Annotated in this window: 54 protein-coding genes (2 of these 54 only partly in view); 26 read left to right on the forward strand and 28 right to left on the reverse strand. The window is 64.1% G+C overall.

Translation table 11 applies throughout. From position 1 onward, the window contains the following. The 5 genes from DJFAAGMI_RS18490 to DJFAAGMI_RS18510 form a co-directional block, all read right to left on the reverse strand. Positions 1–131: the start of a Bug family tripartite tricarboxylate transporter substrate binding protein gene (locus tag DJFAAGMI_RS18490; protein WP_211458235.1), read on the reverse strand. Its footprint begins 853 nt before the window's first position; only the first 131 of its 984 coding nucleotides appear in the window; its start codon is at positions 129–131; its stop codon lies off the left edge, out of view. 102 nt (positions 132–233) lie between these two features. Continuing rightward, a complete protein-coding gene (tcuB, locus tag DJFAAGMI_RS18495) occupies positions 234–1,442 on the reverse strand; it encodes a tricarballylate utilization 4Fe-4S protein TcuB (protein ID WP_211458236.1) in 1,209 nt (402 codons plus the stop codon). A gap of 3 nt (positions 1,443–1,445) precedes the next feature. After that, a complete protein-coding gene (gene tcuA, locus DJFAAGMI_RS18500) occupies positions 1,446–2,897 on the reverse strand; it encodes an FAD-dependent tricarballylate dehydrogenase TcuA (RefSeq protein WP_211458237.1) in 1,452 nt (483 codons plus the stop codon). Between the two features lie 292 nt (positions 2,898–3,189). After that, the gene (locus DJFAAGMI_RS18505) at positions 3,190–4,575 is read right to left on the reverse strand and encodes a GntP family permease (protein ID WP_211458238.1); all 1,386 of its coding nucleotides are present in this window, start codon (positions 4,573–4,575) and stop codon (positions 3,190–3,192) included. A 296-nt stretch (positions 4,576–4,871) separates the two neighbouring features. Continuing rightward, positions 4,872–5,810, reverse strand: a complete 939-nt coding sequence (locus DJFAAGMI_RS18510) for a LysR family transcriptional regulator (protein WP_211458239.1) — start codon at positions 5,808–5,810, stop codon at positions 4,872–4,874. A 53-nt stretch (positions 5,811–5,863) separates the two neighbouring features. On the opposite strand from DJFAAGMI_RS18510, the gene mnmA reads away from it, so the two are divergent. Beyond that, positions 5,864–6,994: a tRNA 2-thiouridine(34) synthase MnmA gene (mnmA, locus tag DJFAAGMI_RS18515; RefSeq protein WP_211458240.1), complete on the forward strand. Its 1,131-nt coding sequence runs from the start codon at positions 5,864–5,866 to the stop codon at positions 6,992–6,994. Here mnmA and DJFAAGMI_RS18520 read toward each other — a convergent pair. The 3 genes from DJFAAGMI_RS18520 to DJFAAGMI_RS18530 are packed head-to-tail and all read right to left on the reverse strand — an operon-like array spanning position 6,988 to position 10,836. Then, positions 6,988–8,184 (reverse strand): transcriptional regulator, encoded by a 1,197-nt coding sequence (locus DJFAAGMI_RS18520; RefSeq protein ID WP_211458241.1) that lies wholly within the window; start codon positions 8,182–8,184, stop codon positions 6,988–6,990. The genes mnmA and DJFAAGMI_RS18520 overlap by 7 nt on opposite strands. An 18-nt stretch (positions 8,185–8,202) precedes the next feature. Beyond that, entirely contained in the window at positions 8,203–10,143 is a 1,941-nt protein-coding gene (locus DJFAAGMI_RS18525) for a sensor histidine kinase (protein ID WP_211458242.1), read from the reverse strand. Continuing rightward, the gene (locus DJFAAGMI_RS18530; protein ID WP_043004610.1) at positions 10,144–10,836 is read right to left on the reverse strand and encodes a LuxR C-terminal-related transcriptional regulator; all 693 of its coding nucleotides are present in this window, start codon (positions 10,834–10,836) and stop codon (positions 10,144–10,146) included. A gap of 258 nt (positions 10,837–11,094) precedes the next feature. Here DJFAAGMI_RS18530 and DJFAAGMI_RS18535 point away from each other — a divergent pair, with 258 nt between their 5' ends. Beyond that, positions 11,095–11,787 (forward strand): TerC family protein, encoded by a 693-nt coding sequence (locus DJFAAGMI_RS18535; RefSeq protein WP_003060272.1) that lies wholly within the window; start codon positions 11,095–11,097, stop codon positions 11,785–11,787. Positions 11,788–11,859: 72 nt separating this feature from the next. Here the strand turns inward: DJFAAGMI_RS18535 and DJFAAGMI_RS18540 are convergent, their stop codons facing one another. The 4 genes from DJFAAGMI_RS18540 to DJFAAGMI_RS18555 all read right to left on the reverse strand — a co-directional run bounded on the left by DJFAAGMI_RS18540 (position 11,860) and on the right by DJFAAGMI_RS18555 (position 17,167). Next, entirely contained in the window at positions 11,860–12,285 is a 426-nt protein-coding gene (locus tag DJFAAGMI_RS18540) for a barstar family protein (protein ID WP_029158432.1), read from the reverse strand. A gap of 142 nt (positions 12,286–12,427) precedes the next feature. Next, on the reverse strand, positions 12,428–12,847 hold the full coding sequence (locus tag DJFAAGMI_RS18545; protein ID WP_211458243.1) for a guanyl-specific ribonuclease: 420 nt from the start codon (positions 12,845–12,847) through the stop codon (positions 12,428–12,430). 212 nt (positions 12,848–13,059) lie between these two features. Next, the gene (gene putP, locus DJFAAGMI_RS18550) at positions 13,060–14,583 is read right to left on the reverse strand and encodes a sodium/proline symporter PutP (RefSeq protein ID WP_043004685.1); all 1,524 of its coding nucleotides are present in this window, start codon (positions 14,581–14,583) and stop codon (positions 13,060–13,062) included. Between the two features lie 127 nt (positions 14,584–14,710). Continuing rightward, positions 14,711–17,167 (reverse strand): penicillin-binding protein 1A, encoded by a 2,457-nt coding sequence (locus DJFAAGMI_RS18555; protein WP_211458411.1) that lies wholly within the window; start codon positions 17,165–17,167, stop codon positions 14,711–14,713. A gap of 266 nt (positions 17,168–17,433) precedes the next feature. Between DJFAAGMI_RS18555 and DJFAAGMI_RS18560 the strand changes: the two genes are divergently transcribed. Next, positions 17,434–17,919 (forward strand): glutathione peroxidase, encoded by a 486-nt coding sequence (locus DJFAAGMI_RS18560; protein WP_043004613.1) that lies wholly within the window; start codon positions 17,434–17,436, stop codon positions 17,917–17,919. A 66-nt stretch (positions 17,920–17,985) separates the two neighbouring features. Here DJFAAGMI_RS18560 and DJFAAGMI_RS18565 read toward each other — a convergent pair whose 3' ends face one another. Beyond that, positions 17,986–18,897, reverse strand: coding sequence for a LysR family transcriptional regulator (locus tag DJFAAGMI_RS18565; RefSeq protein ID WP_211458244.1), 912 nt, complete (start codon positions 18,895–18,897; stop codon positions 17,986–17,988). A gap of 131 nt (positions 18,898–19,028) precedes the next feature. Between DJFAAGMI_RS18565 and DJFAAGMI_RS18570 the strand changes: the two genes are divergently transcribed. Both DJFAAGMI_RS18570 and ycaC read left to right on the forward strand, forming a co-directional pair. Beyond that, the gene (locus DJFAAGMI_RS18570) at positions 19,029–19,937 is read left to right on the forward strand and encodes a pirin family protein (protein ID WP_211458245.1); all 909 of its coding nucleotides are present in this window, start codon (positions 19,029–19,031) and stop codon (positions 19,935–19,937) included. An 81-nt stretch (positions 19,938–20,018) separates the two neighbouring features. Continuing rightward, the gene (ycaC, locus tag DJFAAGMI_RS18575; RefSeq protein ID WP_043004615.1) at positions 20,019–20,648 is read left to right on the forward strand and encodes an isochorismate family cysteine hydrolase YcaC; all 630 of its coding nucleotides are present in this window, start codon (positions 20,019–20,021) and stop codon (positions 20,646–20,648) included. Positions 20,649–20,751: 103 nt separating this feature from the next. Here ycaC and DJFAAGMI_RS18580 read toward each other — a convergent pair whose 3' ends face one another. Further along, complete coding sequence (locus DJFAAGMI_RS18580; RefSeq protein ID WP_211458246.1) at positions 20,752–21,150, reverse strand: winged helix-turn-helix transcriptional regulator; 399 nt, start codon at positions 21,148–21,150, stop codon at positions 20,752–20,754. A 162-nt stretch (positions 21,151–21,312) separates the two neighbouring features. Between DJFAAGMI_RS18580 and DJFAAGMI_RS18585 the strand changes: the two genes are divergently transcribed. Further along, positions 21,313–22,320 (forward strand): zinc-dependent alcohol dehydrogenase family protein, encoded by a 1,008-nt coding sequence (locus DJFAAGMI_RS18585; RefSeq protein ID WP_211458247.1) that lies wholly within the window; start codon positions 21,313–21,315, stop codon positions 22,318–22,320. Between the two features lie 819 nt (positions 22,321–23,139). On the opposite strand, the gene DJFAAGMI_RS18590 is transcribed toward DJFAAGMI_RS18585, so the two are convergent. The 3 genes from DJFAAGMI_RS18590 to DJFAAGMI_RS18600 form a co-directional block, all read right to left on the reverse strand. Next, entirely contained in the window at positions 23,140–24,204 is a 1,065-nt protein-coding gene (locus tag DJFAAGMI_RS18590; RefSeq protein WP_211458248.1) for a sensor histidine kinase, read from the reverse strand. Continuing rightward, a complete protein-coding gene (locus DJFAAGMI_RS18595; protein ID WP_211458249.1) occupies positions 24,197–25,015 on the reverse strand; it encodes a hypothetical protein in 819 nt (272 codons plus the stop codon). Before DJFAAGMI_RS18595 ends, DJFAAGMI_RS18590 begins: the two co-directional genes overlap by 8 nt. A 232-nt stretch (positions 25,016–25,247) precedes the next feature. Further along, positions 25,248–25,823, reverse strand: a complete 576-nt coding sequence (locus tag DJFAAGMI_RS18600; RefSeq protein WP_211458250.1) for a flavin reductase family protein — start codon at positions 25,821–25,823, stop codon at positions 25,248–25,250. Between the two features lie 103 nt (positions 25,824–25,926). On the opposite strand from DJFAAGMI_RS18600, the gene DJFAAGMI_RS18605 reads away from it, so the two are divergent. Next, a complete protein-coding gene (locus tag DJFAAGMI_RS18605; RefSeq protein WP_003060301.1) occupies positions 25,927–26,301 on the forward strand; it encodes a VOC family protein in 375 nt (124 codons plus the stop codon). On the opposite strand, the gene DJFAAGMI_RS18610 is transcribed toward DJFAAGMI_RS18605, so the two are convergent. Continuing rightward, complete coding sequence (locus DJFAAGMI_RS18610) at positions 26,280–26,555, reverse strand: hypothetical protein (RefSeq protein WP_211458251.1); 276 nt, start codon at positions 26,553–26,555, stop codon at positions 26,280–26,282. The genes DJFAAGMI_RS18605 and DJFAAGMI_RS18610 overlap by 22 nt on opposite strands. Here DJFAAGMI_RS18610 and DJFAAGMI_RS18615 point away from each other — a divergent pair. The 7 genes from DJFAAGMI_RS18615 to DJFAAGMI_RS18645 all read left to right on the forward strand — a co-directional run bounded on the left by DJFAAGMI_RS18615 (position 26,554) and on the right by DJFAAGMI_RS18645 (position 32,797). Further along, entirely contained in the window at positions 26,554–26,796 is a 243-nt protein-coding gene (locus DJFAAGMI_RS18615) for a hypothetical protein (protein WP_019042688.1), read from the forward strand. The two genes, DJFAAGMI_RS18610 and DJFAAGMI_RS18615, sit on opposite strands and share 2 nt — an antisense overlap. A gap of 132 nt (positions 26,797–26,928) precedes the next feature. Next, positions 26,929–27,540, forward strand: coding sequence for a class I SAM-dependent methyltransferase (locus DJFAAGMI_RS18620; protein ID WP_211458252.1), 612 nt, complete (start codon positions 26,929–26,931; stop codon positions 27,538–27,540). Positions 27,541–27,611: 71 nt separating this feature from the next. After that, a complete protein-coding gene (locus tag DJFAAGMI_RS18625; RefSeq protein WP_211458253.1) occupies positions 27,612–28,400 on the forward strand; it encodes a hypothetical protein in 789 nt (262 codons plus the stop codon). An 81-nt stretch (positions 28,401–28,481) separates the two neighbouring features. Next, positions 28,482–29,318, forward strand: a complete 837-nt coding sequence (locus DJFAAGMI_RS18630; RefSeq protein ID WP_211458254.1) for a tRNA-uridine aminocarboxypropyltransferase — start codon at positions 28,482–28,484, stop codon at positions 29,316–29,318. A gap of 156 nt (positions 29,319–29,474) precedes the next feature. Next, positions 29,475–30,437 carry a transporter substrate-binding domain-containing protein gene (locus DJFAAGMI_RS18635; RefSeq protein ID WP_211458255.1) on the forward strand — a complete coding sequence of 321 codons (963 nt, stop codon included), beginning with the start codon at positions 29,475–29,477 and terminating at the stop codon, positions 30,435–30,437. A 50-nt stretch (positions 30,438–30,487) separates the two neighbouring features. After that, positions 30,488–31,258 (forward strand): sterol desaturase family protein, encoded by a 771-nt coding sequence (locus DJFAAGMI_RS18640; protein ID WP_211458256.1) that lies wholly within the window; start codon positions 30,488–30,490, stop codon positions 31,256–31,258. Positions 31,259–31,693: 435 nt separating this feature from the next. Then, on the forward strand, positions 31,694–32,797 hold the full coding sequence (locus tag DJFAAGMI_RS18645; RefSeq protein ID WP_211458257.1) for an acyltransferase family protein: 1,104 nt from the start codon (positions 31,694–31,696) through the stop codon (positions 32,795–32,797). 5 nt (positions 32,798–32,802) lie between these two features. Here DJFAAGMI_RS18645 and DJFAAGMI_RS18650 read toward each other — a convergent pair whose 3' ends face one another. Next, positions 32,803–33,465 (reverse strand): DUF924 family protein, encoded by a 663-nt coding sequence (locus DJFAAGMI_RS18650; RefSeq protein WP_211458258.1) that lies wholly within the window; start codon positions 33,463–33,465, stop codon positions 32,803–32,805. A 287-nt stretch (positions 33,466–33,752) separates the two neighbouring features. Between DJFAAGMI_RS18650 and DJFAAGMI_RS18655 the strand changes: the two genes are divergently transcribed. Further along, complete coding sequence (locus DJFAAGMI_RS18655) at positions 33,753–34,283, forward strand: DUF1439 domain-containing protein (protein WP_114863766.1); 531 nt, start codon at positions 33,753–33,755, stop codon at positions 34,281–34,283. A gap of 68 nt (positions 34,284–34,351) precedes the next feature. Here DJFAAGMI_RS18655 and DJFAAGMI_RS18660 read toward each other — a convergent pair whose 3' ends face one another. Then, positions 34,352–35,161 carry a substrate-binding domain-containing protein gene (locus DJFAAGMI_RS18660; protein WP_211458259.1) on the reverse strand — a complete coding sequence of 270 codons (810 nt, stop codon included), beginning with the start codon at positions 35,159–35,161 and terminating at the stop codon, positions 34,352–34,354. 164 nt (positions 35,162–35,325) lie between these two features. Here DJFAAGMI_RS18660 and DJFAAGMI_RS18665 point away from each other — a divergent pair, with 164 nt between their 5' ends. Continuing rightward, positions 35,326–36,210 carry a LysR family transcriptional regulator gene (locus tag DJFAAGMI_RS18665; protein WP_211458260.1) on the forward strand — a complete coding sequence of 295 codons (885 nt, stop codon included), beginning with the start codon at positions 35,326–35,328 and terminating at the stop codon, positions 36,208–36,210. Positions 36,211–36,227: 17 nt separating this feature from the next. Here the strand turns inward: DJFAAGMI_RS18665 and DJFAAGMI_RS18670 are convergent, their stop codons facing one another. Beyond that, complete coding sequence (locus tag DJFAAGMI_RS18670) at positions 36,228–37,271, reverse strand: Bug family tripartite tricarboxylate transporter substrate binding protein (protein WP_211458261.1); 1,044 nt, start codon at positions 37,269–37,271, stop codon at positions 36,228–36,230. Positions 37,272–37,505: 234 nt separating this feature from the next. On the opposite strand from DJFAAGMI_RS18670, the gene DJFAAGMI_RS18675 reads away from it, so the two are divergent. Next, entirely contained in the window at positions 37,506–38,228 is a 723-nt protein-coding gene (locus tag DJFAAGMI_RS18675) for a glutathione binding-like protein (RefSeq protein ID WP_211458262.1), read from the forward strand. Between the two features lie 146 nt (positions 38,229–38,374). After that, positions 38,375–39,424: a pirin family protein gene (locus DJFAAGMI_RS18680; protein ID WP_211458263.1), complete on the forward strand. Its 1,050-nt coding sequence runs from the start codon at positions 38,375–38,377 to the stop codon at positions 39,422–39,424. Positions 39,425–39,432: 8 nt separating this feature from the next. Here DJFAAGMI_RS18680 and DJFAAGMI_RS18685 read toward each other — a convergent pair whose 3' ends face one another. Genes DJFAAGMI_RS18685 through DJFAAGMI_RS18695 form a run of 3 tightly spaced genes read right to left on the reverse strand, consistent with a single transcriptional unit; the run spans position 39,433 to position 42,272 of the window. Continuing rightward, on the reverse strand, positions 39,433–39,888 hold the full coding sequence (locus tag DJFAAGMI_RS18685; protein ID WP_211458264.1) for a carboxymuconolactone decarboxylase family protein: 456 nt from the start codon (positions 39,886–39,888) through the stop codon (positions 39,433–39,435). Further along, positions 39,860–41,269, reverse strand: coding sequence for a lyase family protein (locus DJFAAGMI_RS18690; protein WP_211458265.1), 1,410 nt, complete (start codon positions 41,267–41,269; stop codon positions 39,860–39,862). Before DJFAAGMI_RS18690 ends, DJFAAGMI_RS18685 begins: the two co-directional genes overlap by 29 nt. A gap of 16 nt (positions 41,270–41,285) precedes the next feature. Further along, entirely contained in the window at positions 41,286–42,272 is a 987-nt protein-coding gene (locus DJFAAGMI_RS18695; protein WP_211458266.1) for a Bug family tripartite tricarboxylate transporter substrate binding protein, read from the reverse strand. Positions 42,273–42,370: 98 nt separating this feature from the next. Here DJFAAGMI_RS18695 and DJFAAGMI_RS18700 point away from each other — a divergent pair, with 98 nt between their 5' ends. After that, positions 42,371–43,273: a LysR family transcriptional regulator gene (locus DJFAAGMI_RS18700; RefSeq protein ID WP_419095618.1), complete on the forward strand. Its 903-nt coding sequence runs from the start codon at positions 42,371–42,373 to the stop codon at positions 43,271–43,273. Positions 43,274–43,280: 7 nt separating this feature from the next. Here the strand turns inward: DJFAAGMI_RS18700 and DJFAAGMI_RS18705 are convergent, their stop codons facing one another. Next, complete coding sequence (locus DJFAAGMI_RS18705) at positions 43,281–44,168, reverse strand: LysR family transcriptional regulator (protein ID WP_211458267.1); 888 nt, start codon at positions 44,166–44,168, stop codon at positions 43,281–43,283. 127 nt (positions 44,169–44,295) lie between these two features. Here DJFAAGMI_RS18705 and DJFAAGMI_RS18710 point away from each other — a divergent pair, with 127 nt between their 5' ends. From DJFAAGMI_RS18710 to DJFAAGMI_RS18725, 4 genes are all read left to right on the forward strand, one after another. After that, positions 44,296–45,657, forward strand: coding sequence for an acyclic terpene utilization AtuA family protein (locus DJFAAGMI_RS18710; RefSeq protein ID WP_211458268.1), 1,362 nt, complete (start codon positions 44,296–44,298; stop codon positions 45,655–45,657). 14 nt (positions 45,658–45,671) lie between these two features. After that, a complete protein-coding gene (locus DJFAAGMI_RS18715) occupies positions 45,672–46,046 on the forward strand; it encodes an AtuA-related protein (RefSeq protein WP_211458269.1) in 375 nt (124 codons plus the stop codon). A gap of 67 nt (positions 46,047–46,113) precedes the next feature. Next, positions 46,114–47,091, forward strand: a complete 978-nt coding sequence (locus tag DJFAAGMI_RS18720; RefSeq protein WP_211458270.1) for a Bug family tripartite tricarboxylate transporter substrate binding protein — start codon at positions 46,114–46,116, stop codon at positions 47,089–47,091. Positions 47,092–47,168: 77 nt separating this feature from the next. Next, positions 47,169–47,654, forward strand: a complete 486-nt coding sequence (locus DJFAAGMI_RS18725) for an FKBP-type peptidyl-prolyl cis-trans isomerase (RefSeq protein WP_211458271.1) — start codon at positions 47,169–47,171, stop codon at positions 47,652–47,654. A 146-nt stretch (positions 47,655–47,800) separates the two neighbouring features. Here DJFAAGMI_RS18725 and DJFAAGMI_RS18730 read toward each other — a convergent pair whose 3' ends face one another. Beyond that, on the reverse strand, positions 47,801–48,718 hold the full coding sequence (locus DJFAAGMI_RS18730) for a phosphoribosylaminoimidazolesuccinocarboxamide synthase (RefSeq protein WP_003067010.1): 918 nt from the start codon (positions 48,716–48,718) through the stop codon (positions 47,801–47,803). Between the two features lie 442 nt (positions 48,719–49,160). Here DJFAAGMI_RS18730 and hpf point away from each other — a divergent pair, with 442 nt between their 5' ends. From hpf to hprK, 3 genes are all read left to right on the forward strand, one after another. After that, positions 49,161–49,520, forward strand: a complete 360-nt coding sequence (gene hpf / locus DJFAAGMI_RS18735; protein ID WP_211458272.1) for a ribosome hibernation-promoting factor, HPF/YfiA family — start codon at positions 49,161–49,163, stop codon at positions 49,518–49,520. Positions 49,521–49,676: 156 nt separating this feature from the next. Then, entirely contained in the window at positions 49,677–50,150 is a 474-nt protein-coding gene (locus DJFAAGMI_RS18740; RefSeq protein WP_003060344.1) for a PTS sugar transporter subunit IIA, read from the forward strand. A gap of 34 nt (positions 50,151–50,184) precedes the next feature. Continuing rightward, positions 50,185–51,144, forward strand: a complete 960-nt coding sequence (gene hprK, locus DJFAAGMI_RS18745) for an HPr(Ser) kinase/phosphatase (RefSeq protein WP_003060345.1) — start codon at positions 50,185–50,187, stop codon at positions 51,142–51,144. Here hprK and DJFAAGMI_RS18750 read toward each other — a convergent pair. Continuing rightward, complete coding sequence (locus DJFAAGMI_RS18750; protein ID WP_211458273.1) at positions 51,141–52,361, reverse strand: DUF1501 domain-containing protein; 1,221 nt, start codon at positions 52,359–52,361, stop codon at positions 51,141–51,143. The genes hprK and DJFAAGMI_RS18750 overlap by 4 nt on opposite strands. Positions 52,362–52,372: 11 nt before the next feature. Then, positions 52,373–53,698 carry the 3' portion of a DUF1800 domain-containing protein gene (locus DJFAAGMI_RS18755; RefSeq protein WP_211458274.1) on the reverse strand. Its footprint extends 270 nt past the window's final position, so 1,326 of the gene's 1,596 nt are visible here — the last part of the coding sequence; its start codon lies beyond the right edge, outside the window; it ends in the stop codon at positions 52,373–52,375.

Consider the following 53,698-nt stretch of genomic DNA (forward strand, 5'->3'; position numbering starts at 1 on the left):
GCGGCAAAGCCCACGACCAGGGTCACGGGCTTGTTGGGCAGCCAGTCGGGTGCGGCCTGTGCCGCCGAGCCCAGGCTCAGCAGGGAGGCGGCCACGGCCGTGGCGCGCAGGAAATGGCGTTTGTTCATCATGGGATGTCTCCTTGGTCGGGGAAAGGAATGCCGGTAATCCGGCTGATTTTTTTGAAGTGACCGGCATGAGAGGCCATGCCGGCCCGTGGTTTTTTCAGACCTTCAGTCGGCGCCCAGGCCGATGGGACTGGGCTCGCGCTTTTCGGTGTTGTGGCGCAGCAGCGCAGCCGTGCGGAACACGCCGTGGGCAAACTTGCCATAGGGCAGGGTGGCAAACAGCGCAATCACGGCGCCCAGATGCAGACACAGCAGCAGAGCCAGCGCCGGTGTGGCGCGGCCCAGCCATAGAGCCAGACCGCTTGCGGCGACCAGGAACAGCAGGGCGATAAAGCCAAGGTCCATGGGCTTTTGCCTGGCATCGCCATGCAGCGGGTGACGGGCGCGGTTCAGCATCCAGAGGCCGGCCGTGCCGATCATCAGGCTCACGCCGCCCAGGGCGCCCAGAATCTTGGGCAGGCTGGGCAGCTCGTAGGGGGCAGGCAGATCGAAGACATAGTGATAGACCGTCGCCAGGCCGGTGGCCGCAAAGCACAGCATGAAGCCGTAGAAGGTCAGGTGGTGGAAGCGGCGGCGCTTCAGGGTGTACTCGTCGTCCTCGTTGTGGCAGCCGTCGCCATGGCCGCCGTCCAGGTATTTCAGGCGCAGCACGTCATGCGTGGCTTCGGCAGCGGCGGGGCCGCTGACATCCACATTGCTGGTGGCGGGCTTGACGTCCTGCCAGAAGCGGCGCACGCCCATGAACAACGCGAACACCACGAACAGGAAGACCGGCGCAAAAATGCCGACCAGCAGGTTGTGCGGGAACAGGTTGTAGAAGTTGTTGCCCAGATTGCCATTCCACAGCTGGCTCGGGCCACCTTGCGCGGCAACAGCCAGCGCCAGGAACAGGAAGAGTCCGGCGACCAGTGCCAGGGACAGGGTCAGGCCGTTCTTCTGGTACAGCTTGCCCATGGCGGGCGGCCAGGCATAGTCGGCATAGGTCTGGCCGCGCACTTCGGCCATGGCCTTGGGGATGTTGATGCCGAATTCATGCGGCGGTGCGTACTGGCAGGCGTGCAGGCAGGCGCCGCAGTTGTGGCAGAGATTGGCCAGGTAATGCACATCGGCCTTGCCGAACTCCAGACGGCGCGTCATGGCCGGGAACACGGCGCAGAAGCCTTCGCAGTAGCGGCAGGCATTGCAGATCTGCATCACGCGCGCCACTTCGCTTTCGGCAGCGGTTTCCGTTGGGGCGGGGAGGATGGGAATCACCTTGCCGGTGGCCAGGGTCTGGGCTTCCTTGCCCAGTTCTTGCAGGGATTGGATGCTCATGATTCAGACCTCGTCCTTTACGGCGCCATGGATAGCGGATTTGCCGGCAGCCGCGAGAGCCGCATTGCGTCCGGCAATGCGGCCAAAGGCCGTGCCTATCGACATGCCCACGCCAGCCGTGTAGCCCTTGCCCAGCACATTGCCGGCCATCATTTCGCCGGCCACGAACAGGTTCTGGCTGGGTTGATCCTTGAAGCGCACGGCGGAGGTGTCGTCCACCTTCAGGCCCAGGTAGGTGAAGGTCACGCCAGGGCGCAGCGCATAGCCGTAGTAGGGGCCGGTATCGAGCGGGCGCGCCCAGTGCGTCTTGGCCGGAGCCAGGCCTTCGGTGTGGCAGTCGTCCAGCGCGGTATGGTCGAAATGGCCGACCTTGCAGCTGCTGTTGTAGGCGTCGAGGGTGGCCATGAAGGTGTCCACGTCCAGACCCAGCTTCTGCGCCAGCTCGGGCAGGGAGTCGGCCTTCACGCCGGGGAACACCGGCGGCATGAAGCGGCCTATGGCCTTGCTGTCGATGATGGAGTAGGCGATCTGGCCGGGCTGCTGGGCCACCAGACGGCCCCAGATCGCATAGCGCTTGGGCCAGAAGTCCTCGCCCTCGTCATAAAAGCGCTGGGCATCGCGGTTCACAACCACGCCCAGCGATACGCAGTCGATACGCGTGCAGATGCCGCCGTCGTACAGCGGGGCGCGGGCATCGATGGCCACCATGTGCGCCTGCGTGGGATCGCCCAGACCGTCGGCCTGCTGCTCTTCCAGCATATGCTTGAGCAGCACGCCCTGGTTGAAGGCCGTGCCGCGGATGATGAAGTTGTCGGCCGGCCATTCGCCACGCTCGTTCTGGCCCCAGGCCTCGCGCAGCCATTCGCGGTTGGACTCGAAGCCGCCCGCCGCCAGCACGCAGCTCTTGGCCGTGATGCGCTGGCTCCCATCCTTGGTCTTGACCCAGGCAGCATGGAACCGGCCGTTCTCGATTTCGAGCTTGTCCACGGGCGACTCGTAGCGGATTTCCACGCCCAGCTTTTCGGCGCTGCGGAAATAGGCATTCACCAGGGCCTTGCCGCCGCCCATGAAGAAGGCATTGGTGCGCGCCACATGCAGCGCGCCCGACAGCGGCGGCTGGAAGTGCACGCCGTGCCTGCGCATCCAGTTGCGGCAGGTCGAGGAGGCCCGGATCACCATGCGCGCCAGATGCTCGTTGGTGATGCCGCCCGTGACCTTGAGCAAGTCCTGCCAGTACTCTTCTTCGGGATAGGCCTCGACCAGCACGTCCTGGGGAGCGTCGTGCATGCAGCGCAGATTGCGGGTGTGGCCGGAGTTGCCGCCGCGCCAGGCGCGCGGAGCGGATTCAAGCAGCAGCACGCGGCTGCCGGCTTCGCGCGCCATCAGCGCGGCGCACAGGGCGGCATTGCCACCACCGATGACGAGTACATCGGTGTCAAAGGCTTCAGTTTTCATGATGGGCTGCCACGGGGCGATGCCTGCAGCGGTTCAACGTGGGTGGATGTCCTCTGTCATTTCCGCCGCCGGAGCGCGGTTGACAGGGTCAGATTGGAGTTGAACGCCACTGTAGTGAGCACCGCCTCACCCGTGCAGCGGGGCTAGGGGATGGGGGTATCACCAATCGTGATGGATTGGTTGTGTCGCGGCGGAAGCAGGTGCGATGTGGCTATGCGCCACAGGCTGCGGCCCGGCGGCAGGCACCGGGGCCGCTGCGCTGCAGCACCCGGTGTGGCCTGGACGGCCAGCCTCAATGCACGGTGATGAGCGCGTTGAAGAGCAGCACCATGATCAGGCCCACCACGGCCACGATGGACTGCACGACCGAGATGGTCTTGGTGGCTTCGCCCATGGTCATGCCGAAGGACTCCTTGACCATCCAGAAACCGGCGTGGTTGGCATAGTTGAAGAACAGCGAGCCGCAGCCGATGGACAGGGCCAGCAGGGGCAGGTTCAGGCTGGGGTCGGCCCCCGCCAGCGGCGCCAGCAGGCCGGCAGCGCCCACGATGCCCACGGTGGCCGAGCCGGTGGAGACGGACAGCAGCATGGCGATCAGCCAGCCCAGGATCAGCGGCGGGAAGGCGAACTGCTGGGTCAGATGGACGATGGCATCACCGACCTTGGCGCTGGTCAGCATCTGCTGGAAGGCGCCGCCGCCGGCAATGATCATGATGATGGAGGCAATCGGCTTGAGGCTCTTGCCCAGCGCGTCGCGCAGCTTTTCGGTATCGCCGCCACGGGCCATCACCAGGGCCACGATGGCGAACAGCACGCCCAGCAGCATGGCGATCAGGGGATTGCCCAGGAAGCTGGCCACATGCATGGCTGCCGCATCCTTGGGCAGCAGCATCTCGGCGACGGCGTGGATCAGCATCAGAATGGCGGGCAGCAGGGCCGCCAGCACACCCAGGGCGATGCTGGGCTGCTGGCCGGCAGTGGCTTTCTCGGTGATGGTGAACTGGTCCAGCAAGGCCTGGTCGGGCTTGGTGCTCATGCGCGGGGCGATGAAGGCGCCATACAGCGGGCCGCCGAGAACCATGGCCGGAATGGCGGCCAGAAAGCCGTACAGCATGGTCGGGCCGACCGTGGTCTTGAGGGTGGCGATGGCGGTCAGTGGGCCGGGATGGGGCGGAACCATGCCGTGCATGGCCGCCAGTGCCGAGATCACGGGCACGCCGACGTAGACATAGGCCGAGCCCTTGAATCGGGCCTGGCCTTCCAGCTTGCGCGCCACGCTGAAGATCAGCGGCAGCATGACCACCAAGCCGACCTCGAAGAACATGGGGATGCCGACGATGAAGGCCACCAGGGTCATGGCCCAGGGGATCATGCGATCGGAGGAGTGCCTGAGAATGGCTTCGGCGATCTGCTCGGTGATGCCAGCATCGGCCAGGATCTTGCCCAGCATGGCGCCCAGCGCGATCACGACGCCTACGGCGCCCAGCGTTTTGCCCGCGCCATTGGTCAGCTGCTTGACGATGGTTTCCGGATCCATGCCGGTGGCAAAGCCGACGCCTACCGAGACGATGAGCAGGGCCAGCAGCGGGTGCAGCTTGATGCGTGAAACGATCAATGCGACCAGCACCAGCACGCTGACCAGGGCGGTCAGCAGCAACTGAATATCGAGAGATGTCATAAATGAACCTTGGTTTTGGCTGGCTGTCCTGAAGCGCACTTCACATCCAGCACGAGGCAAGGCTCATATTAAAAAAGCGCACTCGCACCCGCTGTAGGCTGGCGCCGTCGGCGTGATGCAAGATGGATGTCGAGATGCGGCCCAGGGGGCGCAACAGCAATGTTGTAATGAAGATCTAGGTTTGCCACCAGGTATGAGCTTCACAGGGCAACAAAGTTGCTGTGGAAATTACGTAAGCCCGTGCCCAGCTTTTTCCTGGTGCCACCATCGGCAGGCCGGCCTATCGCTTCGCGGACTCAGTCAGTCAGCGACGCGCCGCGCCAGACCCCGGAATGCACCAGCTGGCGGGCGCAGTCCGTCAGCACCACACGTGCCGCCAGGGCTGCGGGTGACAGCTCATCGTCGGACAGGCTGCACAGCGCGGCCTTGCGCCGCACCGAGTCATCGGCGATCTGCGACCACTGAAAACGCTCGGCCGCATCGCGGTACATGCCCATGGCCGACCAGGGCTGGACCGTGGCCCCCATGCCGGCCGCGACCGCTTCCATCAGCAGGGACAGCGAGTCGATTTCCATGGCCATCTGCGACTGGAAACCGGCGCTGGTGAACGAGGCCATGATGGAGCTGCGCAGGCCGTGGCTGCCCGAGGGCAGGATCAGCGGCACCTGCTGCAGCAGCTCCAGGCTGATGGGCGCGGCATGCTGGATTTGCGGCGCCACAGGCTGCTGGCGCGACTGGATCAGAAACAGCTGCTCCTCGAGCAGCGGCATCACGCTCCAGCGCCGGGCATTCTGTGTATCAAAAAGAATGGCAAGGTCCAGCTGCCTGGCGTTGAGAAGACTGGTCAGATGCCCTGACAGCGCGGACACGATGTGCAGACGCACCTCGGGGTAGCGCTCGCGCATGGCGCGCATCAGCGGCAGACCCAGCACATTCGCAATCGTGGGCGACAGGCCCATGCTGACGGCGCCCGACAGCCGCGCCTGCTGCGCCGCGTGAATGGCCTGCTGGGCATGGCGCAGGGTGAGCTGGGCCTGGTGGAAAAAGGCCTGGCCGGCCTCGGTAGGAATCACGCCGCGCGGTGTGCGCTGCAGCAGCCGGGTCGAGAGTTCTGACTCCAGGCGGCTGATCTGCTGGCTCAGCGCCGACTGCACCATGTCCAGATCCAGCGCTGCCCGGCTCATGGAGCCCAGTTCAACAATTCGTACAAAGTAGCGCAGCTGGCGCAGTTCCATGGCAAATCCTCACGCCCGCAGCAGTTGACGGGCGCTGGGATAATCGCATACCTATGAGCAACAAGCAGCGTGTCGTGGTGGGTTTGTCGGGTGGTGTGGATTCCGCCGTCACCGCCTATCTTCTCAAACAGCAGGGCCATGAGGTCGTCGGCATCTTCATGAAGAACTGGGAAGATGACGACGACAGCGAATACTGCTCGTCGAATATCGATTTTGTCGATGCGGCGGCCGTGGCCGACGTGATCGGCATCGAGATCGAGCACGTGAACTTCGCCGCCGACTACAAGGATCGCGTGTTTGCCGAGTTCCTGCGCGAGTACCAGGCAGGTCGCACGCCCAATCCGGACGTGCTGTGCAATGCGGAGATCAAGTTCAAGGCCTTCCTCGACCACGCCATGCGCCTGGGCGCCGAGAAGATTGCCACCGGCCACTACGCACGTGTGCGCCAGAATCCGTCCACCCAGCTGTTCGAGCTGCTCAAAGGTCTGGATAACAGCAAGGATCAGAGCTATTTTCTGCATCGGCTGAACCAGGCCCAGTTGTCCAAGGCCATGTTTCCCGTGGGCGAGCTGCACAAGACCGAGGTGCGCCGCATTGCCGAGGAGATCGGCCTGCCCAACGCCAGGAAGAAGGACTCGACGGGCATCTGCTTCATCGGCGAGCGCCCGTTCCGCGACTTCCTGAACCGCTACATCAGCAAGGAGCCGGGACCGATCCTGGACGACCGCAACCGCAAGCTGGGCAAGCATGTGGGCCTGTCCTTCTACACGCTGGGGCAGCGTTCAGGTCTGGGCATTGGCGGCGTCAAGGAAAAGGGTGCTGCCCGTGGTGCGGGCGACCATGCGCCCTGGTTTGTGGCGCGCAAGGAAATGGACAAGAACATTCTGCGCGTGGTGCAGGGCCATGACCATCCGCTGCTGCTGTCGCATGCGCTGCTGGCCGATCAGGTCAGCTGGGTGGCCGGCCATGCCCCGGCAGAGGGCAAGGCCTACGGTTCCAAGACCCGCTACCGCCAGCCGGATTCCCCGGCGCTGATTTCCCAGGCTTCCGAGGCGGGCTTCCGCCTGGACTTCCCCGAAGCGCAATGGGCTGTCACCCCTGGTCAGTCCGCCGTGCTCTATGACGGCGATGTCTGCCTGGGCGGCGGCATCATTGCGCAGGTCGATCCCGCAGCCGCTCAGTAATCGCGGTTCTCGTCAAACCATTGCCCGGCCTGCTCATGCGTCAGCTTCAGAGCCAGCGCCGCAGGCAGTTGTGCCAGCTGCTGCACGGCCAGTCCCAGGTCTTCGCGTTCGCTGGTCTCAATGCCTTTGACCGTGTTGAAGCGGGCGGTAAAGGTCGTCAGTGCAGCTTGTACATGGTCAAGGCTGCTGGCCGTGCCGATCTCCTGTTCGGCCAGGTCGTAAGCCGCATGCGCGATCCTGGCGCGGGCTGCGGGCCAGCCTGCAAATGGCCGCCCATATTCCTTGGTCCACCATTCGGGCTTGCGTAGCTGGCTGACGGATATGTAGCCGGCCCAGGGTCGTGCCCTGGTGCGCTCCTTGAGCTGCTGGCGCAGGCGTTTTCCAGCAGCTTCTTCCACGTTGTAGGCGATGAAGGAGTCCAGTTGCGGCCAGGCCTGCAGCGCAGGAAGCTCCGACAGATGGCGCATAAAACGCAGTGATAGCGCCCTGAGCTGCGTGCATGAAGAAAGCTGGGCCAAGTCGCTGTGATTTCCCCACAGGGAAAGCGAATCCAGCTTCGAAAATTGCAGCAGATTCTGCAGCGAAACAGCTTGTCTACCCGCACCGTTGCGCAGCTCCAGCGTACCGACCTGTTTCAGGCAGCCCATGTCGGGCAGCTGGAAGGCCTTGTCGGCCGGGTTCTTGCTGGTGGCCGGGCTCAGACTCAGGCTTTCAGGCAGGCCTGCTGTGACGGTGATTTGCTCCAGATTGCCCTGCAGATGAAGGTGCATGCCCTGCTGCGGCAGCTTCAGGTGGATATGGCCTTGATGGCCGGCCTGCAGATGAATGCTCAGCTCGCGAATCTGTGACTGGCTGGCGTCGATATGCACGTCTTGCTGCAGCTGCGGGTACCAGCTGAAGTTTTCGATAGGGCGCAACTGCGACCATGTGAAAAAACCGTGGTCATTGCCCGTGTAGTAAAAGCTGCGCGGCCAGGGCGAGCCGGCAGGCGTGGCAAAGGGGTCAAAGCAGTGCCAGAGCACGCAGGCGTCTACTGGCAGCCGCAGGTCGGCGGTTTTCAGCAGCTTCTCGGGGCCCAGGCTCAGACTGCCCTGACCGAGGCTGGTTTTGAGTCTGTGCGGTGCACCTGACGTCAGTTGAAGGGTGAAGATGCCGTCTTCATGCGGTGTTCCGTCGATAAGCAGGGGCATGCAGAAAGCTTAGCGCAGTTACAGCACGCTCTGTGCCGACGGCATGGCACTCTGTACCTCGGTGTGGCGTTGCACCTTGCCGAGCAGCGGCAGGCTGGCGCGCAGCTCGGTGCGGCCGGGGCGGGACTGTATGACCAGAGTGCCCTGCAGGCGCTCCAGACGCGCCAGCATGCTGCGCATACCTACGCCCATGCTGTTGATCTGGGTGCTGTCGAGGTCAAAGCCTGTGCCGTTGTCCTCGATCTGCAACTGCAACTCCCTGGAATCAGGAATCTCCAGCCGAACTTCTACCTGGCTGGCGCGGCTGTGCTTGACGACATTGGTCAAAGCCTCTTCCAGCACGCGGGTCAGCGTCAGACACTGGATGGGGCTGGGTGCGTGAGTCCAGTAGGCGGGCAGGCTCCATTTCACCTGAATGTCCAGCTCCTCGAACAGCCTTGCAAAGCGGTGGCGCAGCGGTGCCAGCCATTGCACGGGTGTCTCTGGAACCTGGATGGCGGCGCTGGTGCCGGTATCAATCATCTGGCGCAGGTCGTCACGCATCAGCTTGAGCATGGACAGCACCTGGGCATTGGGCAAGGGAGTGCTGCTTTGCTCGACCAGCGCAATGGAGCGCACCAGAGAGCCTCCCAGCCCATCGTGCAGATCCTGGGAAATGCGCAGCCGCTCCTGCAGGCGGGAGTGGCTCAGAGCCAGGTGGTGCTCTCTCTCCAGAGTCTGGCTCAGGTCATCGCAGGCCTGGGTGACCGTGAGGCTGAGCTCGTGATTGAAGCGCTCGATGTGGCGCATGTTCTTGACGATCTGTCGCCCCAGCAACCAGGCGATCACCAGCATGCTCATCAAGGTGGTGTAGGGAATCAGCGTCAGATTGTGATCCAGGGCCTTGGTCAGCAGCAGCAGGTCGTGCACGCCGATGGCCAGGTAGAGCACGAAGCAGAGACTGAAAATGATGTGGGCCGGCGTGCGCGTCTGCAGCGCACGCAGCGGAAACAGCAGGCAGACCAGAGCGCAAAGACAGAACATCAGCAGCCAGATGGCCTGGCTCAGCGCCATCTGTGCCTCGGGCAAGGTCAGGGCGAGCACGGCGCACAGGCTGCACATGCCGGTCAGCATGCGCTCCAGTTTCTTCAGGCTCAACTCTGCAAAACGCAGCGCAAAAATGCAGAACGTGTAGGTAAAGGCGATGAAAATCAGCAAATTGCCTCGGGCGAAGGCCTGCGTGCTGGCAAAAGGCCAGGGATCCGTCATGACGATGAAGCACAGCATCAGTGCCCAGCACAGCAGATTGAGTGCGTACCAGCCATAGAGTTTCTGGTGGCGATGGTGGAGCCAGGCAAATGCAAACAGCAGGCACAGCACCAGGCTGACCGTGATGCAGACCACATAGATGGTGCGCAGGCTCCAGGTAGCCTGTGCTGTCCATTGCTCCAGCTCGGCGGGGTCTCCCAGGCGCAGCCGTCCCAGGCCCGGCGTCTGGCTGCTGATTCCATGGATGCGCACCCAGATGCTATTGCCTTGCTCCTTGAGCAGTGCCTTGGGCAGCAGCCAGTAGCGCGGCATGTTCCAGCTGCGGCTCAGGGGCTCCACCAGCGACTGGTCGCGCCAGATCAGCTCCGAATTCACGAACACCTCGCCCGCCATCACCATATTGATGACGGCCAGAGCCACGGGTTGGTCGTGCCCGCAACGGCTTTCCCAGTCGATGCGGTACCAGGCGGCACCGTCATAGCCGGGCCAGCGCTGGCTCCAGTCGTCCAGCGGCGGCACGTCCACCCACTGCAGCAGGGCTGCATCGGGCGGAGGCCCTTCGGGAAAGGCCTTGGCCGATTGGCGGGCCACGATGCGGGGCTCGCAGCGCAGGTCTTGAGGCTTGGTCTCCTGTGCCCAGGCCATGCTGCAGCTCCATCCCAGGATGAGCGCAAATATCAGGCGGAGCATGAGAGCCGTCCGCTCGGGCATTCAGATCAGCAAACCGCGCGCACGGGCCTCGCTGACCGCCTTGGTGCGAGAAGGCACGGCCAGCTTGCGGTAGATGTTTTTCACATGGCATTCCACCGTGTAGCGCGAGAGAAAGAGCGACTCTGCGATCTCCCTGTTGGTCATGCCATCGGCCACCAGCTTGAGGATCTGGATTTCGCGGGCGCTGAGTGCGGCCTCGGGCGGCATCGCCTTGTGCGCTTCCGTGGGCTGGGCCGGCTGCAGCTCGGCAATGATGCGCCGTGCAATGAACGGGTCGATGGGGGCGCCGCCGCGCAGCACGCTGCGGATGGACAGCGTGACTTCCAGGTCGTCGCGCTCCTTGAGCACATAGCCGTTGGCCCCGGCGCGCAGCGCCGAAAGAATGGCGTCCTCGGTGCTCCAGGCCGAGATGACCAGAATGCCCATTCCGGGGTCTGCGGCACGCAGCTGGCTGATCAGGTCGATTCCGCTGCCGTCGGGAAGTCCCAGGTCCACCAGCGCCATGGCCACCGGATGCTCCGCCAGCTGCGCTCGTGCCTGTTTCAGGGTTCCGCAAAAAATGAGAGCATCATCCGCATACCCGAGGCCGCGCAAAATGCTTTCCAGCCTGTTGCGGATCAGCGGCTCATCCTCCACCACGAGCAAGGGGCTGGGGAGGATGGACTCGGTGGGTAGGGAGAATGTCTCTGCCATATTGTGTGGGGTACCGCTGGTATTGTGGCGTACTGTCACCGAGATCCAGTGGCTTGCCTATCACTGAAAACTGGTAATTTGAGGCGCTTGCAGTGCCTTGCACGGTCCGCAATTCCCATGACGCCAGAAGCAATACGCCGGCAGCGGCCGCCAGAGCCAGTTGGCTAAACTTTCCTGCATGGATAGCTCCCGGCGGTGCAGCCCGGGGCGTTCGTCCGTTCAAGTGGCAACGGACCAAGAACTCAGGAAACTCTTCCCATGGATGTCATGCTCGGTGCCGATTTCTGGATCGGCTTGTTCAAGATTGTCTGGATCAACATCATCCTCTCGGGCGACAACGCGGTGGTCATCGCCCTGGCCGCACGCGGGCTGCCGCCCGAGCAGCAGAAAAAGGCGGTCATGCTCGGCTCCGGCGCTGCCGTGGTGCTGCGTATTGCCCTGACGGTAGTGGCGGCCAAGCTGATGCAGCTGCCGTTTGTGGAAGTCATCGGCGGCCTGCTGCTGCTGTGGATAGGCGTGGGCCTGCTCAAGGGCGAAGATGAAGCGGAGGATTCCGGCAGCGTGGCCAGGCAGGGCATGATGGCTGCTGTTCGCACCATCTTGCTCGCCGATCTGGTCATGAGCCTGGACAATGTGATTGCCGTGGCGGCGGCGGCAGGCGGCGACATGCTGCTGCTGGTCCTGGGCCTGGCCATCAGCATTCCGCTGGTCATCTTCGGCTCCACGCTGATGATCAAGCTGATGGAGCGCTTCCCGGTGATCGTCACTCTGGGGGCTGCACTGATCGGCTGGGTGGCCGGCGAAACCATCACCAGCGACCATCTGCTCGAAGGCTTTGTAGAGGTCAATCCCTGGGCGCATTACGCGGCGGCGGCCTGTGGCGCCGTGCTGGTGATTGCGATGGGCAAGTGGATGCAGCAGAAGGCTGCAGCCCAGGGCAGAACGGCCTGAGCCTCTGGCGCTGAAAGCAAAAACGCCCGTATTCAAGACGGGCGCTTTGTGCAGGGGGCAAGCCGCCAGGGCTTACAGGAAGGAGTAGAAGCAGCGGAAGGAGATCTTGCGTTCTGCCCAGAAGTCTGCGGTGTCGCGGAACACGTCCAGCAGCTGCTCGCGCACTTCCTTGTCGAATTTGGGAGTGGTCGGGATCTGGTCGAGCACCACCACAAAACCGGGCTGGGGGCCCGATTTGTTGATCGGCTCGGTCATGCAGTCATACAGTGCATCCCAGTTCTTGCCAAAGTGCGCCGGCAGGTAGAACTGGGTGGACAGCAGCTCGAACACATCGGCCTTGGTCTGGGCATGGGCCAGATTGGCATACAGGAAATGGGAGCCCAGCGCCTCGGCTGCGGCCTGAAGATCAGGTATGCGGAAGGCACGAATGGATTGCACGATGTTCGGGCGAACATTGCGCAACGGTGTTTCCGAGGGCTTACGAAGTGGCGTGTCCATCTCCGTGATTCTTTCTAAAAACATCAAAACTGGTGGCAGAGGCGGTACTGACAGCGCTGTAGGCTATCTGCGCAAACCGCCGCTGCGGAATTTAAGAGGTCAAGAGCCGCTGTATGGCGGGCCTGCAGAGCGTCTTTGAATGTCATTGAACGATCTGCTGAAAGCTGTTGTAGTGGTCGCCCGTGTAGAAGCAGGCATCGGGCACCTGGGGCTGCAAGCCGCCGCAGACGATGCGCCGCGCACCCCGGTTTCTCGCGCCCGGCGTGCGCACCGTGTATTCACGGTAGTAGCCTCTGGCCTGGCGCGGAAGTATGCGCTCACGGTTGCCGAATACCGAGCCGTCCTTGTCGTTCGAGAACGGCCCGCCTTGCAGGATGCGACCATAGGTGGTGCGGCCTTCGCGGGGCAGGTCGGCCAGGCTCACGGTCTCAAAACCGGAAACGGCGACACCGACTTCGGGCGCTTTGCGCGCCAAAGCCGCAGGGGATGCCAGCGCAAAAGCGGCACCCAGCATCAACGCTAAACCCGTCTGATATACCTTGGCTGCAGCGGCCTTGAGCATTCACTAAACCTTTCAGAATCTCAGGTAATGCCTGAAATTTCGACCCGTAAGTGTGACGGATAGGCCCTGAAAATGCAAGTTGCGCCTATTTTTTGTGCAGTTACCGGGGCGGCTGCCTGGGCTCTTTCGGCTTCCTCGTCCCGGCAGTTTCGGCAACAAAAAGGCCCTGCCGGCATGGCCGGGCAGGGCCTTGGCGCAGCAGTCCAAGCTGCTTATTCGCCGTGGGCGGCGATTTCGGCTTCCACCTCGCGGTGCTTGGCTGCAATCGTGGCCGAAGGCGCTTTGTCCAGCAGGCTGACTACTACGATAGCAATAGCAGACAACGCAAACCCGGGAACGATTTCATAGAGCTTGAACCACTGGTAATGCTGCCAGACCAGCACCGTGACCGCGCCCACGACCATGCCGGCCAGGGCGCCGTTGCGTGTCATGCGGGCCCAGAGCAGCGAGATCAGCACCAGCGGGCCGAAGGCGGCGCCGAAGCCGGCCCAGGCATTGCTGACCATGCCTAGCACCTTGGCCTTGGGGTCCTGCGCGATGAGGATGGCAATCACGGCAATCGCGAACACCATGGCGCGGCCAAACCAGACCAGCTGCTTCTGGCTGGCGTTCCTGTGCAGAAAGGTCTTGTAGATATCCTGGGTGAGGGCGCTGGAGCAGACCAGCAGCTGGCAGGACAGGGTGCTCATCACGGCGGCCAGCACGGCGGCCAGCAGCACGCCGCTGATCCAGGGGTTGAACAGCAGCTTGGCGACTTCCAGGAACACCAGCTCGTGGTTGCCATTGACGTTCACCGCGATATCGGGGCGGCTGGCAAAGAATGCAATGCCGAAGAAGCCCACGGCCACGGCGCCGCCCAGGCACAGCACCATCCAGGTCATGCCGATGCGGCGTGCGTTGGGAATGGTCCTGATCGACTCGGCCGCCATGAAGCGCACCAGAATGTGGGGCTGGCCGAAGTAGCCGAGACCCCAGGCCAGCAAGGAGATGATGGCAATCGCCCCCTGGCCCTTGAACATGTCGAAGGCGCCGGTGCGGGCGGTTTCTATGATGGCCGCGCTGGCACCCACGCCGCCGTCGGCATAGATCACCATCAGCGGCGCGAGGATCAGTGCGGTGATCATCAGCGAGGCCTGGATGGTGTCGGTCCAGCTCACGGCCAGAAAGCCGCCGATGAAAACATAGGCCATGGTGGCCACGGCACCCACCCACAGGGCGGTCTGGTAGTCCATGCCGAACATGGATTCGAACAAGCGGGCGCCGGCGACCACGCCGGAGGCGCAGTAGACGGTGAAGAACACAAGAATCACCAGCGCAGTGACGATGCGCAGCAGGCTGCTGCCGTCCTCGAAGCGATTGGTGAAGTAGTCGGGCAGGGTCAGCGCATTGCCCACCTTCTCTGTATAGACGCGCAGGCGTGCCGCGACAAAGCGCCAGTTGAGCCAGGCACCGATGCACAGGCCGATGGCGATCCACGAGGCCGACAGGCCGGTGGCAAACACCGCCCCGGGCAGGCCCATCAGCAGCCAGCCGCTCATGTCCGATGCCCCGGCCGACAGGGCCGTGACCACCGAGCCCAGACTGCGCCCGCCCAGAATGTAGTCGGACAGGTTGGACGTGGCTTTGTACCCCGCCCAGCCTATGAGCAGCATGCCCAGCAGGTAGATGGCAAAGGTGACGATGGTTGGCGTATTGGCGGTCATGTCGGCTCCGGGTCGGCGCAGCGCTTTCGGCATGTGGGTTTCATGCCCGGCGAAAACAAATCCGCCAGCGGCCTCCTGGTGGGAGACCTGCTGGCGGGTATCGGTCTGCAATTGGACCAGTTATTCGACAGCCCAGTAGGGCATGTGGCTGAAAACCGCGCTATTGGTTGTCCTGCGGCGCATTCAGTGGCGCCGCTGGCGGCAGCGGTGTACCTATATCGCTCCAGCTTGAAGGCGCGGGGGTTCTGGCCGGCGCCGGCATCATTTCGCCTGGCGCCAGCCCGGGGCTGCTGTCCAGATCAGGCGGCTGGGCGCTGCTGTCGGCAGGCGCCGGCTGGACGGCGGTCGAGGGCGGCGCTGCGGGTGTGCTCTCGATGATGTCGACCTCGCTGCCATTGCTCCTGTTGGGTGCTGGATGTGCGGGAGTCGTCGGCGCTGAATGGTCCTCGTCTGCCGGCCCGCTCCATTCCTGCAGCCTGTCGCGCAGACGGCCCACCAGATCGCTCCACCAGTGGCTGGTGTTGGGTTCAGTGAATCTTGCCTTGGCATTGAGCAAGGGGGAGCGCAGGGCGCGCGACATGAAGTCGCCCACCATGGGCAGGGCGCTGCGCGAACCCTGGCCCCACTGGTCGCTCTTGAGCGTGATGCGCGCATCGTTGAAGCCGGCCCAGGCACCGGCCACGATCTGCGGGTGCATGAGGATGAACCAGCCGTCCGCATTGCCCTGGGTGGTGCCGGTCTTGCCGGCCACATCGGCGCGAATGCCGTATTGCTTGCGAATCGCGCGGCCCGTGCCCTTGTCGATCACGGCGCGCATCATCTCCAGCAGACCGTAGTTCTCCTCCTCGTCCCAGACCTGATCGGGCTTGGGAGGGGTGAATTCGGCCAGCAGCTCGCCGTCGGCATTCTCGATACGGGTGACCAACTGGGGCGGAGTGTAGTGGCCGGAGTTGGCAATGCTGCCGTAGGCGTTGACCATTTCCAGCAGCGTGACGGGGCTGGAGCCCAGCGCCAGCGAAGGTACTGGCTCCAGGGGGCTCTGGCGCACGCCCAGAGCGCGGGCCAGCTTGATGACGCGGTCCATGCCCACTTCCTGGCCCAGCTCGGCCGTGATGGTGTTCTTGGAATAGGCCAGCGCATCGCTGAGTTTCATGGGCACGCCGGTGGGCTCGACGGCATCGCTGGGCCGCCATACCTCGCCGCCGGGCAACTGGATTTCCACGGCTTCGTCCTTGCGCGTGTCGTCGGGCCTGGCGCCGCGCTGCAGGGCCGCACCATAGACAAAGGGCTTGAAGGTGGAGCCGGGCTGGCGACGCGCCTGGGCCACATGGTCGAATGCATCCTGGGCATAGTCGCGGCTGCCCACCCAGGCCAGCACGGCCGAGGTGCGCGGGTCTATGGCCAGAAAGCCGGCCTGCACGCGGGTCTTGTCCTCGCGCAGCTGCCTCATGAAGGTCTTGTCGGCCAGCAGCTTCTTGAGCGCTTCTTCTTCGCTGATATCGGAAGGCTTGCCGCTTCTGGCGAGCTTGCGGAAGGCCTCCGTCTCGCGCACCAGCTGCAGTACCAGGGCGTTCTCGGCGCTCCAGCCGTCGCGGTGGCTCCAGTTGTTGTTGGCAATGCCCTGCAGCGTTTGCATCTGGCGGTTCACGGCCTGCTGCGCCCAGTTCTGCAGGCGTGAGTCCAGGGTGGTGCGCACCACCAGACCGTCGGTGTAGATGTTGTAGTCGTTCTTGTCGGCCCAGGCGATCAGCCATTTGCGCAGTTGCTGGGAAAAATGCGGCGCCATGCCCGTGGGTTCCTCCTGGCGCTCGAAGTCCAGACGCATGGGGCGCTTCTTGAGGCGCTCGAACTCATCGTCCTTGAGCTCGCCGCGCTTGACCATCTGGCTCAGCACGGTGTTGCGCCGGGCAATCGCGCGGTCGGGATTGATCACCGGGTTGTAATAGGCATTGCCCTTGAGCATGCCCACCAGCGTGGCGCTTTCCAGCACCGTGAGCCTGGCCGCCGGCTTGTCGAAATAGGTGCGCGCCGCCATCTCTATGCCATAGGCGTTGTAGAGAAAGGGAACGGTGTTCAGATAGGTCTCGAGAATCTCGTCCTTGGTGTAGAGCGCTTCGATCTTGAAGGCCGTGATCGCCTCCTTGAGCTTGCGGTTCACATTGCGGGCGCGGCCGATTTCCGTGGGGTAGAGATTGCGCGCCAGCTGCTGGGTGATGGTGGAGCCGCCCTGGGGATTGCCGCCCAGCGTATGGATGACCGACCCCACGGTGCGCGTGAAGTCCATGCCGTGGTGCTCGTAGAAGCGGTGGTCTTCGGTGGCCACGAGTGCCTTGACCACGGCGGGCGAAATCTGCTCCAGCGGCACCCACTGGCGGTTGCTGCGCTTGAACTCGCCGATCAGCTTGCCGTCGGCGCTCAGAATCTGCGCAGGCTGCTCTAGCTTGGCCTTGCGGATGTCGCTGATGCTGGGCGTGAACGGAATCAGCAGCAGCACATAGACGACAAACAGCACCGGCAAGGCGGCGGCAAACCACAGCCATTCACGCTGCGTCGGCCAGCGACGCCACCAGGGCAGGGCCGCAATGCGCTGGCCCAGAGTGCTGGCGCGAGCGCGCATCCACAGAGCTGTGGCCTGAGCTACCCATTTTTCTTTCAATTCGTTCAAGGACAAACGCACGTGACAAGGCAGCCCGCCAAGGGCCGCAAGAAGGCAAGACTGCGAAGAATGCCCAAAAAACAGGCGCTCTGCTTGCGGGGATCGGTTTTTCTATGGTCGCAGCCCCGGTATTGTCTCCGTGGCGCGGTTATGCAGGGTTGTTTCTAGCTGTGAGACAAGTTGCCGACTGCCTTAAGCTTGCGGCTTCGCATTGGCGGGAGAGCAGCATGGCAAACAGCGTTTATGACTTTGAAGCCACCGACATCCAGGGGCGCAGCGTCCCTCTGTCGCAGTACCAGGGCAAGGTGTTGCTGATCGTGAATACCGCCAGCGCCTGCGGCTTCACACCCCAGTACAAGGGATTGCAGGCACTGCACGAGCAATATGCGGACCGGGGCCTGGTGGTGCTGGGCTTTCCCTGCAACCAGTTCGGTGCCCAGGAGAAAGGTTCGGACGACGAGATCGCGAGCTTTTGCGAGCTGAACTTCGGCGTCAGCTTCCCGCTCATGCACAAGATCGAGGTCAACGGCGACGGTGCGCATCCGTTGTACCGCTGGCTGACGTCCGAAGCGCCGGGCGTGCTGGGCACCAAGTCCATCAAATGGAATTTCACCAAATTCCTTGTGGGCCGCGACGGACAGGTGATACGCCGCTACGCTCCCCAGGACAAGCCCGAGAAGCTGGCAGACGATATCCAAGCGGCTCTGGGCTGATGCTTTCGTTATCGTTTCGATAGCTGAAAGCGCTTCCCCAGTAAGTGCTGGAGGTGGTTTTGATGCTCAGTCTTCCGACAAGGTCCTGAAGGATTGGGTCAGATGGTCAAGCAGGGCGCGCACGGCAGGCAGCTGCCCGCGGCGCGAGGCATAGACGGCGTGGATGATCTCGGGCCGCGGCTGCCAGCCCGGCAACACCTGCACCAGTGTGCCGCTGCGCAGTTCCTCGCGCACAAACATATTGGGCAGTTGCACCACGCCAGCACCCAGCACGGCCGCGTCGCGCAGGGCCAGCATGGACTGCGTCACCAGCCTTGGCTGGTGCCTGACCTCGGCACGCACGGCGTCGGGGCCGTGCAGCACCCAGCGGTGGGTTTCCTGCACGCCGCCCATGTCCAGGCTGGGCCAGGCTGGCAGATCCATGGGCCCGCCGGGCTGGCCCAGGCGCTGCAGCAGCTCGGGTGCGGCCACCAGGCATTGCCGGCGCTCGGCCAGCGTGCGCAGCACCAGATCGCTGTCCTGCAGCGGCGGCGGGCGTACGCGCAGGGCCAGATCGAGCCCCTCGCCGATCACGTCAACGCGCCGGTTGGTCTCATCCACTTGGAGCTCCACGCGTGGGTACTGGCGCATGAATTCGCCCAGCATCCGGCCCACGCGTGAGGCCAGCAGGGCCACGGGACAGCTCATGCGCACCTTGCCGCAGGGCTCGGAATGCACCAGCGCCACCGACTCTTCGGCGGCCTCGGCCTCGGTCAGCATGGCGCGGCAGTGCTGGTAGTAGCGCTTGCCCACCTCGGTCACGGCAAAGCTGCGCGTGGAGCGCAGCAGCAACTGCGCGCCCAGGCGTTCCTCCAGCAGCGCCACACGGCGGCTGAGCTTGGACTTGGGCAGCCCCAGGGCGCGGCCTGCAGGTGCGAATCCACCATGCTCGACCACCTGGGCGAAGTAGTAGAGCTCGTTGAGGTCTGGCAGCTTCATCGTTTTAAAAATAGAACTCTGAGGCTGAATATTGTGGACTACTCAAGTCATCGTTCCAAATTCATACTTCTCCCATGTTCAACGCCTGCAGAGACCACCGGGACTGCAGGCCTGCCGCAAGGAGAAATGTCATGCTCAAGAAAATTCTGGGTGTCTACGAAGCCCCCCGTCCCCACTGGGTGGGCAATGGCTTTCCCGTGCGTTCGCTGTTCAGCTATGGCGACCACGGCAAGGCACTGAGCCCATTCCTGCTGCTCGATCACGCCGGTCCCCAGAGCTTCACGCCCACCACGGCGCGGCGCGGCGTGGGCACGCATCCGCACCGCGGCTTCGAGACCGTGACCATCGTCTATGAGGGCGAGGTGGCCCACCGCGACTCCACGGGTGCCGGCGGCACCATTGGCCCCGGCGATGTGCAGTGGATGACGGCGGCCTCGGGCATCCTGCACGAGGAGTACCACTCCGAAGCCTTTGCCAAGAGCGGCGGTCCGCTGGAGATGGTGCAGCTGTGGGTCAACCTTCCGGCCAGGGACAAGATGTCTGCCCCCGGCTACCAGACCCTGTTGAATGCCGACATCCCGCAGGTCGCGCTGCCGGACGGTGCGGGTCATTTGCGTGTCATCGCCGGTGACTACCTTGACAGCAAAGGGGCCGCCTATCGCGGCCCGGCAAGAACCTTCACACCCATTGATGTCTGGGATGTGAGGCTGAACGCCGGTGCCTCCACCGAGTTGCAGGCCCGGGCCGGCCACACGCTGGCGCTGGTGGTGTTGCACGGCACGCTGATGGTCAACGGCCAGGAGATTGCACGCGCCGGACAACTGGTGCACATGGACCGCGCTGCGGACAGCGTGCATCTGGAAGCCAATAGTGACGTCACGTTGCTGTGGCTGTCGGGCGAGCCGATTGACGAACCCGTGGTCGGCTACGGCCCCTTCGTCATGAACAGCGACGAGGAAATCCAGCAGGCGCTGGAGGACTTCCGCAGCGGTCAGTTCGGCCGCATTCCGGCGGCTGAGCGCCTTGGCGCAACCGCCTGAGCGGGTTGCCTAGTATCGAGTTTTCCCACCGGCGGGCAAGCCCGCCGGCTTTCACCCCCTCCACTCTTGAAGGAGATTCCCATGAGCCAAAAGCCTTACGTTCGCCTCGACAAAGACAATGCCGCCGTGCTGCTGGTGGATCACCAGACCGGCCTGCTGTCCCTGGTGCGCGATATCGACCCCGACAAGTTCAAGAACAATGTGCTGGCCCTGGCCGACATGGCCGAGTACTTCAAGCTGCCCACGATTCTGACCACCAGCTTCGAGACCGGCCCCAACGGACCTCTGGTGCCCGAACTCAAGGAAAAATTCCCCACCGCCCCCTATATCGCCCGTCCCGGCCAGATCAATGCCTGGGACAACGAGGACTTCGTCAAGGCCGTCAAGGCAACGGGCAAGAAGCAGCTCATCGTGGCCGGCGTGGTGACAGAGGTCTGCGTGGCTTTCCCCGTGCTCTCGGCGCTGGCGGAAGGCTTCGAGGTGTTCGTGATTGCCGATGCCTCGGGCACCTTCAACAGCATGACCCAGCAGGCCGCCTGGAGCCGCATGGAGCAAGCCGGCGCCCAGCTCATGACCTGGTTCGGCGCGGCCTGTGAGCTGCACCGCGACTGGCGCAACGACATCGAGGGGCTGGGGACTCTGTTCTCCAACCATATCCCCGACTATCGCAATCTGATCAACAGCTACACCACGCTGACCGCCGGCAAGTAAGCGCGGCGGTTTCAGAGCCAAGCCCGCAGGCTTTTTCTGCCTGTGGGCTTTCTGTTGTTGAATTATTGAAATTGATAGCTGCTTACGCTTGATGGGTAAGCGTTCAAGCCTGTTTTTGCTTCAATTCCGGCAAGCAGCTTGCGCCGTTCTGATCCGCGTCATGCATGGGCTCGGCCTGAGCAAAGTTCTGGCTGTAGGCGATGCCCCAGTTGCGCATGGCGATCAGCACCGGCTGCAGGCTGCGGCCCAACTCGGTCAGCGCATAGTCCACGCGCGGCGGCACCTCGGCATACACCGTGCGCTCGACGATGCCGGCTTCTTCCAGCTCGCGCAGCTGCAGTGTCAGCATGCGCTGGGTGATGCCGGGGATGGCACGGCTCAGCTCGCCAAAGCGCTTTTTGCCATGCAGCAGCTGGAACAGGATGATGGGCTTCCAGGTGCCGCCCATGACCGACAGCGTCACCTCCACGGCGCAGCCACTCTTGCTGTTCAATCGTTTCATGGGCACCTCGCTGCAGTTCTGGACGCCAAGATCGTAGCGCCGACCCGCATTCATGCATTGCTTACATTTTTAATACTACCCAACAAATATGTTGGTACTGGTGGATGCTGCGCATTGACGGCACCATGCGCAGCATCTGTTTCACCTCTTGAGGAGCACCCCATGAAAGTCATGCAACTGGCCGCGCCTGGCGGTTTCGAAAACCTGAAGCTTGTCGAGCTGCCCGCACCTGCGGCGCCTGCTGCAGGCGAGATCCAGGTGCGCATTCACGCCAGCTCGCTCAACTACCACGACCTGGGCGTGGTGCGCCGTCCCGGCGCGGCGGCCGACGGCCGCATTCCCATGGCTGATGGGGCAGGCCTGGTCACGGCCGTGGGCGCAGGCGTGACGGAATTTGCTGTGGGCGATGCCGTGGTCTCCACCTTCTTCCCGCAATGGCTGTCGGGCCGCCATGTGCCCTCCGACTTCCAGCTCGTGCCCGGCGACGGCGTAGACGGCTTTGCACGCGAGCTCGTGAACCTGCCCGCCACCAGCTTTACCCACGCCCCCGAGGGGTGGAGCCATGCCGAGGCCGCCACGCTGACCACGGCTGGCCTCACGGCCTGGCGCGCCCTGGTGGTGGACGGCCATCTCAAGGCCGGCGACACCGTGCTGGTACTGGGCACGGGCGGCGTCTCCATTTTTGCGCTGCAGATGGCCAAGAGCATGGGTGCTACCGTCATCGCCACCACCTCCAGCGCGGCCAAGGCCGAGCAGCTCAAGGCATTGGGGGCCGATCTGGTGATCAACTACCAGGAAACCCCCGAATGGGGCGATGCCGTGCTGGCCGCCACCGGCGGTCGCGGTGCCGACATCGTGGTCGAGGTCGGCGGCCCCGGCACCTTGCCCCAGTCCATTCGCGCCTGCGCCGTGGGCGGACATATCGCACTGATTGGCGTGCTGACCGGTTTTGCGGGCGCCGTGCCCACGGTGGAGATGATGCGCAAGCAGCAAACCCTCAAGGGCCTGATCGTCGGCAGCCGCGAGCAGCAGCAGGACATGGTGCGCGCGCTGGAGAACTTCGGCTGGAAGCCCGTGATCGACAGCCGCTATCCGCTGGAGCAGATGGTGGCGGCCTTTGAGCACCAGGCCGCAGGCCGGCATTTTGGCAAGATCTGCCTCGAATATTGATAGCTGATGGCGCTTTGTGCGCCTGGGTTTGAGGCTGATTGGGCTTGAGTTTTTTTCCAGGGACATGCCTTGTCGGCGGACAGAAGGCGGGTCTCGCCCCGCCAGCCGACCTACTTTCTTCTGCAAGAAAGTAGGCAAAGAGCCGGCCCCTGCTGCCCACGTCCCCTTCGCTGCGCTACGGGGCAACCTGCGCCGTCAACCTCTTGCTGCTTGCGGCAAAACTCACTGCGCGCTTTCAGCGCTCCGTTCAAACAGGTTGCCGCAGAAGTGATGACGATGCAGTTGCACTCTGCGGTGCAACTGCCCGCACCAAGCGCTTGCCGTCGCAGGCGTGGGTAAAAGGGGCAATACCGAATGCGGGTACCGGATAGCTTCTTTGTGTTTTTGATAGCGGCTACCGCCAGTGGGATAAGTGCTAGAGGCTGATTTCGCCACAACTCTCGCAGGCCGTCCGTATCCGCCCCTCCCGTGTGTCTGCGCCTGCGGCACGCGGTTCGGGCTGCGGGCATTGGCACCGCAGAGTGCCAATGCTTTGTCTTCAAATTTGCGGCAACCTGTCTGAGCGGCGCGCGTAGCGCAAAGCGAGTTTTGCCGCACCGCAGCCTGAAATGCGTGGCGCAGTTTTGCCCGGAGGCGAAGCCGCAGGGACGCGGACAGTCGGGTTGTGCTCTTTGCTTACTTTCTGGCGACAGAAAGTGAGTCGCCCGCCGGGGCGAAATCCCGGCCTCTGTCGCAGGCGACGCAGCAAACGGTGAATTCAGGGCAGTAGGAAATTGATAACTGCTAGCGTTTGCTGCATAAGCACTACAGCCCAAAAACTCAATCCTCAGCCCCCAACACCACCCGCGCCGTCAACGCCGTCTTCCCCGGCGAGGACTCAATTCCCAGCAGTCCGCCGACCCGCGCAATGCGCACTGCCATGGAGCGCATGCCAACGCCCAGGCCCGATGCCTCCACGGCCTGCACATCAAAGCCTACGCCGTCGTCCTCGATCTCCAGCAGCAGCTCCTGCGCCTGGGGTTGCACCAGGGACAGGCGCACATGGCGCGCCTGGCTGTGCTTGATGACATTGGTCAGCGCCTCTTCGATCAGTCGGGTCAGCGCCAGGTATTGCAGCGCGTTGGGCGGCTGGCTCCAGCTTTGCGGAAACTGCCAGTCGCAGCGCACACCCAGGGCCTCGAACAAATCGTTGAAGCGGCGGCGCAAGGGTGCCAGCCATTCCTGCGGAGTGGCGGGCACGCGCACCTGGGCCGAGGCGTTGTTGTCTATGCTCTGGCGCAGGTCGTTGCGGATGAGCTTGAGCATGGACAACACCTGGGGCCGGGTCAGGGCTTCGCTGCCTTGCTCGACCGAGGCAATCATGTGGACCAGCTCGCCGCCCAGGCCGTCGTGCAGATCGTGGGTCAGGCGCAGGCGCTCCTGCAGGCGCGCGTTGGAGAGCTTCTGGGCTTCCAGCTCGGCGCGCAGATGCTCGGATTTCTTCTGCTCGGTGATGTCGAAGGTGAAGCCGATCAGGGCCGTGGTCTGGCCTTGCTCGTCGCAGAGCACATGCACCACTTCCCTGACCCAGACAAAGCGGTTGTCGCTGGTCAGCGCGCGGTACTCGGCTTCGTGGTCCACGCCGGCCAGGCACAGCTCCACGCAGCGCGAGACGGTTTGCTCGCGTTCGTCGGGGTGGATGCGTTCGGCCCAGTCGTTCACGGTCTCCCAGCTCTCGGGACTCCAGCCCAGCAAGTCCGCGATCTGCGGACCGATATAGCTGTATTTCTGGCTGGCCCAGTCGATCTTGAAGGGGATCGCCAGGGTGGACTCCAGCAGCGTCTGGTAGAGGCGGTTGCCGGTGTCGGGTTCGAGTGTGCGCAGGCGGGGGCGGACTTCAAGCATGGAGCGCTCCTGTCATGTCCAGAAGGGGGTGGGTGGTGGGCAGCTCGTTCCAGAACCAGTAGAAATAGCCGCCTTCGGTCTGCAGCAGGGTCTGGGTTTTGACGCTGGAGCGCGCTATCCCGCGCCAGCAGGCTAGGGCCGAGTTGCGGTTGCCGTGCAGATCCAGGCAGGTCTGCCCGGGCAGGCTGGGCCGGGGCGGCACATACAAGGCCTTGCCGCGCGGCAGCCAGAGGTCGGCAAGACAGATTTTCTGCTGCTGTGGCCAGTACTTTCCCACCGAAATCACCAGCGGCAGATGCGGATCGATGGAGGTGAAGACATGCGGGAAATCGTGATGCTCGAGATCGGTGCAGACCTTGCCCAGCAGACGGTAGCCCGTTCCCTCGTAGGGCGAGCGGTGCCCGGCAAACATGCCGTATTCATAGTCGACCAGCTGAAGATGCGGCTGCGGGCTGGTGATGCGGATGCCCTGTCCCGATTCGATCAGCGTCATGCCGAAAGCCGCTGCGGTTTCAGGGGTGGCGGCCAGGGCCTGGTACTCGATCCGGTCGGCCTGGAAAACCAGCTGGGTCTGGCTGCCGTATTCGGGCTGCGGATGCGTGGTGGTTGCCGAAAGGACGCGGTATGCGTTGCCGATGGCGACCTCGGGATTGCTGACGGCCGGCTCCAGCACCGTCAAGCCTGCGGGCGGCTCTGCGCAGTAGTGCGGGTAGCCGTGGAGATTGCAGAAGAACGGTGTCTGCGACAGATCGACCGCAGTCGGCGCATCTTCCTTGATGAACAGCACGGGATCGAAAAACTCTTGCGCCATGGCCTGTCACTTTGCGGTGATTGATAGCAGAGATCGCTGCCCTGTGCGCTGCTACTGCACCGGCAGCCCAGGGTGATTGATAGCTCAGTCAGTGCTGCAGTCTAAATCAAGGGGCTGACAAAGGTCCGGGCGCACACGTACTGCGGGCCGGACGCCTTGCCTCTTGCGGATTTTTGCTTTGCTTTCGATAGCTGAAAGCGATTGCTGCATCAGCGCTTCGAAGCTGAAAACCTTATTTCACCAGCACCGATTCGCCGATCGCAAAGAACTGCCCGCCGGCCACATAGTGCAGGGTGCGCAGCTCGGCGGGGGCGGAGCCGAACTCCCAGTGTCCGTTGCGGAACACGCGCTCGTCGGCCCAGGCGGCCACGACTTCGGCGATGAACAGGTCATAGCTCTGCTGGTTGTGCGGCTCGGGGATCAGCCTGCAGACCAGCCAGGCGGCGCAGCCAGCCACAAGCGGTACATCGAAGCCCGGTGCGTCGAACAGCTGCACGCCATGTTTGGCGAGCTTGTGGGGTTCGGTGACGGCGCTGTCCGTGCCGATGCCCACCGTCAGCGCGGCCTGGGGCACGGTGGGCAGTTGCAGGGCAAAGAGGCCGCAGCCTTCGACCAGGGCACGCGTGCGCGTGGCCTTGTCGAGCACCACGCTGATCTTGGGCGGCGCGAAATCGAGCGCGCAGGCCCAGGCCGCGCTCATGGCATTGCGCTCGCCTGCATGCTGGGCCGAGACGATGACCGTGGGGCCGTGATTGAGCAGGCGGTAGGACTTGTCCAGGGGAACCGGGGTGAAATGGTCTGGCAGCATGGTGGGCTGAAAATGGGTGACAGAAGAGGGCGGCAAGCTCCCGTTACGATGGCTTGCCGATTTCCCATCTTCGCCCGAAACAGGGCTTTTCCAGGAGACAACCATGTTTAGCCACATCATGCTGGGTGTAAATGATCTGGAGTCCAGCAAGCGCTTTTATGACGCGCTGCTGGGTCAGTTGGGCATTGCGCCCGGCGTTGCCAACAAGAACCGTTTCTTCTACCGCAGCCCCACGGGCGTGTTTGCCATCTCCACGCCCATCAACGGCGAAACGGCAAGCTCGGGCAATGGCGCGACCACGGGCTTTCTGGCCCAGTCCACCGATCAGGTGAACGCGGCCCATGCGGCGGGCCTGGCCGCAGGCGGTGTGTCGATCGAGGACGCGCCGGGCTGGCGTGGCGATTCCATGTATCTGGCCTATCTGCGCGACCCCGACGGCAACAAGATCTGTCTGGCCTATCGCCCCGCGAAGGCATGATCGAGGCTGACTGAACCAGGGCCGCGCAAGCGGCCTTTTTTGTCTTCAGCGGTGGGGATCAAAAACAGGAGCTGTCTGCGCTTGCCGGGCAGGGCCTTGAGCCCCGAGTGGCAACAGAGAACGCGGTCATGCCCGACCTGCAAGCGGTGATGCTGCCAGCGCCGCAGGTGCAAAACCGGGGCAGGCGGCACAATGGCTGCTTTGCAGCGCGGGCGGATGTCCGGGGCCTGCACCACATTCAGTAGTTTTTTCATGACCAACACCACCACTCCTGCCGAAGACCATCTGTGCGACGCCTGTGCCGGCATTCAGCGCAATTGGCGCAAAGCCCCCGGCCATGCCGAACTGATGCAGCGCGGCAACCGCAAGGAGGAGCGCGGCTCGACCACGGCGACGGTGACCCGCTATGTCTGCGAGCGCTGCGGCACGGTATGGGACTACGAGAACAACAAGCAGGACCAGCGCAAGGGCTGGTCCGTGGTCGGCAGAATTTAACTCCCTGAGGCGCTGCGCGCCTTGCCCCGGCGGGGCCGCCCAGGCTCTTGCTGGCTGTCTCTTTCCTGAGTCAGCGTCGGTTTTGTGAAGTTTCGGCGTCTTCGGGCGCCGTTTGTTTTTGAAGGAAGCTGCGTGCAATCAGCAAGCGACGAGTGGTTTGACGAGGCGTATTACCAGCGCTTTTACTTTGACAAAAAGACCAGCGTGATCGATCCCGAGCACGCGCGTCGGCTGGGTGCGTTTGTCTGCTCGTATCTTGCGTATCTGCGCGTGCCCGTGCAGCGGGTGCTTGACGTGGGCTGCGGCATAGGCCTGTGGTGCGAGGCGGTGCAAAAGCACTTTCCGGGCGTGCAGTATCAGGGCGTGGAGTTCAGTCCCTATCTCTGCGAGCGCTATGGCTGGGAGCAGGGCTCGGTGGTGGATTGGCAACCCAAAGATAGCCAGCCTTTCGATCTGGTGATCTGCCAGGGCGTGTTGCCCTATCTGAGCCCGGCCGACCTGAAAAAGGCGCTGGCCAATCTGGGCCGGCTGTCGCGCGGCGGGCTCTACATCGAGGCCGTGGCACGCGAGGATTACGAGCGCGACATCATCGACGAGGAACTGACCGACCCGCGCCTGTATCGCCACCGTGCCGAGCTGTACCGGCGCGGCCTGCAGCCACACTTCAAGGAACTAGGTGGCGGTGTCTGGCTCAGCCGGAGCGCCGATATGCCGCTGTTCGAGCTGGAGTGCGTGGGAGGCTGAAACTCTGGTTCTTGGCGATTTCGGGGCCTGCACCTATATTGCGGGGCTTGCGAACTCACAAGGATATGGAGATGCCTCATCGCTGGATCAAACGCTGCGGAGTCTGGACGGGCACTGTGGCGGCAGCGGCACTGCTGCTGGCCTGCTCGGATTCCAAGACCGAGGGTGCCGCACCCCCGGCACAGGCACAGGCCCCCGCAACTGCGCCAGCCCCTGCGCCCGCAGCGCCTGCCGCAGAATCCAGGCGCGTGATCGACCAGCTGTTCAGCACCGAGACCATAGGCATGAATCTGGCCTATGCGCAGAAGATCGCCGGCCCGGCCATGCGTTCGGAATTCCACCGCCACCAGTTCCGCACCGATGGCTGCGATATCACCCTGGTCAGCGACGAGGCCGACAAGGTGATCGAGTCGGTCGAGATCGATATCGCGCCCAGCTGTAATCTCTCGCTCAAGAGCGTGCTGAACGTGTCCGAGGGGCAGCCCGATATCAAGCTCGGCGACCTGACTTTCGGCAGCTTCGAGCCCTTGCTGGACAGCCGTTACTACGCCGACTGCCTGACGCTGTGCGGCAATGCCGCCGACCCCGTGGTGTATCTGGAGGCCAAGGGTTCGCGCCTGACCAACTTCATCAATTACTCGGTGCAGGCCCCCATGGTTGACGGCAAGGTGCTGGATGCGACGGCCGCCTGGCGCGACGCCATGGTCAAGGCCGAGTCCGACGACTATGTGCTGGACACACGTTTCAACTGCGAGCCGAACCGCTTCAGGAATGTGATTTCCGCCGGACTCAAGAATGCCAGGCCCACGGTGTTCAGCTTTGGCCGTGGTCCGACCTTCGAGCAGGGGGGCTGCGAGTAAGCGGCGCTCCTGCAGCACCAGCACTGGATTTGGCAAAGGCAGGACAATCCGGGCATCTGTCCGAACCCGCTGGTGTCCGTCTTGCCCGCTTCCACGCCTTTGTCCCCTGCCGCTCTGACTCCGCAGAAAACCGTTGCCTCCACGCTGCCCCCGCATGCCGTCTCGCTCTTGCGCCAGGCACGGCTGGCGCGCAGCACGCGTCCGTTTCTGGCGCGTGGCGGCCCCAAGGGCGAGCGCTGCGAAGGCTGCCGCTTGCGTCCCTCGCACTGCATGTGCGCGCTTCGCCCCGAGCTGGCCACGCGCGCGGCCTTCTGCCTGCTGATGCATGATGCCGAGCCGCTCAAGCCCAGCAACACGGGCTGGCTGATTGCCGATGTGGTGAAGGACACCCATGCTTTCGGCTGGTCGCGCACCGAGCTGGATCCGCAGCTGGAGGCCTTGCTGGCCGATCCGCAATGGCAGCCTTATGTAGTGTTTCCTGGCGAATATACCGAGCCTGCCGAGCGTGTGCTGGAGACGCTGGACGGCGGCGACAGCCGCGCGCTGCAGCCGGGCAGACGCCCGCTGTTCATACTGCTGGACGCGACCTGGTCTGAGGCGCGCAAGATGTTCCGCAAAAGCCCGTATCTCGATGGCTTTCCCGTGCTCAGCCTGCACCCGGACCTGATCTCCCGCTACCAGCTGCGCAGATCCAAGCGCGACGACCATTTCTGTACCAGCGAGGTGGCGGCCCTGTGTCTGGAGCTGGTGGGCGATGCCGGCGATGTGCAGGCCGGCCAGGTGCTGGAGAGCTATCTGGGCGTGTTCACCGAGCGCTATCTGCGGGCCAAGCACCAGCAGCCGGTCGATGAAGCCAGCAGCGTCCATCAGCGCCTGCGTGAACTGACGGGGGCTGCCCCCGCGAAACGCGACGCGTGAGGCGACGCGCAGGCATAAGCATTCCACTCAAAGCGATAAGCGAGCAACGACAATCGGGCCAGGGCCTCATGAGTGCATGGGGTGCGTGCCGGATCGGGTGGGTGATGAGCGCCGATGACCAGGGGTCTCGGCGCTTTTGTTTTTCGGGAGTGGATGATGGGCAAGTCGTTGAAATGGGCAGGGTTGGCAGCAGCGCTGGTATGTGCGGGTTCTGCCATGGCCGCGGGCAAGACCGAAGCGGCGAGCTCCAATATCGGTGCCAATATCGACACGGCGGTGGATCTGTCCGCATCGCCCACTTTGCAGCGCTGGCAGGCAGGCGGCGCCGTGGTGCTGGGGGTGCGGGAGGCTGCGGTTCCCATGTCCTACGCGATCGGTGCGAACGAGAAGTTCGTCGGCTATCACATGGACCTCTGCGAGCGCGTGGTGCATGCGATCGCGCCCAAGGCCCAGATCAAGTACATGGTGCTGACGCCGCAGAACACCATGCCGCTGATCAACAACGGCACGGCCGATTTCAACTGCGCCAGCATGACCAACAACCTCACGCGCCAGAAGCAGGTTGCGTTCGGCCTGACCACCTATGTCAGCGAGGTGCGCATGGCCGTGCGTGCCGACTCGGGCATCACCTCGTTCAAGCAGCTGCAGGGGCGCAATGTGGGCGCCATCACGGGCACGACGGCGGTGCAGATTCTGCGCAAATACGCCAGCGACAACGAGCTGAACTTCAAGACGCTGATGAGCAAGGACCAGTTCGAGAGCTTTCTGATGCTGGAGTCGGGTCGCGTCGATGCCTTTGTGCTGGACGACAACATGCTGGCCGGCGTGATCGGTCAGAGCAAGAACCCCAAGGGCTACAAGATCGTGGGCGAGGTGATCGGTGCCGAGCCGATTGCCATCCAGTTCAGCAAGAACGACCCGCAGATCAAGAAGGCCGTGGACGGCGCTATTTTGCAGATGATCCGCTCGGGCGAGTTGCACAAGCTCTACAGCAAATGGTTCATGCAGCCCATTGCGCCCAAGAACGTGAACCTGAACCTGCCCATGGGCGAGGTGCTCAAGAAGCAGCTGGCCGCACCCAACGACACGCCGCTGGAGCAGTTCGTATTGCCCCAATAAAGCGGCAGGCCCACATCAGCCGATAGACTGCAAGGCAAACCTCAAGGGGAATGATTGCCGTGCTGGAGTACCTGGTCTATCCGCTGATTGCGCTGCTGTTCGTGGCGGTCTTCACGCGCGAGGTGATTGCGCCCGCCTCGCGCAATCTCTGTGACCGGCGCTGGCTGATCTACAGCAGCGCCCTGGGCGCGCTGACGCTGGTCTGCACGCTGGCGCTGGGCTGGTTGCTGGAAGACCGGATTCGCCAGCATGCGCTGCTGGATGTGGGCGCACGCTGGAACCCGCTGCTGGTGGGCTTGTTGAGCTTTTTCATCACCAGCTTTGTCTTTTACTGGTGGCACCGCGCCACCCATGCCTCGGATCTGCTGTGGCGCGTGTTCCACCAGCTGCATCACAGTGCGCGGCGCATCGAGGTGCTGACCTCGTTCTACGCCCACCCACTGGACTCCTGCGCCGCCATGCTGCTGAGCGTGATCTCCAGCTACTGGGTGCTGGGTGCCAGCCCGGCGGCGGCAGCCGTGGCCCTGGGGCTGACGGCAGCCTTTGATCTGTTCACTCATGCCGATCTGCGCACGCCGCGCTGGCTCGGCTATGTGCTGCAGCGCCCGGAAATGCATACCGTGCACCATCAGCATGGTCACCATGCGCAGAACTACGGCCTGCCGCTATGGGACATCTTGTTCGGCACCTGGACCAACCCCGCCGAGCGTGCGCAGCAGCTGGGCTTTGATGACGACAAGTCCGAACGCGTGGCCGAGATGCTGCTGTGGCGCGATGTGCACCAGAGTGCGCCCGCTTGCGGCCGCCACAAGTCATCCTGAAGCTTCGAAATTGATAGCTGATGGTGCTGATGGGTGGAGCGCGGCCTGCTGTTTTTGTTCTTAATTGTTAACACGGCTTGCCAAGACCCTGCCAGAGCTCGGCAAGCTCCGCCCCCTGCTTGGGTCGGTGGCAAAAATCTGTTCAAATTGCCCCGGTCTGTTCACCTGTCAACAGACGCCAAGCCGTCTGGCTGCGGGCATTCATAACATTCTGTGGCCTCACCACCGGTGAGATGCAACAGACAAATCGCCTGCCAGGTTCCGGCACCCCCGAGCGTGTTTCCATGCGCTTTGCGACCCCCGGGTCGCTGCAAAGAGCTGTTACTGCCTCTTTGCTCAAATTCTGAATACTGCTTCAGCCATGTCTCATGCGTGGCTGTGATCGTTTGTCTGCAAGCCCGGCCCGTGCCTGGGCGAAAGGAAAGGTGTCCGGTTTTGGTGGAGTCGGCGTTCAAGCTGCGCTACAACCCAGCGCTCGATGGATTGAGAGGCATAGCCATTGTGCTGGTGCTGCTCTCGCACGCACATGCCCCGATGTTCGACGGCGCCTTCTTCGGCGTCGATCTGTTCTTCGTGCTCAGCGGCTTTTTGATCACCTCCTTGCTGCTGATGGAATATCGGCAGCATGGCAAGCTCGATTACTGGCGTTTTTACCGCCGCCGCTTCTTCCGGCTCATGCCTGCACTGGCGCTGTTTCTGCTCGCGTACTGCGTGTTCGCGCCCTTTATCTGGCCAGACCTCACGGATATCTATTCGGACGCCCTGGTCTCCATCCTCTACCTGGCTGATTACGGCATTGCCTTCTTCGACAGTCCGGACACGCTGCTGCATATGTGGTCGCTGTCGGTGGAGGAGCATTTCTATCTGATCTGGCCGCCGCTGCTGGTCCTGCTGCTACGCAAGGCCACGCCGGGCCGGGTCTGGGCGCCGCTTGCGGCGCTGTGGCTGCTGAGCACGCTGTGGCGCATCTTCTGGGTGGTGCAGGGCCAGCAGTTCTACGAAATCTTCTTCCGCTTCGATACACGGGCCTCGGGTCTGCTGGCCGGTGCCTTGCTGGCGGCACTGATGATGGAGCGCCCCCAATGGATAGAGCGTCTGCAGTCGCTGCGCGCCTACACCATGTGGTTTGTGCTGGCCGTGCCCTTGATCATGGAGCTGGAATGGGACAACCAGCACGCCATGGTCTGGGGTGTCACGGTGGTGGAGTGCGCCGCCCTGGTCGTGCTGCTGGCCGTGCAAAAGCCCACGGGTCTGGTCTATGAAATGCTGACGGCGCCAATGCTCATCAAGCTGGGCCAGCTGTCCTACGGCATCTACCTCTGGCATTACCCGGTGGTGCGCTATCTGCGTGCCGATTACTCCTGGCCCGTGACCGTGGTCGCGGGCCTGCTGATCTCGACTGCACTGTCGGCCCTGTCGTTCTACACGGTAGAGCGTTGGGCCATGCGCCACCGCGACCTGGGGGCGGGCAAAAAGCCCGTGCGCCAGCCCCTGGCGCGCCAGGAGCCTGCGCTGCGCGAGGCTACGCGCGGCTCGTGATTGCCCTAGAAGCCTGAGCCGGGCTGGGCCAGGTACTCAGCCTCTTCGGCGGTACTGGCGCGACCCAGAATGTGGTTGCGGTGCGGGAAGCGGCAAAAACGCTCTATCACCACCTGATGGCGATGGGCGTAGTCCAGCGTTCCGGCCAGATATTCGCGCAGTTCGGCGTCCGTGGCGCTCTCCTGCAAGTCCTTGAAGGCGGCCACACTGCGTTGCTGCATGGCCGGGTCTTCGGCATGTTCCAGTGGCAAGTACATGAAGACGCGGGCCACCTCGGGCAGTAGCCGGTCGCTGCCGCAGTCCATTGCCTGCAGCGCAAGTGCCAGGGCCTGCGCATCGCCGGCAAAGCTCTTTGGGGTGTTGCGGTGGATATTGCGCGTGAACTGGTCCAGCAGGATCACCAGTGCCAGCTGCTGCCATGGACCCTGGGTTGCCCAGTGTTGCAGCGCACCGCCCAGAGCGGCCTCCACCGCAGGGCCAAAGCGCTGGCGCAGCTCGTCGTCGAAGGCCGCAGATTTGGTGAACCACTGCGCCTTGTGCTTGAGGGCATCGGCATTGCCGGGCCTGACGCTGCCGAACCACAGGGTCAGGATCTGGTCGGGCAGGCTGGTGTCCTGGGCGGCGGCTGTCAGTGCCTCATGGCTGAGGGAAGAGGGATATGCAGTCATGCAAATCATTGTGCATGCACTGCTGCTGTGTGCCGACGGTCAACCCCTGGTGGCGTCGGACGTTAGATAACAGTCTTTTACCTGCAGATTGCATCAGATAGGGAACTGCCAACATCCATCGAGACTCTGTGGAATAGCAGGCTCGGAGACAATGGAGTACTCAAAAACCATAGCTGATAGCGTTGGTTTATCAAGCGTTTGCACGGGTTTTGAATCAGGTTTTACGGAGTTCGGTGGTCGTGATGAATCGGCGCTCATGGTTGGCGGTGACAGTATTGGGATTGGGAATGGCTGCCACAGGCTGCTCGGGCAAGTCCGTGCCCAGCAGCGTGAGCGTGAGCCAGCAGAAGCTGCAGGAGATGCTGGCCAGGCGTTTCCCCAGGCAGTTCCCTGTGGCGGGTTTGCTGCAGCTGGATCTGAAGGCGCCGCAGCTGAGCATGGTGCCCGAGCGCAATATGCTCAACGCCGTGATTCCGGCCGAGCTCAGCGGCAAGGTGCTCAAGGAGCAGTACAGCGGCCTGCTCAATGTCGATTTCGCGCTGCGCTATGAACCCACCGACCGCACCTTGCGCGCCTACCAGATCAAGGTCAACCAGCTCAGCATGGACGGGCTGTCGCCCGCGCTCAGCGATATGCTGGGCACCTACGCCACGGCCTTGGCCGAGCAGGCCATGGGCCAGGTGGTGCTCTATCAGCTGCAGGACCAGGATCTGGCCCTGGTCGATGCGCTGGCGATGGAGCCTGGCGCCATTACCGTCACCGCCCAGGGGCTGACCGTGGCCCTGGTGCAGAAAGCCGGCCCGGGTAGCAAGCGCTGAGCTGCCAGGCGACAAAAAAAGCCCGCAGGCTTTGCCTGGCGGGCTTTTTTTGCGGGTCCGCGCGGCGCTCAGCGGGACTTGGCAATGGGCTCCAGGCCGGTGTCACGAATCGTCTTGGCGGCGGCGGGCGAGGTGTAGTACTTGAGCAGCTGCTCCAGCCCTTGGGGGTTGGTGGAAGTGCTGGCCGTGCCGGCCGAGAAGATGGTGTAGTGCTGCACCGAATCGGGCAGGGTGCCGACATAGCTGATGCCCTCGATGGGCAACAGTTCGCTGACCTGCTGCAGGCCGATTTCGGCCTCTCCCCGCGCCACGATGGTGCCCACGCGCTCGGTCACGATCTTCCTGCTCTTGGGCATGACCTGATCGTGAATGCCCAGCTTCTTGAGCATCTGGGTTTCGTAGTAGGTACCGCTGGCGCTGGCCGAGTAGGCAATGCTCTTGGCATTGAGCAGCACCTGGCGCAGCTTGTCCTCGCTGCTGATGTCGGGGATGGGAGCACCCTTCTTCACGGCCACGCCCACGGCAGAGCGCACCAGGTCGATCTGGGTGCCGTTGCGCACCAGGCCCTTGGCGGCCAGATCGTCGAGCGCGCCACGCGCCAGAATCACCACGTCGGCCTTTTCACCCTTGCTCAGGCGGTTGGGAATGGAGGTGGGCGAGGCACCCATGGACGAGCCATAGGCCGACTCCACTGCCAGGCCGGTCTGGGCTGTGAACTGCGGTGCCAGCAGCTTGTGTGCTGCAGTGAAGCCGCCCGAAGTCATGAGGCGCACGGGCTCCTTGGGCGTGCTGCCCGGTTGCTGGGCACAGCCTGCAGCCAGGGCCACAGCGCTGATCAGAAGGGCTCGGCGGACGGTGAAAAGGGGAAACGGCTTCATCAATGTCTCTCTGTATTGGGCTGGTCTGGATAGGCCTTGAACCCTTATTGAATCGACGCAGACAGCTGCGGTTGTCATAGCTTCTGCGGCTGAGCGGATTGTGAAAAGTTGCGGCCTTTGCGTCCAATACCGTTTGCGTCTGGACTTGATACGAAAATCGTCCTATGGATTTGCGCCGTCTGACCTGTTTTCTGGCCGTGGCCGAGGAGCTGAATTTCAGCCGTGCGGCCCAGCGTTTGCATATGAGCCAGCCCCCGCTGAGCCAGCAGATCCGTCTGCTGGAGCAGGAGATGGGGGCGCAATTGTTCGAACGCTCGCGCCGAGCCGTTGCGCTGACGCCGGCAGGCCTGCTGCTGCAGGACAAGGCGCGGCAGATCGTGGAGCTGCATCAGCAGGCGGGCGAGCTGGTGCGCATGGCAGCCCATGGCCTGGCGGGGCGGTTGCGCATCGCCTTCACGGCATCGGTGCCGCTGTTTGACGAGTTCTCGGCCATGCTGCGCGAGTTTCGCAGCCGCCACCCGCAGGTGGAGCTGGATCTGCAGCATATGACGACGGGCGAGCAGATCGCGGCATTGACTGCCGGGCAGATCGACATCGGCTTTATGCGGCCTTCGCCGACCTTCCGCATTCCGGTGCCGATACGCGAGCAGACACTGTGGCGCGACGAGCTGAGGCTGGCACTGCCCTTGGCGCATGCCGCCTCGGCGGCGAACGAGCCACTGGCACTGAGCAGCCTGGCCGATCAGCCTTTTGTGCTGCATCCGGCCGTGCTGGGTGGTGGCCTGCACGAACATATTCTGGCGCTGTGCAGCGAGGCTGGCTTTGTGCCGCGCATCGCCCAGCCGGCGCGTGAGACCTCGACCATGCTGGCACTGGTGGCCGCCGGCCTGGGGCTGTCCATCGTGCCCAGCGTCTATGAGCGCATCTGCCCGCCCGGCGTGGTGCTGCAGCCGCTGGCCGACGCCGCGCGCCATTCGCGCATCGCGCTGGTCAGCATGCAGCAGGCGCCGTCACCCTGCGTGCAGATGTTCTGGCAGTTGCTGCGCTAGGGCGGCCTTCGCCGGCATCAGTCCGCGCGAATATCGGCGGCTCGGATGACGTCGCCGAGTTCCCGGGTTTCGGCCTGGATGAAGCTGCCGAACTGAGCCGGTGTTCCCCCCAGGGGCGTGGCACCCATATCGGCCAGCGTCTGGGTGACCGCAGGCGTGGTCAGCGCCTTGTTGAGTGCAGCGTTCAGCGTCTGGATCACGGCCTCGGGCGTTCCCTTGGGTGCTACCAGGCCCCACCACACGGTGGCTTGCACATCCACGCCCAGGGAGCGCGCGGTAGGCACCTGGGGCAGCAGGCGCGAGCCATTCTTGTTGAGCACCGCCAGTGCGCGCAGGTTGCCGCTGTTCACATGGCCCGCGACTTCCAGCGGGTTGATCGCCATGAAGTCCAGACGCCCGCCCAGCAGATCCGTCACGGCGGTGGAGCCGCCCTTGTAGGGAATATGGACGCCCTTGAACTGCCCGGCTTTTTCCAGCAAGGCACTCGCCATATGGCCCGAACTGCCCACGCCTGCCGTGCCATAGGACAGGGCGCCGGGCTTGGCCTTGCCCGCTGCAATCAGTTCGGCCAGGCTTTTGTACGGTGACTTGGCGTTGACCACGACCACCAGTGGCGCCTCGCCGATGCGCCCCACCGGAATCAGGTCGGTCGCGGGGTCGAAGCTGAGCTTGGAGTACAGCGCCTTGTTGGTGGTCAGCGTGTTCGAGGCCGTCAGCAGCGTATAGCCATTGGGCGCGGAGCGTGCCACTGTCGCCATGCCGATATTCGTGCCGCCTCCGGGCTTGTTTTCCACCACGATGGACTGACCCAGAAACTCCGCCATGGGCGTGGTGACCAGCCTGGTCACGATGTCCACGCCTCCGGCCGGCGAATACGGCACGACGACCGTCACGGCGCGCTCCGGAAAGCCTGCGGCAGCGGTCGCACCACTGGCCAGCATCAGCCCTGCAGCCAGCGCGGTAGCGCCTAGGCCCAGCACTTGTCGCCGGCTCAGCAAAGCGCAGGCAGGCGTCTTTGCGCCGCTGAAAAAAGAATCGGGCCTGCCAGGAAGCTGATGCATGTCATATCTCCGTGTTCACTTCTTGTAAGCACCCAATATCACCCGCTGAAGCGCCGTCTTCGATGAGGGAATCTGCGTACCCGCATCTGGCCATCCCAGCCATCGGCAGCGCTGCCTGCAAGGCCGCATGACAACCGTTAGGATGCTCGGGAGCTCTGTGTCGTGGCTTGCCAGGCCACGCCGCCACCCCCTTGCGGGGCTGCAGAGATTGCCAACACGCTCCGAAGGAAACCCATGACGCAACCCCAAGTCCTCGCCGATTTTTCCGTGACCCGCAAATGGCCCGCGCAGCACCCCGAGCGCATCCAGCTGTACTCGCTGCCCACCCCCAACGGCGTGAAGGTATCGATTGCGCTGGAGGAAATGCAGCTGCCCTACGAGGCGCACCTGGTCAGCTTCCAGACCAATGACCAGCTCACACCAGAGTTTGTCGGCACTTTCCCCAACAACAAGATTCCCGCCATCATCGACCCGCAAGGCCCGGGCGGAAAGCCGCTGGCCTTGTTCGAGTCGGCGGCCATCCTGATCTATCTGGCCGAGAAGAGCGGCAGCCCGCTGCTGCCCGCAGACCCTGCAGCGCGCTACGAGACGCTGCAGTGGCTGATGTTCCAGATGGGCGGCGTGGGGCCCATGTTCGGTCAGGTCGGCTTCTTCCACAAGTTCGCGGGCAAGGACTTCGAGGACAAGCGCCCGCGTGACCGCTATGTCAATGAATCGAAGCGCCTGCTGGGCGTGCTGGAGCAGCGCATGCAGGGCCGCGAGTGGATCATGGGCGAGCAGATCACCATCGCCGACATCGCCATCTGGCCCTGGGTGCGCAATATGGTCGACGAAAACGGCTACAACGCCTCCGAGCTGGTGGGCTGGAGCGGGTTTCCCGAGCTGCAGCGTGTGCTCAAGGCCTTCGTGGCCCGCCCGGCGACGCAAAAAGGCCTGAACGTTCCGCCGCGCGGCTGAGTGCCGGCTCGGGCAGACAGGCTTGCCGTTGTTGCAAAAGCGGCAAGTACTGTCCCAGCGGTGATGTCTTTCAAACCCGTGGGCTGGCCTTATCTTCGAGACTTCAGGCCCTGCAGCTGGCAGCGGCCTCTCAAGAGGAGAATTCAATGACCACGAATCGCCCCCCCATTCTGGAAAGCGCCCCGCTGGGGCCGCGCTGGCCCTGCCTGGATCCGTTTCTGTTCTGCGCTCACCACGATGACAGCTATCCGGCCAGCAACGGCAAGATGGGCGTGCAGGCCGTGGAGTTCGAGGGCCGCGAGATGGGCAGCGATTTCAGCGCGCGGAATGGCTTTTCGATGTACCACGGCGAGCCGATTCCGGGCTTCCCGGGCCACCCGCATCGCGGCTTCGAGACCGTGACACTGGTGCGCAAGGGCCGCATCGATCATGCGGACTCGCTGGGTGCTGCAGCGCGTTTCGGCGGCGGCGATGTGCAGTGGCTCACGGCCGGCAAGGGCATCCAGCACTCGGAGATGTTTCCGCTGCTGAGCAGCGACCAGCCCAATCCGCTGGAGCTGTTCCAGATCTGGCTGAACCTGCCTGCGAGGAACAAGATGGTGGAGCCCCACTTCACCATGTTCTGGAACGAGCAGATTCCGCGCCTGAGCTTCAGCGATGCGGCGGGCCGCAACACCACCGTCACGGTGGTGGCAGGAGCCCTGGACGGCGCGGATCCGGCCCTGCCGCCACCGCCCGAGTCCTGGGCCTCCCAGGCCGACAGCGACGTGGCCATCTGGACGCTGGAGCTGGAGCCCGGCGCCCGCTGGACCATGCCGAAGGCCACAGGCCCTGAAACCCATCGCATGCTCTACTTCTTTGTGGGCAAGAGCATGACCGTGGCTGGCGAAGCCGTGAACGGGCATCTGGCCATGCATGTCGATGCGCAGAGCGATCTGGAGCTGGTCAACACCGGCGATGTCAGCGCAGAGGTGGTGCTGCTGCAGGGCAAGCCGATTGGCGAGAAGGTGGCGCAGTACGGCCCCTTCGTGATGAACACGCAGGAGGAGATTATGCAGGCCATGCAGGACTACCGCCGCACCCAGTTCGGCGGCTGGCCCTGGAAGGACAACGACCCGGTGCATGGCGTCGAGAACCGCCGCTTTGCGCGCTACCCGGGCTCGGACATCGACGAGCAGCCGCCTCTGGCCCGCTAAGACCAGGCTCAGGGGGCGAAGCTCGCGGCCTCAGGCATGCGCCCCAGCTCCCCGAGCACCTTGAGCGTGACCGCCATGCCGGTGTTGCCCGCAGGCACGCCGGCATAGACGGCGGTCTGCAACAGCACCTCGCGGATGGTGTCCAGGTCCAGCGGCGCGGCCTCGCTGTCGGCCGGGTCGGCCTGCAGTCCCGTGCGTATGTGCAGCTCGAACTCCTCCCAGCGCCCCATGGCCGCCGTGATGGCCAGCACCATGATGCGGCGCGTTCGGCGCTCCAGGCCCGGGCGGCTCCAGATGCCGTCCCAGGCATAGGCGGTGATCATGCGCTGGAACTCCACATTGAGCACATTCGCGTTCTCCACGGACCGGTCCACCCAGGCATTGCCCAGCACGCGGCGGCGATTGACCAGGCCGCGCTGCAGGCTGTCGGCGGCTTCAGAGGCAGGGTTGGGCTTGTTCTGCATGGGCAGGGCTTTCTTCCATTGGGGTTGGCGAACGGCTGGCCAGGAGGGCCAGGCATTCACGTTGCGAAGCCTGTACGGCCTGCTGCGGGTCGCAGGCCTGGGATAGCGCGCGGCACAGCGCCGGCAGTTGTTCGGTGGTGAGTTCGGGTGCCGTGCGGCTGGCAACCCATTCCATGAGCAGCTCCTGCAGCTCGCGCTGCTGCTCCAGCGCCAGGGGGGCGAGCTGCTCCACGGCGGCCAGGGCTTCATGTTTGCCGATGAAGGGCGCCAGGGCATGCACGCAGGCTTCCGAAAACACCAGGCCCCGCAGACCGGCCACATGAGCCAGCATGCGCTGCGGGTGGACCTGCAGCGTCTGCGCGGCCTGGCGCAGTGCGGCGGCCGCGCCATGAGCGTGGCGCCACAGCTCGGGCCAGTGGGCGACTTCCGCCTGCCATTCACCCAGCGCGCGCTCATGGGCCTGGGCCATGCAGCCCAGCAGCAGGGCGGCCAGCGGCGGCACGGCCTGGGTCTGGGCCACGGCCTGCATGCAGTGCACGGGATTGCGCTTGTGCGGCATGGCGCTGGAAGTGCTGCCGCGCGCGGCCTCGCTGATCTCTGCGACCTCGTACTGCGACATCAGCGACCAGTCGCGCGCGAGCTTGGACAGGCTGCCGCAGCACACGGCCACTTCCATGGCCAGGCGCATCCAGCTGTCGCGCTGCGTATGCCAGCTGTGGCCGCAGGCCTTGAGGCCCAGGTGCTGCGCCAGCGCCTGCTCCACCGCCAGCCTGTGCGTGCCCAGGGTCGCGCCATTGCCCACGGCACCGCCCAGCTGCACGCACAAGGCCTGGGGCGCCAGCTGCGAAAGCTGGTCGATGCTGCGTTGCAGGGCCGCGGCCGACTGTGCGCATTTGAGGCCGAAGCTCGTGATCTGCGCGGGCTGCAGCAGGCTGCGCGCCAGCATGGGCGTGGCCGCATGCCGCGCGGCCAGATCCAGCAATGCGTCGACCAGGGCCTGCAACTCGGCCAGCAGGGCCAGCAGCGCCTGCTGGGTGAGCAGGGCGCTGGCTGTGTCCACGGCATCCTGCGTGGTCGCGCCCCAGTGCAGCCAGGGCAGGCCCTGGGGGGCATGGGCCTGCAGCCACTGCTGCAGCGGCTTGACCAGGGCCAGGCCCAGCGCACCGCTGGCGCGTGCCTGTTCTGCAATGCGGTCGCGGTCCAGGGGCGCCTGCGCGCAGGCGCTGGCAATGGCCTGAGCCGCAGACTCCGGAATCAGTCCGCAATCGGCTTGTGCCCGGGCCAGGCCGGACTCGAAGCGCAGCAGTGCCTGCAGCCACTGCGCATCGGAAAACCAGGCGCCTCCGCCGGCCGGGCCCAGATAGTCGTTCACCAGAGTCATGATGTTTGCGCCGGCCTCAGGCCGTGGCTCCCGATGCCTTGATCACCGCCGCCCACTTGCTGCTTTCCTGGCGGATGCGGGCTGCGTACTGCCTGCTGTCGCCCAGCAGCGGCACAGCCCCTTCCACCTCCAGGCGGGACTGGAAGCTGCCGGAAGCCGCCACCTTGAGGATGTCGCGTCCCAGCGTGGCGACGGTCTCCTGCGTCGTGCCCTTGGGGGCCAGCACGCCATAGGTCAGCGAGCTCTCGAAATCCGCCAGGGCCGGCACGCCGGACTCGGCCACCGTGGGTACGTCGGGCAGCTGGGGCTGGCGCTTGGCGCCGGTCACGGCCAGGGCGCGCAGCTTGCCGGCCTTGACCAGGGCCATGGCCGCCGGGATCACGCCGAAGCTGAAGTCCACATTGCCGCCGACCAGATCGGTCAGCGATGGTGCGGTGCCCTTGTACGGCACGTGGATGGCCTTGGCGCCCAGGGCATGGGCGAACATCTCGCCCGTGAGGTGGCCGCCCGTGCCCGAGCCGCTGGACGCGTAGTTGAGCTCGCCGCTGCGGCGGCGCAGCAGCTCGGCCAGCTGGGCCACGTTCCGGGCGGGAGACGCGGCCGGAACCACCAGCAGCAAGGCCGAGGAGGCGAACATGGCCACCGGCTGCAGATCGGTGGAGGCATTGAACTTGAGGCCCGGGTAGAGCGAGGGGTTGATGGACACCGTGCCCGTATGGCCGAGCAGGAAGATGCTGCCGTCGGCGGGAGCGCGAACCACCATTTCCGTACCCAGATTGCCGCCCGCGCCGGCCTTGTTCTCCACGATCATGCCGTAGCCCAGGGAGTCGTTGAGGCCGTACGCCATCTGCCGTGCCAGCACATCGTTGCCGCCGCCGGGCGCAAAAGGCACGACGATGCGCGTGCTGCGACGCTGGGCGAAGGCGGGCAGGGCGGCAGCGCCCAGACTGGCCGCTGCGGTGGACAGCCACCGGCGGCGGCTGAGGAAATCGGGCTCACGCATTTTTTGTCTCCTTGTCAGTTCGTTGTCCGCAGTGTGGTCCAGGCACGCTCTCGAAAACAGGGCTTGCGGCTGGCATTTGTTTGAAGAAAATGTGTGAGATGGACGTCAAGTACATACACAATTTCTTGCGCGTCGTGCAGACCGGCTCCATGTCCGAAGCCGCGCGCCAGCTCGACCTCAGTCCCTCGGCCATCGCCCAGCAGATGCGCGTGCTTGAAGCCGCGCTCGGCGCACCCTTGCTGGTGCGCCATGGCCGCAGCGTGCGCGCCACTGCGGCCGGCGAGCGCCTGTTCGAGCGCGGGCAACGGCTGCTGCAGGACTTCGACGGCCTGCGCGAATGGGTGCTGGGCGACGCCGACGGCGGCGAGCTGCGCCTGGGCACGGTGAACACGGCCCTGCACGGCTTTCTGCCTGCCGTCCTGCAGGCCTTTGTGGCCCGCCATGAGCAGGTGCGCATCAGCGTGCGTGCCGGGCTCACGCCGGAGCTGTACACCGCCCTGGTGCAGTCCGAGCTCGACGTGCTGATCTGCCTCAAGCCCTCCTTCGACCTGCCCAAGACCGTCTGCTGGGCCGAACTGCGCGAGGAACCCCTGGTCGTGCTGTGCCGCCGCGAGGACGCGCGTCAGGACCCGCTGGAGTTGCTGCGCAGCCGTCCCCTGGTGCGCTATGACCGTGCGCTGGCCGGCGGGCGCCTGGCCGACCGCTACCTCAAGGCCCAGGGCATAGTCCCCGTGGAGCGCATGGAACTCAACTCGGTGCTGGCCGTGGCCATGATGGTCGACCAGGGCCTGGGCGTAGGCCTGGTGCCCGACATTGGCAGCGTGCTTGCCCAGGGGCGCGAGGTGTGCGCGCTGGCGCTGCCGGGAGCGGGCAACGGGTCTGGCGGCACCGGCGACCACGCCCCGGACGCACGCAAGGTCGGCCTGCTGTGGCTCAATACCTCGGCCCGCGCGCGCTGGGCGCGCAGCCTGCTCGACTGTGCGCGCCAATGCCTGGCGTGAAACCCGCTCAGCCAAACTCTCCCGCGAGGAAATCCACCACGGCGCGCACGCGCGGCGCCAGGGATCTGCCGCGCGGATACAGCAGGTAGAAGCGGTCGTCCTCGCTGCGTTCCTGGAACTGCGGCAGCAGCGGCAGCAGGGTTCCGCGCTCCAGGTCGGCGGCGATATGGAAGTGCGCCAGCCGCACCACGCCGTGGCCCAGCAACGCCAGGCTGCGCAACAGCTCGCCCTGGTTGGCGCCGATGTGGCTGGGAATGTCTATGGTCTTGAGCCCGCCTTCCTCATGGAAGGTCCAGCGGTTCCACTGCGTGCGTATGGTGAAGTTCAGGCAGCGGTGCTGCAGCAGATCCTCGGGTTGCTCGGGATGGCCGAAACGCTGGAGGTACTGCGGCGACGCGGCTATCACCCAGGGCCTGAGCATCAGCGGGCGGCCGATCAGCGTCTGCTCCGTAGGCCTGCCGCTGTGGATGGCGACGTCTATGCCCTGACGCACGAAGTCGCCGCGCTCCGTGCCGAGGACGAAGTCCAGGTGCAGGCGCGGGTGCCGGTCCAGTAGCAGGTGCAGGCGCGGCGCCACCAGGTATTTGGCCGTGGTCAGCGCCGTATGGATGCGCACCGTGCCCGAAATTTCGGCATCGGCCACGCGCACACAGGCCTCTGCCTGCTCCATGGCCTGCACCACGCGCTGGCTGGCGATGCGAAAGCGCTCGCCTTCCTGGGTCAGGCGTATGGCTCCGGCAATCCGCTCGAACAGCCGCACGCCAAGGCGTGCCTCCATGCGCGCGATGAGCTTGCTCACCGCCGAAGGCGATAGCTCGAGCCTTCTGCCGGCACCGGAAAAACTACCTTCCTCGATCACGCGCAGGAATACCGTCATCTCGCCGAACTGGTCCATCTAAGGTCTTCGCCCCCTGTGAAATTGATTCACATGCGCTGTGCGCGCGCATGCGTTGTCTCTTGAAAAACGACTGTACAGAATGGTCTCAGACCCCGGGTCTGGGGGAACAACGGAGACAAGCGCAATGAATGACAGCAAGATCCTGCGCATAGGCGCGGGAGCCGCATGGTGGGGCGACCGGATCGAGCCCGCCGCCCTCAATGCCGAGCGTGGTCGGCTCGACTACCTGTGCTTCGAGACCATGGCCGAGGCCACGGTCTCCGCCGCGCAGGTCAGGGCCCGACGGGACCCGTCCTTCCCGGGCTACGACACCTATCTCGACGACCGCATGCGAGCCGTGCTGCCTGCCTGTATGCGCCAGGGCACGCGCATCATCTCCAACCAGGGGTGGATCAACCCGCAGGGTGCGGCACGGCGCATCGTCGAGCTGCTGCGCGAGCTGGGCATCACCGGCGTCAAGGTGGCGGCCGTGGGCGGCAGCCTGATCACCGACCGCGTGCTGTCGCTGGCCCCCACCATCCTGGAGACCGGTGCCCCCACGCAGAGCATTGCCCACTCGCTGATCTCGGCCGAAGCCTATCTCGGGGCCGCTCCCATCGTTGACGCCCTGGCGGAAGGTGCGCAGATCGTGGTCACGGGCCGCGTCGCCGACCCTTCGCTGTTCCTGGCTCCAATGGTGCATGAGTTCGGCTGGGACCTGCTGGACCACGAGCGCGTAGGTGCTGGCAGCGCGATAGGCCATCTGATGGAGTGCGGGGCCCAGGTCACCGGGGGATATTTTGCGGACCCGGGCCTCAAGGACGTGCCCGAACCCTGGAACCTGGCCTTTCCCATCGCCGAGGTCGATGCCGAAGGCGGCGTGACCCTGTCCAAGGTGGAAGGCACGGGCGGCATGATCAGCCTGCAGACTGTCAAGGAGCAGATGCTCTATGAGGTGCACGACCCGGCGAACTACATCACGCCCGATGTGGTGGTCGACTTCACGCAGGCCCGCATCGAGCAGCTGGCGCCGGACCGCGTGCGCGTGACGGGTCTTACGGGCAAGCCGCGCACACCCACGCTCAAGGTTTCCATGGGGTGCACCGAGGGCTTCATCGGCGAGGACATGTTCTTCTACGCCGGCCCCGGCGCGCTGCGCCGCGCCCAGCTGGCCAAGCGCATCCTCGAGGAGCGCCTGCGCATCGTGAAGCTCGATGCCGAGGAGGTACGCATCGACTTCCTGGGCCTGAATGCCGTGCATGGCGCTGCCACGCCGGCGAATGCGCCCGAGCCCTATGAAGTGGCCGTTCGGGTGGCGGCACGCACCCGGTCGCGCGAGGAGGCGGTCAAGGTGGGGCGCGAAGTGGACGGCATGGCGGTCTCGGGGATTGCCCACACCGGCAAGCGCGTGCCGCACCAGGAGCGCACGCGCGAGGTGATAGGCGTGTGGTCCTCGCTGGTGCCGCGCGAGCAGGTGACAGCGCATATCGACTACTTCACGAGCTGAGCAGGGAGCAAAGCATGCAGGACATGAACCAGGACATCCGGGTGCCGCTGGAGCAGGTGGCGCATACGCGCTCGGGCGACAAGGGCAATACCTCCAACATCGCCGTGTTTGCCTACGAGCCCGAGCTCTATGCGCTGCTCAAGCAGCAGCTGAGCGCCGAACGCTTCAAGGCCTTTCATGGCCCGGCCATCACCGGCGAGGTGCTGCGCTACGAGGCCGATAACCTGCACGCGCTGAACTTCGTTGCGCACGGTGCACTGGGCGGCGGCGTCTCGCGCAGCCTGTCGGTGGACAACTACGGCAAGGCATTGTCGGCGGCCATCCTGGGCTTCGAGCTGTTCGTCCCCGCTGCGCTGGCGCCGCTGCTGCACCGCCGTGCACCGGGCTGAACTGGCGCCGACATCCAGTACGGGCATCCGCCGCATATTCCATAAAACACCACCAGGAGACACCGCAATGACCTCGCATCTGTTTCGCGCCGTGGCTGCCGCGCTGGCCATGGCGGCCTGCACGGCCGTGGCCTTCGCGCAGGCCCCCGCCTATCCCGCCAAGCCCGTGCGCATTGTCGTGCCCTATCCGGCAGGAGGCACCACGGACATCATCGCGCGGCTGGCGGCGGCCCAGCTGTCCGAGCGGCTGCGCCAGCCCTTCGTCGTCGAGAACCGGGCCGGCGCCAGCGGTGCCATAGGCTCGGTGGCCGTGGCCCAGGCCGCCGCCGACGGCTACACCCTGGTCATGGGAACGGCCAGCTCGCACGGCATCAACTCGGCGCTGCAGAAGAACCTGCCCTATGACGCCGTCAAGGACTTCGCGCCCGTCACCGTGGTGGCGAGCACGCCCAACATCATCGTGGTCCATCCCAGCGTCCCCGCGCGCACCCTGGGCGAGTTGCTGGCGCTGGCCAAGGCCAGGCCCGGGCAGATCAACTTCGGCTCGACCAGTCCAGGCGGCTCTCCGCACATGAGCGCCGAGCTGCTCAAGATGATGGCCGGCGTGGACATGACCCATGTGCCTTACAAGGGCGCATCGCCCATGCTCACCGATCTCATGGGCGGGCAGATACAGGCCGGCTTCGACAACCTGCCGTCCACCATCGCCTTCGTGCGCAGCGGCAAGCTGCGGGCGCTGGCCGTGACCACGGCACAGCGCTGGCCCGGGGCGGCAGACATCCCCACCGTCGCCGAAAGCGTGCCCGGCTACGAGGTCTCGGGCTGGTTCGGCCTGCTGGCGCCTGCGGGAACGCCCAAGGCGGTGCTGGACACGCTGCAGACCGCAGTCGCCCAGGCCGTGCGCGACCCCGAGGTGACCCGGCAACTGCGCAACCTGGGCGCCGAGCCCGTGGCCAGCAGGCCCGAGGTCTTTGCGCAGCAGATCCGCGCTGATGTGGACAAATGGCGCGGCGTGGTTAAGGCCACGGGCGTGACACTGGAATAGCCCGAGTCGTCGACAATGGCAGCTTTGCGCGATGCCTGACTCGGGTTCAGGCTCCGCCCTACTCGAAATCCATTGTCATGAACATCACCAAAGACACTGCCGTCACCATCAACTACAAGATTCACGAGCTGCTCGCGGGCGGCGTGGCCGTCAAACTGCTGGACAAGGGCGATGTGGCCTATCTGCACGGCGGCTATGACAACATCTTCGCCAAGGTCGAAGCCGCTCTGGACGGCAAGCAAAAAGGCGATACCGTGACCGTGGACCTGGCCGTGGCAGACGCCTTCGGCGAGCGCGACGAAAGCCTCAAGCGCACCATTCCCAAGGGCGAATTCCCTGCGGGCGTGAAGGTGGGCGGCCAGCTGCGCGGCACCAATGACCAGGGCCTGCCCCAGATCTACAACGTGGTGAAGATCAAGGGCCCCGTGGTGCTGCTGGACGGCAACCACCCTCTGGCCGGCCTCGCGCTGCGCTTCAGCGCGGTGGTCAACGAGGTGCGTGAGGCCTCCGAAGAAGAAATTGCCCACAAGCACGTGCACGGCGGTAACGGTCACCACCACTAAAAACATAGCTGCCAGCGTATGTAAATAAAGGATTTCAGCATTATTTCTAGCTGAAATCCTTTATCTGAAAGCGCAAGCAGCTATCAAAACAAAAAGGCCCCCGGATTTCGGTTCCGGGGGCCTTTTGTTTGCTCGGGGCTGATCGCTCAGGCGGTCAGGCGATCCAGCGCTTCGCGGTACTTGGCCGCCGTCCTGTCGATCACTTCCTTGGGCAGGCGGGGCGCGGGAGCCTTCTTGTCCCAGGCCTTGCCGTTGACCTGCGCCTGCTCCAGCCAGTCGCGCACGAACTGCTTGTCGTAGCTGGGAGGATTCTCGCCCTTGGCCAGCGCGTCCTCGTAGCCTTCCACAGGCCAGTAGCGCGAGCTGTCGGGGGTCAGCACCTCGTCCATCAGCACCAGAGTGCCGTCTTCGGTCAGGCCGAACTCGAACTTGGTGTCGGCAATGATCATGCCCTTGGTCAGCGCGATCTCGGCCGCTTCCTTGTAGATGCGGATGGCGGTGTCGCGGATCTGGGCAGCGAGCTGCTCGCCCACCATTTCCACGGTGCGCTCGTAGGTGATGTTTTCGTCGTGATCACCCATTTCGGCCTTGGCCGCAGGGGTGTAGATGGGCTCGGGCAGCTTGGCTGCGTTGGTCAGGCCGGCGGGCAGCTTCACGCCGCAGACCGATTGCGATTCCTGGTATTCCTTCCAGCCGCTGCCGGCCAGATAGCCGCGCACCACGGCTTCGATCAGCACGGGCTTGAGGCGCTTGACCAGCATGGAGCGGCCCTCGACCTGCTTGACTTCCTCGGGCTTGACCACGGACTCGGGAGCTTCGCCGGTCAGGTGGTTGGGGCAGATATGGCCCAGCTTGTCGAACCAGAACAGCGCCATCTGCGTCAGCAGCACGCCCTTGCCGGGAATGGGCTCGCCCATGATCACGTCAAAGGCAGACAGGCGGTCCGAGGCCACCATCAGGATGCGGTCATCGCCCACGGCGTAGTTGTCGCGGACCTTGCCGCGCGCGAGCAGGGGCAGCGAAGCAATGTTGGAGGTATGCAGGGCGGAGGGCTGGGTGGTCATGGTCGAGATAGGGGCTGTCAGGCAATTCAGGCGTGCAGTCGGTCAGCAGGCGCCTGAAAGCCCAAGGGGCTGCCAGCGTCGCAGGCCCGAGAGGCGGCTGCGTAAAAACGCGATTTTAATGGCGCAGGCAGGGGTTTGGACGGTCACGGTCTTTGCCAGCGCGCGCCTGCCGCGATCGAGGCCCTGGGGCATGCAGGCGTATCCCTTGCATGCGGGCCAAAGCCACTCATTGTGGCGTCAAAACCGGCTGTCATCAAACCGTCAAACAAGGCCCCTGGCGAGCCTGCGCTATCCCGGTCATTTCGTTGCCTTTGGCCTGGGGCGGGCGCATAGTGGATTCACAGCAAAGACGAATGCGCATTCCGAACTGCCAGGCTGCGGCACAGCCATCAGGCGCTGTGAAACCGCAGTGATTTCACCGAGAGCTAAGGAGTGTTTTGTTATGAATTTGACGATTAGCGGGCATCACCTGGAGGTCACTCCCTCGCTGCGCAGCTATGTCATGGCCAAGCTGGAACGCATTCTCAGGCACTTCGATCAGGTCGTGGACGTGAAGGTGCTGCTCACAGTCCACAAGCAAAAGGAAAAAGACAAACGACAGCGCGCCGGTTGCACAGTGCGCGTGAAAGGGCAAGACTTGTTCGTGGAGACGCAGCATTTCGACCTCTATGCCGCCGTGGACGCCCTGGCCGACAAACTCGACCGTGTGGTGATGCGCTACAAGACTCGTCAACAAGGCCCGCGTGCCACAGCCAAGCGACTGGATTCCGGCGGCTCGCAGTTGGTGCAGGTGTCAGGTTGATGAAAGCGAGGCGCAAGCCCAGCGTTTGCGCCGGTTTGTTGCAGGGCTGTCGCCTTGTTACAACGCTAAAAGTGCCGCCCTACGGGGCGGTTTTTGATGGTGATCAGGGTTTCCCCACGGTTTTCAGCGCTGCGGTGCATAATTGTTGATCACACCATGAATCGCCTAGCTTCTATCCTTCCCGCCGCTCAAGTGCTTGTGAGCGTTGATGTCACCAGCAAGAAACGCGCTTTCGAGGAAGCGGGTTTGCTCTTTGAGAGCTTGCATGGTCTGTCTCGTGCCCTGATCACCGATAGCCTGTTCGCACGCGAACGTCTGGGCTCTACCGGTCTGGGGCATGGAGTTGCCATTCCCCATGGCCGCATCAAGGGCCTGACGGCCCCCATGGCGGCGGTGTTCCAGCTTGCCAGCCCGATCGGCTTCGACGCGCCTGACGAGCAGCCGGTCGGCCTGCTGATCTTCCTGCTGGTGCCCGAAGCGGCGACGCAAAAGCATCTGGAAATCCTGTCCGAGATCGCCGAGCTGCTCAGCGACAGCCAGTTGCGCGAGCGCCTGAAGTCGTCCACCGATGCGCAGCAGCTGCACGGCATGATCGACAGCTGGCAGTCGTCCATCACCTCCCAGGCCTGAGTTCTGGCTTCTTTTTGACTGACAGGGCCTTGCCATGAGACCCAGCGCCATCAGTGCCGACGTATTGTTCGAGGCATTTCGCAATTCCAGCCTGCGCTGGCAGTGGATAGCGGGGCTGGGTGCTTCCGAGCGCCGCTTCGACGAGATGGCCGTGCGATCGGCCCGCTCGGGCGCCGATCTGGTGGGCTACCTCAACTACATCCACCCCTACCGGTTGCAGGTGCTGGGCGAGCGTGAAATCGCCTACCTGACCAACGCCACTTCGCAGGACTGCCTGCGCCGCATTGCCCGCATCGTCACGCTGGAGCCGCCGGTGCTGGTCCTGGCCGATGGCCAGGACGCGCCCGACGAACTGATCTCCATGTGCGAGCGCGCGCACATCCCGCTGTTCTCTACCAAGGAGCAGTCGGCCTTCGTCATCGACGTGCTGCGTGCCTATCTGTCCAAGCATTTCGCCGATCGCATCACCATGCACGGCGTGTTCATGGATATTTTGGGCATGGGCGTGCTGATCACGGGCGAATCGGGCCTGGGCAAGAGCGAGCTGGGGTTGGAGCTGGTCACGCGCGGCAATGGCCTGGTGGCCGACGATGCGGTGGATCTGTACCGCATCAACCAGACCACGGTCGAAGGCAAATGCCCCGAGCTGCTGCAGAACCTGCTCGAGGTGCGCGGCATCGGCCTGCTCGATATTCGCGCCATCTTTGGCGAGACGGCGGTGCGCCGCAAGATGCGGCTCAAGCTCATCGTGCATCTGGTGCGCAAGGAAACCATGGAGCGCGAATACGAGCGCCTGCCCGCCGAGCCGCTGACCCAGGACGTGCTGGGCGTGCCCGTGCGCAAGGTGGTGATTCAGGTGGTGGCAGGCCGAAATATCGCCGTGCTGGTAGAAGCCGCGGTGCGCAATGCCATCCTGCAGCTGCGCGGTATCGACACCTACCAGGAATTCGTGATGCGCCACCGCCGCGCCATGGAGAGCGGCGAGTCGTTCTAGACCAGCTGCAGCCTGCCGGGCTGCGAGGCCGGGAAGATCTGCTGCAGCTGCGCTGCGTTCAGGCCGTACATGCGCGCGAACAGGTCGCCGAGCAGGGTGCGGTATTCGTTGAGCACGGGGTAGTCGCGGTTCTGGAACAGCGCTTTTTCGGTCACTTCGATCTGCTCGCCAAGCACCTTGCCGCCGGCCTGGGCCGACAGGCCGCCGCCGAGAAACCAGTAAGCCGTGCCATGGCCGTGGTCCGTGCCCTTGTTGCCGTTTTCGCGGAAAGTGCGGCCGAACTCGCTGATCACCGCCACCACGGTATGGCGCCAGGCCTCGGCTCCCATGGATTCGGCGAACGTCGCCAGGCCCTGGCTCAGATCGCTGAGCCGGTTGGCCAGATTGCCACTGGCGGCTCCCTGGTTGACATGGGTGTCCCAGCCTCCGATATCGACAAAGCCGAGGTCGAACTGCTCGCGCATCAGGTGGGCCATGCGCTGGGCTACCAGGCTGAAACCCTTGGCGCTAATGGCATTGCGCCCGGCCTGGTCCATTTCCTCCTGCATGCTGCGCTGCACGGCACGCTGTACCGCAAAGCCTTCGCGCACCGGGACTTCCAGGCTCGAGCCCTGGTACATGGAGGCAATGATCTGGCTGCGCTGCTCGTCGACGGCCGTCTTGCGTACGGAGGCCAGCGCCATATTCGCCACCTGGGCGCTGCCGCGCAGACATAGCGGCAACTGGGCGGTAAACGCCATGGGGCTGAGGCTTGTCCGGCTCTGGCTGTCGGCTTGCAGCACCCGGGTCAGCCGGTTCAGAAAGCCGCTCTGAAAGCTCTTGCCGCCTTCTTGCGGCTGTCCCAGCTCGATCGAGTCCTGGGTTTCGAAATGGCTGCGGGAGAGGTCGTTGCTGCCCGCAAATGGTACAAAGCAGGCCTGGCCCTGCTCATACAAAGGCAGCAGACTGGTTTGCAATGCAGGGTGCAGCCCCCATTGAGGGGTCAGGGCCAGGGCGCCGTCGGCCGATCCCGGGCGCGCGATGGCGATGCTGGGCCTGGCCCGATAGTAGAAGTCGCTATGAGTAGGCACCAGCAGGCTGTTGCAATCGTAGGCGCCGCGCAGGAAGACCAGCAGAAAGCGGGGCGAGCTGCTTTGCAAGGGTGTGGCAAGGCCCTGGCCCAGATGACAGACCAGCGGCAGGGCTGCGCCGAGGCTGAGAAATTGACGTCTTTGCATGGCTGCCATCCTTAGCGGTACATCATTTCGGGGGCGGAGAGGAAAAAGCTGTTCCAGTCCGCCGGATTCCTGGTCTGGGCCAGTGCGGTGCGTGTGGCTGCGCCAAGCGCCGGCACGCGAGCCTGGACGCTGCTGCGTTTGCCGAGTTCGGGGTAAGGCGGCTTTTCCAGGGGCTGCTGGGGGCCGCTGCGAAACAGCAGGGCACCCCGGCTACCGATCTGTCTGGCCACATCGAAGCGGGCATTCATCTGGCCGGAACTGGACCAGTCCGACTGGGCCAGGGGGTAGCCGTCCGGCGTTTCGTGGCCGTACAGAGGCTGCCCCAGCTGGTTGAGCCAGTTCTGTACCGGGGACACATCGCTGGCCACGCGCTGGTCATAGGCCAAGCGTGTGGCACCCAGCACATAGTGGACCGGGTCCTTGAAGCGTTGGCCGAATTGCTGAGCCTGCGGGTCGCTCAGCAAGGTCGCCAGCGTGACGGCAATATCACCGTGGCTGCGCTCGAAGGCCTGTGCCGCATGGTCGATTACGGCAGGGGCCGGGTTGTCTCCCAGAAAATAGACCGACAGCTTGCGCGCTATGAACTTTGCGGTGACTGGCGAAGCCACTATGCGGTCTATCGCCTCGTTGACCTGGGCCAGGCCGCTTTTCTCAAGCGGCCTGGCCAGCAATACCTGGGGTGTGTAGTCGTGGCGGTTTGGGTTGAATTCGAAGAAGCCATGGCGCACATAGTCACCCTGGCGTTCGGGGCGCAGCTTGGGCGGCGGAGCATCGGCCTCCCGGGTGCTGAAGCCCACACCAGTCAGCACATGGGCCATGGCCTGCACATCGGCCTGGGTGTAGCCGCTGCCCACGCCCATGGTGTGCAGCTCCAGCAGTTCGCGCGCGTAGTTCTCGTTGATGCGGCCGGCGGCATTGCTGGCGTTGTCCAGATACAGCAGCATGGCCGGATGACGCATGCTGGCGGCCAGCAGCTCGCGGAACTTGCCCAGCGCATGGGGGCGAATGGCCTGTTCCTCATAGTCGCCCACCCACATGCGTACATCGCCCTTGCGGGTACTGACATTGAAGTGATTCATCCAGAACCAGGTCATTTGCTCCTGCAACTGGTGGGGCGAGTAGAGCGCGCGCCAGATCTGGCGCTTCTGGGCTTCGGCACCCAGCTGATTGAGCTGGCGTTGCAACTCGCTGCGCAGTTTGGTGGCTTCCTCAGGATCCTGGCTATTGCGAATGGCCAGACGCTGGTCGGCAATCTCGCGCTGGATCTGCGCCATGGGCTTCTGACTGATGCTCAAGGCATCGATGTGCTGCTGCACCTCGGCCGGCATGGGCGCGGT

The sequence above is a fragment of the Comamonas brasiliensis genome, assembly GCF_018292285.1.
GTDB classification, from domain to species: Bacteria; Pseudomonadota; Gammaproteobacteria; order Burkholderiales; family Burkholderiaceae_C; genus Comamonas; species Comamonas brasiliensis.

Bases quoted from the DNA above. Each gene is read 5' to 3' on its own strand.
- tcuB (WP_211458236.1), bottom strand. From the start codon at position 1,442: ATGAGCATCCAATCCCTGCAAGAACTGGGCAAGGAAGCCCAGACCCTG.
- tcuA (WP_211458237.1), bottom strand. From the start codon at position 2,897: ATGAAAACTGAAGCCTTTGACACCGATGTACTCGTCATCGGTGGTGGC.
- DJFAAGMI_RS18505 (WP_211458238.1), bottom strand. From the start codon at position 4,575: ATGACATCTCTCGATATTCAGTTGCTGCTGACCGCCCTGGTCAGCGTG.
- DJFAAGMI_RS18510 (WP_211458239.1), bottom strand. From the start codon at position 5,810: ATGGAACTGCGCCAGCTGCGCTACTTTGTACGAATTGTTGAACTGGGC.
- mnmA (WP_211458240.1), top strand. From the start codon at position 5,864: ATGAGCAACAAGCAGCGTGTCGTGGTGGGTTTGTCGGGTGGTGTGGAT.
- DJFAAGMI_RS18520 (WP_211458241.1), bottom strand. From the start codon at position 8,184: ATGCCCCTGCTTATCGACGGAACACCGCATGAAGACGGCATCTTCACC.
- DJFAAGMI_RS18525 (WP_211458242.1), bottom strand. From the start codon at position 10,143: ATGCCCGAGCGGACGGCTCTCATGCTCCGCCTGATATTTGCGCTCATC.
- DJFAAGMI_RS18530 (WP_043004610.1), bottom strand. From the start codon at position 10,836: ATGGCAGAGACATTCTCCCTACCCACCGAGTCCATCCTCCCCAGCCCC.
- DJFAAGMI_RS18535 (WP_003060272.1), top strand. From the start codon at position 11,095: ATGGATGTCATGCTCGGTGCCGATTTCTGGATCGGCTTGTTCAAGATT.
- DJFAAGMI_RS18540 (WP_029158432.1), bottom strand. From the start codon at position 12,285: ATGGACACGCCACTTCGTAAGCCCTCGGAAACACCGTTGCGCAATGTT.
- DJFAAGMI_RS18545 (WP_211458243.1), bottom strand. From the start codon at position 12,847: ATGCTCAAGGCCGCTGCAGCCAAGGTATATCAGACGGGTTTAGCGTTG.
- putP (WP_043004685.1), bottom strand. From the start codon at position 14,583: ATGCCGAAAGCGCTGCGCCGACCCGGAGCCGACATGACCGCCAATACG.
- DJFAAGMI_RS18555 (WP_211458411.1), bottom strand. From the start codon at position 17,167: ATGCGCGCTCGCGCCAGCACTCTGGGCCAGCGCATTGCGGCCCTGCCC.
- DJFAAGMI_RS18560 (WP_043004613.1), top strand. From the start codon at position 17,434: ATGGCAAACAGCGTTTATGACTTTGAAGCCACCGACATCCAGGGGCGC.
- DJFAAGMI_RS18565 (WP_211458244.1), bottom strand. From the start codon at position 18,897: ATGAAGCTGCCAGACCTCAACGAGCTCTACTACTTCGCCCAGGTGGTC.
- DJFAAGMI_RS18570 (WP_211458245.1), top strand. From the start codon at position 19,029: ATGCTCAAGAAAATTCTGGGTGTCTACGAAGCCCCCCGTCCCCACTGG.
- ycaC (WP_043004615.1), top strand. From the start codon at position 20,019: ATGAGCCAAAAGCCTTACGTTCGCCTCGACAAAGACAATGCCGCCGTG.
- DJFAAGMI_RS18580 (WP_211458246.1), bottom strand. From the start codon at position 21,150: ATGAAACGATTGAACAGCAAGAGTGGCTGCGCCGTGGAGGTGACGCTG.
- DJFAAGMI_RS18585 (WP_211458247.1), top strand. From the start codon at position 21,313: ATGAAAGTCATGCAACTGGCCGCGCCTGGCGGTTTCGAAAACCTGAAG.
- DJFAAGMI_RS18590 (WP_211458248.1), bottom strand. From the start codon at position 24,204: ATGCTTGAAGTCCGCCCCCGCCTGCGCACACTCGAACCCGACACCGGC.
- DJFAAGMI_RS18595 (WP_211458249.1), bottom strand. From the start codon at position 25,015: ATGGCGCAAGAGTTTTTCGATCCCGTGCTGTTCATCAAGGAAGATGCG.
- DJFAAGMI_RS18600 (WP_211458250.1), bottom strand. From the start codon at position 25,823: ATGCTGCCAGACCATTTCACCCCGGTTCCCCTGGACAAGTCCTACCGC.
- DJFAAGMI_RS18605 (WP_003060301.1), top strand. From the start codon at position 25,927: ATGTTTAGCCACATCATGCTGGGTGTAAATGATCTGGAGTCCAGCAAG.
- DJFAAGMI_RS18615 (WP_019042688.1), top strand. From the start codon at position 26,554: ATGACCAACACCACCACTCCTGCCGAAGACCATCTGTGCGACGCCTGT.
- DJFAAGMI_RS18610 (WP_211458251.1), bottom strand. From the start codon at position 26,555: ATGAAAAAACTACTGAATGTGGTGCAGGCCCCGGACATCCGCCCGCGC.
- DJFAAGMI_RS18625 (WP_211458253.1), top strand. From the start codon at position 27,612: ATGCCTCATCGCTGGATCAAACGCTGCGGAGTCTGGACGGGCACTGTG.
- DJFAAGMI_RS18635 (WP_211458255.1), top strand. From the start codon at position 29,475: ATGGGCAAGTCGTTGAAATGGGCAGGGTTGGCAGCAGCGCTGGTATGT.
- DJFAAGMI_RS18640 (WP_211458256.1), top strand. From the start codon at position 30,488: ATGATTGCCGTGCTGGAGTACCTGGTCTATCCGCTGATTGCGCTGCTG.
- DJFAAGMI_RS18650 (WP_211458258.1), bottom strand. From the start codon at position 33,465: ATGACTGCATATCCCTCTTCCCTCAGCCATGAGGCACTGACAGCCGCC.
- DJFAAGMI_RS18655 (WP_114863766.1), top strand. From the start codon at position 33,753: ATGGCTGCCACAGGCTGCTCGGGCAAGTCCGTGCCCAGCAGCGTGAGC.
- DJFAAGMI_RS18660 (WP_211458259.1), bottom strand. From the start codon at position 35,161: ATGAAGCCGTTTCCCCTTTTCACCGTCCGCCGAGCCCTTCTGATCAGC.
- DJFAAGMI_RS18665 (WP_211458260.1), top strand. From the start codon at position 35,326: ATGGATTTGCGCCGTCTGACCTGTTTTCTGGCCGTGGCCGAGGAGCTG.
- DJFAAGMI_RS18670 (WP_211458261.1), bottom strand. From the start codon at position 37,271: ATGCATCAGCTTCCTGGCAGGCCCGATTCTTTTTTCAGCGGCGCAAAG.
- DJFAAGMI_RS18675 (WP_211458262.1), top strand. From the start codon at position 37,506: ATGACGCAACCCCAAGTCCTCGCCGATTTTTCCGTGACCCGCAAATGG.
- DJFAAGMI_RS18680 (WP_211458263.1), top strand. From the start codon at position 38,375: ATGACCACGAATCGCCCCCCCATTCTGGAAAGCGCCCCGCTGGGGCCG.
- DJFAAGMI_RS18685 (WP_211458264.1), bottom strand. From the start codon at position 39,888: ATGCAGAACAAGCCCAACCCTGCCTCTGAAGCCGCCGACAGCCTGCAG.
- DJFAAGMI_RS18690 (WP_211458265.1), bottom strand. From the start codon at position 41,269: ATGACTCTGGTGAACGACTATCTGGGCCCGGCCGGCGGAGGCGCCTGG.
- DJFAAGMI_RS18695 (WP_211458266.1), bottom strand. From the start codon at position 42,272: ATGCGTGAGCCCGATTTCCTCAGCCGCCGCCGGTGGCTGTCCACCGCA.
- DJFAAGMI_RS18700 (WP_419095618.1), top strand. From the start codon at position 42,371: ATGGACGTCAAGTACATACACAATTTCTTGCGCGTCGTGCAGACCGGC.
- DJFAAGMI_RS18705 (WP_211458267.1), bottom strand. From the start codon at position 44,168: ATGGACCAGTTCGGCGAGATGACGGTATTCCTGCGCGTGATCGAGGAA.
- DJFAAGMI_RS18710 (WP_211458268.1), top strand. From the start codon at position 44,296: ATGAATGACAGCAAGATCCTGCGCATAGGCGCGGGAGCCGCATGGTGG.
- DJFAAGMI_RS18715 (WP_211458269.1), top strand. From the start codon at position 45,672: ATGCAGGACATGAACCAGGACATCCGGGTGCCGCTGGAGCAGGTGGCG.
- DJFAAGMI_RS18720 (WP_211458270.1), top strand. From the start codon at position 46,114: ATGACCTCGCATCTGTTTCGCGCCGTGGCTGCCGCGCTGGCCATGGCG.
- DJFAAGMI_RS18725 (WP_211458271.1), top strand. From the start codon at position 47,169: ATGAACATCACCAAAGACACTGCCGTCACCATCAACTACAAGATTCAC.
- DJFAAGMI_RS18730 (WP_003067010.1), bottom strand. From the start codon at position 48,718: ATGACCACCCAGCCCTCCGCCCTGCATACCTCCAACATTGCTTCGCTG.
- hpf (WP_211458272.1), top strand. From the start codon at position 49,161: ATGAATTTGACGATTAGCGGGCATCACCTGGAGGTCACTCCCTCGCTG.
- DJFAAGMI_RS18740 (WP_003060344.1), top strand. From the start codon at position 49,677: ATGAATCGCCTAGCTTCTATCCTTCCCGCCGCTCAAGTGCTTGTGAGC.
- hprK (WP_003060345.1), top strand. From the start codon at position 50,185: ATGAGACCCAGCGCCATCAGTGCCGACGTATTGTTCGAGGCATTTCGC.
- DJFAAGMI_RS18750 (WP_211458273.1), bottom strand. From the start codon at position 52,361: ATGCAAAGACGTCAATTTCTCAGCCTCGGCGCAGCCCTGCCGCTGGTC.